The sequence below is a fragment of the Streptomyces sp. NPDC050619 genome, from assembly GCF_040654815.1.
Lineage (GTDB): Bacteria > Actinomycetota > Actinomycetes > Streptomycetales > Streptomycetaceae > Streptomyces.
Genome location: NZ_JBFAIR010000021.1, coordinates 1 through 57,050, shown reverse-complemented (window position 1 = coordinate 57,050; position 57,050 = coordinate 1). Strand labels below are relative to the sequence as shown.

The 57,050-nt window shown below is 68.6% G+C and carries 49 protein-coding genes (1 of these 49 running past the window's edge); 18 read left to right on the top strand and 31 right to left on the bottom strand.

Annotated elements, in window-relative coordinates:
- The 3 genes in view from AB0I77_RS30710 to AB0I77_RS30700 are tightly spaced (each overlapping or abutting the next) and all read right to left on the bottom strand, a layout consistent with a single transcriptional unit that may run on beyond the window.
- Window positions 1-313 carry the 5' end (the start) of a carbohydrate ABC transporter permease gene (locus AB0I77_RS30710; protein WP_363285984.1) on the bottom strand. It extends 566 nt beyond the left edge of the window, so the window shows 313 of its 879 coding nt (coding positions 1-313); its start codon is at window positions 311-313; the stop codon falls past the left edge of the window.
- Entirely contained in the window at window positions 310-1,305 is a 996-nt protein-coding gene (locus AB0I77_RS30705) for a sugar ABC transporter permease (protein WP_363285983.1), read from the bottom strand. Before AB0I77_RS30705 ends, AB0I77_RS30710 begins: the two co-directional genes overlap by 4 nt.
- On the bottom strand, window positions 1,302-2,639 hold the full coding sequence (locus tag AB0I77_RS30700) for a sugar ABC transporter substrate-binding protein (RefSeq protein WP_363285982.1): 1,338 nt from the start codon (window positions 2,637-2,639) through the stop codon (window positions 1,302-1,304). Before AB0I77_RS30700 ends, AB0I77_RS30705 begins: the two co-directional genes overlap by 4 nt.
- Window positions 2,640-2,941: 302 nt before the next feature.
- On the opposite strand from AB0I77_RS30700, the gene AB0I77_RS30695 reads away from it, so the two are divergent.
- Window positions 2,942-4,105 carry an arabinogalactan endo-1,4-beta-galactosidase gene (locus AB0I77_RS30695; protein ID WP_363285981.1) on the top strand — a complete coding sequence of 388 codons (1,164 nt, stop codon included), beginning with the start codon at window positions 2,942-2,944 and terminating at the stop codon, window positions 4,103-4,105.
- A gap of 164 nt (window positions 4,106-4,269) precedes the next feature.
- Window positions 4,270-4,680, top strand: coding sequence for a hypothetical protein (locus tag AB0I77_RS30690; RefSeq protein WP_363285980.1), 411 nt, complete (start codon window positions 4,270-4,272; stop codon window positions 4,678-4,680).
- Window positions 4,681-4,807: 127 nt separating this feature from the next.
- Here the strand turns inward: AB0I77_RS30690 and AB0I77_RS30685 are convergent, their stop codons facing one another.
- Window positions 4,808-5,266 carry a carboxymuconolactone decarboxylase family protein gene (locus AB0I77_RS30685; RefSeq protein ID WP_363285979.1) on the bottom strand — a complete coding sequence of 153 codons (459 nt, stop codon included), beginning with the start codon at window positions 5,264-5,266 and terminating at the stop codon, window positions 4,808-4,810.
- Between the two features lie 201 nt (window positions 5,267-5,467).
- Window positions 5,468-6,364: a LysR family transcriptional regulator gene (locus AB0I77_RS30680; RefSeq protein ID WP_363285978.1), complete on the bottom strand. Its 897-nt coding sequence runs from the start codon at window positions 6,362-6,364 to the stop codon at window positions 5,468-5,470.
- A gap of 122 nt (window positions 6,365-6,486) precedes the next feature.
- Here AB0I77_RS30680 and AB0I77_RS30675 point away from each other — a divergent pair, with 122 nt between their 5' ends.
- From AB0I77_RS30675 to AB0I77_RS30665, 3 genes are all read left to right on the top strand, one after another.
- Window positions 6,487-7,005: a nuclear transport factor 2 family protein gene (locus AB0I77_RS30675; protein WP_363285977.1), complete on the top strand. Its 519-nt coding sequence runs from the start codon at window positions 6,487-6,489 to the stop codon at window positions 7,003-7,005.
- Between the two features lie 2 nt (window positions 7,006-7,007).
- On the top strand, window positions 7,008-7,445 hold the full coding sequence (locus AB0I77_RS30670; protein ID WP_363285976.1) for a VOC family protein: 438 nt from the start codon (window positions 7,008-7,010) through the stop codon (window positions 7,443-7,445).
- Window positions 7,446-7,637: 192 nt separating this feature from the next.
- Window positions 7,638-8,135 (top strand): cupin domain-containing protein, encoded by a 498-nt coding sequence (locus tag AB0I77_RS30665; protein WP_363285975.1) that lies wholly within the window; start codon window positions 7,638-7,640, stop codon window positions 8,133-8,135.
- Between the two features lie 90 nt (window positions 8,136-8,225).
- Here the strand turns inward: AB0I77_RS30665 and AB0I77_RS30660 are convergent, their stop codons facing one another.
- Together AB0I77_RS30660 and AB0I77_RS30655 are read right to left on the bottom strand one after the other, a co-directional pair.
- A complete protein-coding gene (locus AB0I77_RS30660) occupies window positions 8,226-9,488 on the bottom strand; it encodes an FAD-dependent oxidoreductase (RefSeq protein ID WP_363285974.1) in 1,263 nt (420 codons plus the stop codon).
- Window positions 9,489-9,538: 50 nt separating this feature from the next.
- Window positions 9,539-10,804 (bottom strand): ATP-grasp domain-containing protein, encoded by a 1,266-nt coding sequence (locus AB0I77_RS30655; RefSeq protein WP_363286092.1) that lies wholly within the window; start codon window positions 10,802-10,804, stop codon window positions 9,539-9,541.
- Window positions 10,805-11,029: 225 nt separating this feature from the next.
- Between AB0I77_RS30655 and fahA the strand changes: the two genes are divergently transcribed.
- A complete protein-coding gene (gene fahA, locus AB0I77_RS30650; protein WP_363285973.1) occupies window positions 11,030-12,244 on the top strand; it encodes a fumarylacetoacetase in 1,215 nt (404 codons plus the stop codon).
- Between the two features lie 32 nt (window positions 12,245-12,276).
- On the opposite strand, the gene AB0I77_RS30645 is transcribed toward fahA, so the two are convergent.
- Entirely contained in the window at window positions 12,277-12,504 is a 228-nt protein-coding gene (locus AB0I77_RS30645) for a hypothetical protein (RefSeq protein WP_363285972.1), read from the bottom strand.
- Between the two features lie 177 nt (window positions 12,505-12,681).
- On the opposite strand from AB0I77_RS30645, the gene AB0I77_RS30640 reads away from it, so the two are divergent.
- Window positions 12,682-13,620, top strand: coding sequence for a M56 family metallopeptidase (locus tag AB0I77_RS30640; protein ID WP_363285971.1), 939 nt, complete (start codon window positions 12,682-12,684; stop codon window positions 13,618-13,620).
- A gap of 59 nt (window positions 13,621-13,679) precedes the next feature.
- Here AB0I77_RS30640 and recQ read toward each other — a convergent pair whose 3' ends face one another.
- The gene (recQ, locus tag AB0I77_RS30635) at window positions 13,680-15,692 is read right to left on the bottom strand and encodes a DNA helicase RecQ (RefSeq protein WP_363286091.1); all 2,013 of its coding nucleotides are present in this window, start codon (window positions 15,690-15,692) and stop codon (window positions 13,680-13,682) included.
- Between the two features lie 201 nt (window positions 15,693-15,893).
- Between recQ and AB0I77_RS30630 the strand changes: the two genes are divergently transcribed.
- Window positions 15,894-16,496, top strand: coding sequence for a Uma2 family endonuclease (locus AB0I77_RS30630; protein WP_363285970.1), 603 nt, complete (start codon window positions 15,894-15,896; stop codon window positions 16,494-16,496).
- A gap of 73 nt (window positions 16,497-16,569) precedes the next feature.
- On the opposite strand, the gene nuoN is transcribed toward AB0I77_RS30630, so the two are convergent.
- The 14 genes from nuoN to AB0I77_RS30560 are packed head-to-tail and all read right to left on the bottom strand — an operon-like array spanning window position 16,570 to window position 32,613.
- Window positions 16,570-18,219, bottom strand: coding sequence for an NADH-quinone oxidoreductase subunit NuoN (gene nuoN, locus AB0I77_RS30625; protein WP_363285969.1), 1,650 nt, complete (start codon window positions 18,217-18,219; stop codon window positions 16,570-16,572).
- Window positions 18,216-19,787 (bottom strand): NADH-quinone oxidoreductase subunit M, encoded by a 1,572-nt coding sequence (locus AB0I77_RS30620; RefSeq protein WP_363285968.1) that lies wholly within the window; start codon window positions 19,785-19,787, stop codon window positions 18,216-18,218. The genes nuoN and AB0I77_RS30620 overlap by 4 nt, the downstream gene beginning before the upstream one ends.
- A gap of 5 nt (window positions 19,788-19,792) precedes the next feature.
- Window positions 19,793-21,757 carry an NADH-quinone oxidoreductase subunit L gene (nuoL, locus tag AB0I77_RS30615; protein ID WP_363285967.1) on the bottom strand — a complete coding sequence of 655 codons (1,965 nt, stop codon included), beginning with the start codon at window positions 21,755-21,757 and terminating at the stop codon, window positions 19,793-19,795.
- A 14-nt stretch (window positions 21,758-21,771) separates the two neighbouring features.
- Window positions 21,772-22,071, bottom strand: coding sequence for an NADH-quinone oxidoreductase subunit NuoK (gene nuoK / locus AB0I77_RS30610; protein WP_004927567.1), 300 nt, complete (start codon window positions 22,069-22,071; stop codon window positions 21,772-21,774).
- Window positions 22,068-22,910 (bottom strand): NADH-quinone oxidoreductase subunit J, encoded by an 843-nt coding sequence (locus tag AB0I77_RS30605; RefSeq protein ID WP_363285966.1) that lies wholly within the window; start codon window positions 22,908-22,910, stop codon window positions 22,068-22,070. Before AB0I77_RS30605 ends, nuoK begins: the two co-directional genes overlap by 4 nt.
- Window positions 22,907-23,548: an NADH-quinone oxidoreductase subunit NuoI gene (gene nuoI, locus AB0I77_RS30600; RefSeq protein ID WP_363285965.1), complete on the bottom strand. Its 642-nt coding sequence runs from the start codon at window positions 23,546-23,548 to the stop codon at window positions 22,907-22,909. Before nuoI ends, AB0I77_RS30605 begins: the two co-directional genes overlap by 4 nt.
- Window positions 23,541-24,905 (bottom strand): NADH-quinone oxidoreductase subunit NuoH, encoded by a 1,365-nt coding sequence (gene nuoH, locus AB0I77_RS30595; RefSeq protein WP_363285964.1) that lies wholly within the window; start codon window positions 24,903-24,905, stop codon window positions 23,541-23,543. Before nuoH ends, nuoI begins: the two co-directional genes overlap by 8 nt.
- Window positions 24,902-27,406 (bottom strand): NADH-quinone oxidoreductase subunit G, encoded by a 2,505-nt coding sequence (locus AB0I77_RS30590; protein WP_363285963.1) that lies wholly within the window; start codon window positions 27,404-27,406, stop codon window positions 24,902-24,904. Before AB0I77_RS30590 ends, nuoH begins: the two co-directional genes overlap by 4 nt.
- A complete protein-coding gene (nuoF, locus tag AB0I77_RS30585; protein ID WP_363285962.1) occupies window positions 27,403-28,752 on the bottom strand; it encodes an NADH-quinone oxidoreductase subunit NuoF in 1,350 nt (449 codons plus the stop codon). The genes AB0I77_RS30590 and nuoF overlap by 4 nt, the downstream gene beginning before the upstream one ends.
- Complete coding sequence (gene nuoE, locus AB0I77_RS30580) at window positions 28,749-29,609, bottom strand: NADH-quinone oxidoreductase subunit NuoE (RefSeq protein WP_363285961.1); 861 nt, start codon at window positions 29,607-29,609, stop codon at window positions 28,749-28,751. The genes nuoF and nuoE overlap by 4 nt, the downstream gene beginning before the upstream one ends.
- Window positions 29,606-30,937 carry an NADH-quinone oxidoreductase subunit D gene (locus tag AB0I77_RS30575; protein ID WP_363285960.1) on the bottom strand — a complete coding sequence of 444 codons (1,332 nt, stop codon included), beginning with the start codon at window positions 30,935-30,937 and terminating at the stop codon, window positions 29,606-29,608. Before AB0I77_RS30575 ends, nuoE begins: the two co-directional genes overlap by 4 nt.
- On the bottom strand, window positions 30,934-31,689 hold the full coding sequence (locus AB0I77_RS30570) for an NADH-quinone oxidoreductase subunit C (protein ID WP_363285959.1): 756 nt from the start codon (window positions 31,687-31,689) through the stop codon (window positions 30,934-30,936). The genes AB0I77_RS30575 and AB0I77_RS30570 overlap by 4 nt, the downstream gene beginning before the upstream one ends.
- Window positions 31,686-32,240, bottom strand: coding sequence for an NADH-quinone oxidoreductase subunit B (locus tag AB0I77_RS30565; RefSeq protein WP_010041554.1), 555 nt, complete (start codon window positions 32,238-32,240; stop codon window positions 31,686-31,688). The genes AB0I77_RS30570 and AB0I77_RS30565 overlap by 4 nt, the downstream gene beginning before the upstream one ends.
- A 13-nt stretch (window positions 32,241-32,253) precedes the next feature.
- On the bottom strand, window positions 32,254-32,613 hold the full coding sequence (locus AB0I77_RS30560; protein WP_033319564.1) for an NADH-quinone oxidoreductase subunit A: 360 nt from the start codon (window positions 32,611-32,613) through the stop codon (window positions 32,254-32,256).
- 744 nt (window positions 32,614-33,357) lie between these two features.
- Between AB0I77_RS30560 and AB0I77_RS30555 the strand changes: the two genes are divergently transcribed.
- The gene (locus tag AB0I77_RS30555) at window positions 33,358-34,191 is read left to right on the top strand and encodes a C40 family peptidase (RefSeq protein WP_363285958.1); all 834 of its coding nucleotides are present in this window, start codon (window positions 33,358-33,360) and stop codon (window positions 34,189-34,191) included.
- A 187-nt stretch (window positions 34,192-34,378) separates the two neighbouring features.
- On the top strand, window positions 34,379-35,005 hold the full coding sequence (gene def, locus AB0I77_RS30550; RefSeq protein ID WP_363285957.1) for a peptide deformylase: 627 nt from the start codon (window positions 34,379-34,381) through the stop codon (window positions 35,003-35,005).
- A gap of 20 nt (window positions 35,006-35,025) precedes the next feature.
- Here the strand turns inward: def and AB0I77_RS30545 are convergent, their stop codons facing one another.
- On the bottom strand, window positions 35,026-36,318 hold the full coding sequence (locus tag AB0I77_RS30545) for a geranylgeranyl reductase family protein (protein ID WP_363285956.1): 1,293 nt from the start codon (window positions 36,316-36,318) through the stop codon (window positions 35,026-35,028).
- 97 nt (window positions 36,319-36,415) lie between these two features.
- On the opposite strand from AB0I77_RS30545, the gene AB0I77_RS30540 reads away from it, so the two are divergent.
- Both AB0I77_RS30540 and AB0I77_RS30535 read left to right on the top strand, forming a co-directional pair.
- Window positions 36,416-36,940 (top strand): GNAT family N-acetyltransferase, encoded by a 525-nt coding sequence (locus AB0I77_RS30540; protein WP_363285955.1) that lies wholly within the window; start codon window positions 36,416-36,418, stop codon window positions 36,938-36,940.
- Between the two features lie 82 nt (window positions 36,941-37,022).
- Entirely contained in the window at window positions 37,023-37,379 is a 357-nt protein-coding gene (locus AB0I77_RS30535; RefSeq protein WP_363285954.1) for a PASTA domain-containing protein, read from the top strand.
- On the opposite strand, the gene AB0I77_RS30530 is transcribed toward AB0I77_RS30535, so the two are convergent.
- Window positions 37,366-38,061: a demethylmenaquinone methyltransferase gene (locus AB0I77_RS30530; protein ID WP_363285953.1), complete on the bottom strand. Its 696-nt coding sequence runs from the start codon at window positions 38,059-38,061 to the stop codon at window positions 37,366-37,368. The genes AB0I77_RS30535 and AB0I77_RS30530 overlap by 14 nt on opposite strands.
- 225 nt (window positions 38,062-38,286) lie before the next feature.
- Between AB0I77_RS30530 and AB0I77_RS30525 the strand changes: the two genes are divergently transcribed.
- On the top strand, window positions 38,287-39,339 hold the full coding sequence (locus AB0I77_RS30525; RefSeq protein ID WP_363285952.1) for a chitinase: 1,053 nt from the start codon (window positions 38,287-38,289) through the stop codon (window positions 39,337-39,339).
- Between the two features lie 30 nt (window positions 39,340-39,369).
- Here the strand turns inward: AB0I77_RS30525 and AB0I77_RS30520 are convergent, their stop codons facing one another.
- The 4 genes from AB0I77_RS30520 to AB0I77_RS30505 form a co-directional block, all read right to left on the bottom strand.
- Window positions 39,370-39,987, bottom strand: a complete 618-nt coding sequence (locus AB0I77_RS30520; RefSeq protein WP_363285951.1) for a hypothetical protein — start codon at window positions 39,985-39,987, stop codon at window positions 39,370-39,372.
- A gap of 13 nt (window positions 39,988-40,000) precedes the next feature.
- Entirely contained in the window at window positions 40,001-41,200 is a 1,200-nt protein-coding gene (mqnC, locus tag AB0I77_RS30515) for a cyclic dehypoxanthinyl futalosine synthase (RefSeq protein WP_363285950.1), read from the bottom strand.
- A 123-nt stretch (window positions 41,201-41,323) separates the two neighbouring features.
- Window positions 41,324-42,133 (bottom strand): A24 family peptidase, encoded by an 810-nt coding sequence (locus tag AB0I77_RS30510; RefSeq protein WP_363285949.1) that lies wholly within the window; start codon window positions 42,131-42,133, stop codon window positions 41,324-41,326.
- Window positions 42,134-42,140: 7 nt separating this feature from the next.
- Window positions 42,141-45,155, bottom strand: coding sequence for a BTAD domain-containing putative transcriptional regulator (locus AB0I77_RS30505; protein ID WP_363285948.1), 3,015 nt, complete (start codon window positions 45,153-45,155; stop codon window positions 42,141-42,143).
- A 348-nt stretch (window positions 45,156-45,503) separates the two neighbouring features.
- Here AB0I77_RS30505 and AB0I77_RS30500 point away from each other — a divergent pair, with 348 nt between their 5' ends.
- The 3 genes from AB0I77_RS30500 (at window position 45,504) to AB0I77_RS30490 (ending at window position 48,363) form a co-directional block, all read left to right on the top strand.
- Window positions 45,504-46,172: a hypothetical protein gene (locus AB0I77_RS30500; RefSeq protein WP_363285947.1), complete on the top strand. Its 669-nt coding sequence runs from the start codon at window positions 45,504-45,506 to the stop codon at window positions 46,170-46,172.
- A gap of 85 nt (window positions 46,173-46,257) precedes the next feature.
- The gene (locus AB0I77_RS30495; RefSeq protein ID WP_363285946.1) at window positions 46,258-47,280 is read left to right on the top strand and encodes a hypothetical protein; all 1,023 of its coding nucleotides are present in this window, start codon (window positions 46,258-46,260) and stop codon (window positions 47,278-47,280) included.
- A gap of 405 nt (window positions 47,281-47,685) precedes the next feature.
- Window positions 47,686-48,363, top strand: a complete 678-nt coding sequence (locus AB0I77_RS30490; protein WP_363285945.1) for a hypothetical protein — start codon at window positions 47,686-47,688, stop codon at window positions 48,361-48,363.
- A gap of 1,038 nt (window positions 48,364-49,401) precedes the next feature.
- On the opposite strand, the gene AB0I77_RS30485 is transcribed toward AB0I77_RS30490, so the two are convergent.
- Window positions 49,402-53,991: an RHS repeat-associated core domain-containing protein gene (locus AB0I77_RS30485; protein ID WP_363285944.1), complete on the bottom strand. Its 4,590-nt coding sequence runs from the start codon at window positions 53,989-53,991 to the stop codon at window positions 49,402-49,404.
- A 426-nt stretch (window positions 53,992-54,417) separates the two neighbouring features.
- On the opposite strand from AB0I77_RS30485, the gene AB0I77_RS30480 reads away from it, so the two are divergent.
- Window positions 54,418-54,897: a hypothetical protein gene (locus AB0I77_RS30480; RefSeq protein ID WP_363285943.1), complete on the top strand. Its 480-nt coding sequence runs from the start codon at window positions 54,418-54,420 to the stop codon at window positions 54,895-54,897.
- A gap of 50 nt (window positions 54,898-54,947) precedes the next feature.
- On the top strand, window positions 54,948-55,961 hold the full coding sequence (locus AB0I77_RS30475; protein WP_363286090.1) for a hypothetical protein: 1,014 nt from the start codon (window positions 54,948-54,950) through the stop codon (window positions 55,959-55,961).
- A gap of 30 nt (window positions 55,962-55,991) precedes the next feature.
- Here the strand turns inward: AB0I77_RS30475 and AB0I77_RS30470 are convergent, their stop codons facing one another.
- A complete protein-coding gene (locus AB0I77_RS30470; protein WP_363285942.1) occupies window positions 55,992-56,906 on the bottom strand; it encodes a hypothetical protein in 915 nt (304 codons plus the stop codon).
- Window positions 56,907-57,050: the final 144 nt, after the last annotated feature.

Here is a 57,050-nt window from a genome sequence, read left to right as displayed (position 1 = left end):
CGGCCGCGGAGACCCCGGCGGACAGCAGGGCGCCGGCGCCCGCGTAGAAGGCGGAGTTGGCCATCCACGTCCAGTAGATGCCGTCCCGGTAGTCGGTCAGGTCCTTGAGGTTGTCGAGGAAGCCGGTGCCCGGGGCGAAGGTGAAGGTCGAGAACAGCTCCGACCGGTCCTTGGTCGCCGCGAAGACCACCCAGGCCACGGGAACCAGGCAGTACAGCGCGCCGAGGATCAGCACGAGCGTGGGGACCCAGGCGGTGCGCCGCGCTCGGGCGGGCTTGCCGGTGACGTCGGCGGTGAGCGTGAGGGGGGTCATGCCCGGTCCTCCCCGGTGTAGCGGTCGGAGATACGCAGCAGAGTGAAGGAGAGGACGAACGTGGCCAGGGCCAGGACGACCGCGGTGGCGGAGGCGCCGTAGATGTCGGACTTCAGGAAGGCGCTGTCGTAGATGGCCATCAGCGGACTCCAGGTCGTGGAGAGGCCGTTGGTCAGCGGCTTCAGAGCCATCGGCTCGGTGAAGACCTGGAGGGTGGCGATCACCGAGAAGAAGAAGGTGAGCACCAGCGAGGGCGCCACGATCGGGATCTTGATCCGGAGGGCGATCTTGAGGTCGGACGCCCCGTCGATCTTCGCCGCCTCGTAGATCTCCTGCGGGATCGCCCTGAGCGCGGTGTAGATGACGATCATGTTGAAGCCGGTGCCGCCCCAGACCGCGATGTTCGCGAAGGAGAGGTAGAGGTTGCCCCCGTCGAACAGGTCCGGCTGCGGCAGGTCGAACTTGTTCAGCAGGTAGTAGAAGGGGCTGACGTCCGGCAGGTAGAGGAAGCCCCACATCAGGGCGGCGATGATGCCGGGCACCGCGTACGGCAGGAAGATCGCCAGCCGCGCGAACTTCGCGCTGCGCGCCTGCGGAGTGTCGAGCATGAGCGCGAAGACCAGCGCCAGGCCGAGCATGGTCGGAATGACGATGAGGCCGTAGCCGAAGGCGCGGAGCACGCTGTGGCCGAACTCGGAGTCCTGGAGGACATCGGTGTAGTTGCCGAAGCCGTTCCAGACCTGTTCGCGGGCGCCCTTGCCGAGGCCGATCCCCTTGACCTTGACCTTGTGGAGGCTGAGCCAGATCGCGTACCCGATGGGGACCACGGTGAAGGCGGCGAACAAGGTCAGGGTCGGCACCAGGAACCAGTACGGTGCGCTGCGGCCACGGCGGTGGGGGCGGCTGGGGCGGACGGACTGGGCGGTGCCGGTGCCGTCCGCCAAGGGCCCGGCCGCGGTGCGGTCGGAGCCCTTGAGCGGAGTGCTGGTCATGCCTCGGTCACCTCGAAGCCCTGCTTCTTCATGTCGTCGAAGGTCTTCGACTGCATGGTGCTGAGGGCGGAGACGAACTGTGCCTCCTTCTTCGCCTTGGTGGCCTTGCCGAACTGGTCCTGGAAGGTGGTGTATGCGGTCTGGACGTTCGGGCCCCAGGCGGAGGCGGCCGTGGTCGCGGCGATCTCGGCGGCCGTGGTGTAGAAGTCCTTCTGGTTCGGGAAGAACGCGGGCGTGGTGAGGACGTCGCCGGACTGTCCCTTCGCGGCCGCCGGGTAGACGCCGGCCTCCTTGACCAGGGCGGCCAGCGCCTCCGGGTCGGTGTTGATCCAGCGGGCGAACTTGGCGGCGGCCTCGGTGTGCTTGGAGTCGGTGGAGACACCGGTGGAGGAACCGCCCCAGCTGCCGGTGACGTTCTCGCCCGCCTTCCACTGCGGCAGCGGGGCCATGCGCCACTTGCCCTCGGTGTCGGGCGCGGAGCTGACCAGCACGCCCGGCGCCCACACGGCGGAGACCCAGGCGATGTGGGTGCCCTTGTTCAGGGCGTTGTTCCAGGCCGGGGTGTACATCGGCTGATTGTCGATGACGCCCTCCTGCACCAGGCCGCCCCAGAACTCGGCGACCTTCTTGGTGCCGGCGTCGTCGATGGCGACGGACCACTTGCCGCTGCCGTCGACGGTCCACCACTTGCCGCCGGCCTGCTGGGCGAGGCCCGCGAACAGGCCGGGGTCGTTGGCGGAGAAGGTGGTCAAGTAGGCGTCCGGGAGGGCCTTCTTGGCGGCGCGGGCGACCTCGGCGAACTCCGTCCACGTCTTGGGGACGCTGAGTCCGTGCTTCTTGAAGAGGTCCTCGCGGTAGTAGAACATCAGCGGCCCGGCGTCCTGCGGGATCCCGTAGACCGCGTCGGTGCCGAGGGTGACCATGCCCCACAGGCCCTCGGAGAACTCGGACTTGGTGTCGCCGGCGTACTTGGATATGTCGGCCAGGACGTCGTTGGAGACCAGGGTCGGCAGGGCCTGGTACTCGGCCTGGATCAGGTCGGGCGCATTGCCGGCCTTCTTCGCGGTGATCAGCTTGGAGACGATCTCGCCACCGCTGGCCTGCTTGGAGACGGTGACCGTGATGTCCGGGTTCTTCTTGTTCCAGATCGCGGCGACCTTCTCCATGTTCGGCGCCCACGACCAGTAGGTCAGCTTGACCGGCCCGCTGCTCTCGCCGGAGTCGTCGTCGTCGGAACCGCCGCAGGCGGCGAGGGTGCTGGTGAGACCGAGGGCTGTGGCCCCGGCAAGAATGCTGCGCCTGCTGATCTGGCGGCGGTGGATCGACATCTTCATCTCCCCTGACTGAGAACGAGCCCGCCTCGGAACGTCTCGCGTTCGCGGCGACCGCCGTGGGGGGAGGGGCTGCGACACGTGACCGAGGGGCTGTGCGCGAAGGGCCGCGCGGCTCTGTGATCGTGCACAGTAGAGAATTGTTTCGGGCCCTTGTCAATGGCGAGAGCCTGGGGTTACCTACTTGTTGCTCGTGGATGCCGGGTGTGTTCATAACTGTGCACGATCACAGAAAATTGACGTACCTCGCCTGATGCCGAGCCCTGCGGCAGTGGCCGCGGGCAGCTCTTCGAAGGGATCCTGAAATGCGCAGACGCAGTGTTCTGACCGCTGCCTCAGCCGCCGCGCTGGCCGTACCCGTGCTGGGCGTACCCGTGCTGGGCGCGGCTCCCGCCCTCGCGAGTACGGCGGCGGGAGACGAGCGCCGCGGCGGTCGACTGGAGATCCGAGGCATGGACATCTCCTCGCTGCCGAAGAACGAGGACAACGGGGCGGTGTACCGGCGTTCCGACGGCCGCCGCGACGACCCGATCCGCATCCTCGCCGCCGCGGGCATCACCCACGCCCGGCTCAAGGTCTGGGTCAACCCGGCGGACGGCTACAACAACAAGAAGCGCATACTCCCGCTGGCCCGTCGTCTGAAGCGGGCCGGGATCGGCATCTGGGTCGACTTCCACTACTCCGACACCTGGGCGGACCCGGCCCACCAGACCAAGCCGGCCGGCTGGAACGACCTGGACGTGGCGGGCCTGACCAGGGCCGTCTACGACCACACCGCCGACGTCCTCGGCGCGCTCAGGCGCCAGGGCACCCCGGCCGAACTGGTGCAGATCGGCAACGAGCTGAACGGCGGCATGATCTGGCCCGACGGCAACTGGGAGCACTGGGACAACCTCGCCGCCTTCCTCAAGGCGGGCCTCCGCGCCGCCCGCGACACCACGCCGCGCATCCGTACGATCCTCCACCTGGCCAACGGCGGCGACAACGGGCTGTACCGCTGGTGGTTCGACAACGCGGTGTCCTACGGCGTGGACTTCGACATCATCGGGCTCTCCTACTACCCCTTCTGGCACGGGCCGTTGGCGCAGGCCGCGGCCAACATGGCCGACGTCACGGCCCGTTACGGCAAGCCCTGCGTGATCGCCGAGACGGCGTACCCGTTCACGCTGAAGAGCGAGGACGACGTCAACGACATCATGAACAGCCCCTCGCAGCTGACCGAGGGCTTCCCCGCCACACCCGAGGGCCAGGCGGCCTGGCTGCGCACGTCGGCCGACCTGGTGGCGGCCGTCCCGGACGGCCAGGGCCTGGGCCACTGCTACTGGGAGGGCGCGTGGACCTACCGCGCCGGCAGCGGCTGGGACCCGTCGGATCCGGCTTCGGGCAACGCCTGGGAGAACCTCGCGCTGTTCGACTTCGAGGACAGGGCGCTGCCGGGGCTGAGGACGCTGGGGCGTTACCGGTCGTAGGCACCCTCGTCGTCGCGGCGGTGTAGCGGGCTACACCCCGGATACGGGTGGTCGTCCCCTCGTGACGGCGTGCGGCTGACGGGATCGTAGTCGACAGAGACGCTCGACAGATTCTCTCCTCAGATCCTCGCCTCAGATCCTCGCCTCGACGAAGGGACCACCCCATGTCCGCGAACCGCCAGCGCCGTCGCCGTGTCACCAAGATCGGTGTCGCCGTCGCCGCCGTCGCCCTGACGGCCGGCCTCACCACCGCCTGCGACCCCGACGACTTCGACAACTCACTGGACTGCGTGGGCAACGCCGACACGATCTCCGACAGCCTCAAAGCGATCCACGAGGCCGGCTGGGACGCGGCGAAGGACCCCTCGCGCACGGACGAGTCGATCGACACGATCGAGAAGAACATCGACAAGATCAACGACGACACGGACGACAGCAAGGTGGACAAGGCGGCCGACGACCTGAACCAGGCGGTCAAGGACTACAACAAGGCCATCCTGAACGGGGACACCAACCCCGACTCCAGCAAGATCGACGCGGCGGCAGACAAGTTGAAGGACGTCTGCACGTCGTGACGTCCGTACCTCGTGACGTCCGTACCTCGTGACGTCCGCACGTGTCGACCTCACACGAGGGCGGCTCGCCACCCGCCTCCGCCCCTGCTCACAGAGCCGGCGGAGGCAGGTACGCGCCCGTCCCTCATCACCAGGTCTGCCCCGCCGGTTCCCTGACGGTGGCGTTGATGCGGTTGAACATGTTGGTCAGGGCGATGGTGAGGATGAGGGCCGACAGTTCCTTCTCGTCGAAGTGATCGGCGACCTCGTCCCACAGCGCGTCCGGCACCGCGTCCTGGGAACGGTCCGCGAGACGCGTGGCCGACTCGGCCAGCTGGAGCGCGGCCCGCTCGGCGTCGGAGAAGAAGGGAGCCTCGCGCCAGGCGACGACGGCCGCGATCCGCTCCTCGCTCGTCCCGGCCTTGCGCAGGTTGTGCACATGGCCGTGGACACAGGCGCTACAGCCGTTGATCTGGCTGGCGCGCAGCGCGACAAACTCCATCACCTCCTGCGACAGCCCGCTCTCGCCGATCGCCTGGGTGAGGGCGCCGATGCCCTTCATCGCGCCGGGAAGAACGTACGCCGGGTTCGTCATCCGAGCCTGCATGGTGATGCCTCCTGTGTGTCAGTGCCGCAGTGGCAGTGCCGAGAGGGTCGGCGAGAAGCTGACGCTCTCGTTTCGCTCTCACTGCACTGACGGAGCGGGGGCCGCGGTTGTGACAGACCAGGCGGAAAAGCACCGCGCGATTTTCACGCATCCGCGTGAGGCCGCCGCCTACATCCCGGTGTCACGGCGCCGGCAACGGGCTCAGCGGTTGCTGTGGGTCAGGTGGAACGCGGCCTGGCTGAAAGCTCGCACGCGGGCGGTTTCCGCATCCGCGCGCCACAGCAGACCCCACTCCATCGGCGGTGCGTCCTGGAAAGGGAGGTACGTCACGTCGGGGCGTGCGTGGTAGCGCCTGGCATGCGCACCGACGGGGAATGCGCCCTGGCCGGCGCCGACCAGGGTCAGCGCCTCCTGGAAGGTCGTGGCCGACGGGCCGGGCTCGATCGGCCGTCCCGCCGGTGTCGTGTCGGGCGTGTGCGCGTCGCGCCAGGAATCCGGCACCCCACCGGCGACATGCAGGATCCTGATCCGGGCCATGTCCTCGACGGAGACGGACGCCTGACGGGCGAGACGATGCCCGGCGGGCAGGGCCAGGAAGCGCGCTTCGCGCACCAGCACCGGCCCCATGGCGATACCCGGATCCCGGGCGGGGAAGCCGGCCAGTACGACGTCCACCTCGGCCTCGCGCAGCCACCGTACGACGTCGGACATCCGCGCTTCCCGGATCTGCACATCACAGTCGGGATGGCGGTCGCGGAACACTTCAGTGGCCCCGACCAGCAGCTGTCCTCCGGCCGCGTCGACGAACCCGACGCGCAACAGGCCGGTGATGCCGCGCCCGGCGTCGATCGCCCGTTCGAGGGCCGCCGCGATCAGGGCCCACGTGGGCCGCAGCTCTTCGTCGAGTTGGCGTCCGATCGCGGTCAGCTCCACCCGTCGGCTGGTGCGGTTGAAGAGCGGAGCCCCGACGCGTCGCTCCAGGTTTCTGATCGTCTGGCTGATCCGGGCCGTGGACAGATGCAGCCGCTCGGCCGTGCGGCCGAAGTGCAGTTCTTCGGCGAGCGTCAGGAATGCCTCGAACTCGTGCCGCTCCAGCATGCCCCCCCCCCGATCGTTAAGCGTGGGTGCACGATCCTTGCACAAGCTCTCGTTGATCAGGCACCTGTCCGGGCGGAGGCTGAAAGCGCTCGAACACCACGGTCCGCACTGGGAGATCACACATGATGTACGTCACCGGCGACCACGCCCTGTCCGCCCCGGCCTCGGACCCCGCGGCAGTCAGCAAGGAGCTTCGGGACCGAACGGAGATCACGGACGCGCTGTACCGATTCGCCCTCGGCCAGGACCTCAAGGACCGGGAACTGTTCGCCTCGGCCTTCGCCGAGGACGCCGAACTGGACTTCCGGCCCGCGGCAGCGAAATGGGGCGCCAAGCCGCCACTGATGGCCAGCCGCGAGACGATCGTGTCCACGATCCTGGGCATGTTCACCGGCCGGGTCGACACCACCCACCAGATCACCAATCCGCGCATCACCATCGACGGCGACACCGCCCGCCTGACCGCCCTCGTCGAGGCCCAGCACCTGCTCACCGCAGACCACAGCAAGCACGCCCTGCTGAAAAACCCCTACGCCGTCGACCTCGTCCGCCACGGCGAGTCCTGGGTCATCCAGCACCTCCGCATCGACACCACCTGGTACACCGGCGACCCCGCCGCCATCTTCGGCAGCGGAGACTGAGCATGGCCGGGGCTCCTCATCCGATAGGCACAAATCATCCGATAGGCACAAACACGCGGATCCGCATCGCACGACCTTCCCGGGATCTCGCCGCCGCCATGCGCTTCCACACCGAAGGTCTCGGCCTCGAGGTGCCCTGGCGCACCACCGAGCACCCTCCGGGCGAGCACGACCTGCTCATCGTCGGTCCGCCCGGCGGAGCCTGGCACCTCGAACTCACTCACGCCCCCGAGCAACCGCTCGAACCCGCCCCGACCGTGGACGATCTCTTCGTCGTCTACCTGGGGGAGCCCGTCGCAGATGATCTGCTCAGCCGCCTGCTCGCAGTCGGCGGCACCCGCGTGGCCGCCCACAACCCGTACTGGGACCAGCACGGCGTGACCGTCACGGATCCCGACGGCTACCGCCTTGTTCTCTGTTCCCGCACCTGGAGCGACTGAAATCCGAGGCTGCGAGCCTGACCCGCCGAACCGTTCACCCTGGTCAGGGCAGCCCTTGCACGCCAGCGCCGGCTCCGGCGCTCTCCAGGACCCTGCTCCCCGTCCAATCCGTGCCCGCGTCCCCTGGACACCGGCAAACACACCGGCCGACCGTCTCCGGACTGCCCCGGCCTTCCCTTCAGGAGAACAGTCATGCCATCGAACGCCCTCCGGTCCGCGCTGCTCGTCCGTGCCCCCGAAGCGGAGCGCCTCGCCGACGGTCCTTCCAGCCTCATCACGCTCTTCGCCGACTCGAACGACACGCACGAGGCGCTGACCGCCAATCGCGCGACACTCCAGGCGGGCTCTCCCGGAGCACCCGCCCACTTCCACACGCTCGCCGCCGAAGTCCTTTTCGTCCTCGGCGGCTCCATGATGGTCCTGGCCGGAGAAGAGGTACACACGTTGGAGGAGGGGGACTTCTTCCTGGTTCCGCCGAGGGTTCCGCACGCTTTCGCCCCTGCCCCCGGCCGGGATGCCGACGCGCTGGTGCTCTTCACGCCGGGACTGCCCAGGTTCGACTACTACCGGCTGCTGGAGCGTGTCGCCCAGGGCGTGGCCACCGTGCAGGAGATCCGCGACTCCTCGGAGCGCTACGACAACCACTACGTCGACAGCCCCGTATGGAGGAAGACACTGGCCGCCCGCTGACTTTCCGCAGTCCCGCCAGAAGCCCGCCGCGAGCGCGTGTTCGTCGCCTCTGCTCGGAGAGTCGAAAGCAGTATCACTTCCGTTGATTCCTTATCCGCGCGCCGCGGCCAGGTGCCTCACCAACCTCGGCGACGCGAACTCCGTTCCGCACACGAACCGCATCACCGGCCCGTACGACGCCGCCGCCGGCAGCCCCGTGAAGTACAGCCCCGGTACGGACGACACGTATCCCGCGCCCAGCTTCGGCGTGCCCCGGCTCACCGCGAGCTCGGTGCGCAGCTCGTGGCCGAGGAAGTCCATCGCCGCGAGGTCGACGCGGTAGCCGGTGGCCGCGATGACATGGTCCGCCGACAGCCGTTCCGTATCGCCGAGGTCGGTGAGGACCGTCAGCGCCGGGTGGCCGTCGGCCGTGTCCGCCCGCAGGACGCGGCCGACCTCGCTGACCCGCACCTTGCCCTCGAAGCGGTCACGCAGCCACCACGCGCCGAGCGGGCCGAGGACACGGCGGACCAGGTAGTGGCGGACCTGGGCCGGCAGATGGCGGTAGGGGTGCGGGTAGTAGCTCAACGCCCACAGGGACCAGGCCCGTCCGAACGGCGACGCCGGGCGCAGCTTCGGCTGCCGCCACGGCGGCGCCCCGAAAGCGACGCTGCCGCGCCCGCGCGCCACCACCCGCACCCGCGCGCCCGCCTCCGCCGCCAGCGCGGCCGTCTCCAGCGCGGACTGGCCCGCGCCGACGACGATCAGGTCCTTGCCGCAGTAGCGGCTGAGGTCGTGCTGCTGGGAGCTGTGGGAGACCGGGCCCGTGGGGGTGGGTCCGTCCGCCGCGACTGTGGCCAGCTCCGGGGGCAGGTGGGCGAGGCCGGACAGGCCGGTCGCCACGACGACCGCCCGCACGGTGAACAACTCCCCCGAGTCCAGCTTCAGTTCGAAGCCGGCGTCGGCGGGTGCCCGCCCTGTTCGCCTTGCCCGGACTGTCTGCCCCATCCGCCCGGTCCCGCCTGTTCCCCGGTCCACGGAGACCACCCGCACCCGCTCCAGCTCGGGCACCAGCTTCTGCTGGAACCACTCGCCGTAGCCGATGAAGGTCTCGACGGGAATGATGTCCTCGTCCGCGACGAGACGCCGTATCCCGGCCGCGTCGCAGTAGTCGGCCAGGGTGTGGCCGCGCTGCGGGGCGTCGATGTTCGAGGCGGCCGGGGTCGACTTGAGGAGCATGCCCGCGGGCATGTGGTCACGCCAGCTCACCATGGGTTCGCCGAAGACGCGCACGGGTATGCCACGCCCCCGCAGATGCGCGGCGGTCGACAGGCCGAAGGGTCCGGCACCGATGACTGCTACCGGTTGGATCACGAAGTCCCTCCCCAGGACGTCACTTCGTCACTTCGTGGTGGTGCTGCTCGTCACTGCGTGGTGCTGCCGCCGCGGCGATTGGTACGCCACAACTGATGGCGATTGGTACGCCACAGCTGATAGAGATGCTTCGCGCCCGGCCGCACGAAACGCGCGAGCATCGTGAGGAACGGCAACGGGTCGTCACCCGCGAACCAGGCCAGCTCCGTCCCGCTCGCCCGCGCCGGTGCGTGCGGCGTCGTATAGCCGCTGCGGCGGTAGGCGAGCAGGGCGGGCAGGTCGATGTTCTCCACGATGTACCGGTGACCGGCCCGCTGTTCCCCCTCCGGAACGGCGCGCCCGGTCAGATCCAGATGCATGGCACGCACGACGTCCACCCCCGACTCGCTCTCGAAGAGCCGGAACTGGGCGCCCATGCGCGGGTTGAAGTCGAGGAGTTTGTACTGTCCGTCGCGCCGGTCGAAGCGGAGGTCGAGGTCGATGATTCCGGTGAAGCCGATCTGTTTGATGAAACGCCCGGCGATGTCCGCGAGTTCCGGATTGTCGACGACGTACGCGTTGGCCGTCATGCCCGCGTGCGGCGGCCAGGAGCGGACCTTGACCCCTGTGAACAGGGCCAGCGGCGTCGAGTCCCGGTCGACGTAGGCGTGCACGATCCAGTCCTCCGCCTCCTCCCTCGGCAGGTACTCCTGGAGGATCACCCCGGGCCGCTCGCCCCAGTCACGGGCGAGGGCGAGCAGCCCTTCACGGGTGCCTATACGGGTCGTGCCGCTCACCGCCGGCCGTTTCCGTCGTACGAACGCCTCGCGGTTCTTGGCCACCACCGGGAAACGGGCCCTTTCGGCGAAGGCGGCGACATCGTCGTACGACTGTGGGAAGGCGGCCGACGGGCTCGATATCCCGTGTTCCACGCACAGCTCGTGCAGCCCCTGCTTGCTGGCCAGGCGGCGCGGGAGGCCGGGGTCGACGCGCGGGAAGAGGAAGCGGCCGCCGAGTTCGTCCTGGTGTTCGGCGATCAGGACCGCGGCCTCCTCGTCGGTGGGGATCAGCACGGCGGGCCGCCCGATACGGCGCCCGATGCGCAGCAGCCCTTCCACCAGACGGTCCGGCTCCTCCGTCCCCGTCGTCCGCCACACGAACGCGCGCTCGAGGTAGCGGGACACGGCCGCGGGCGTACAACGGTCCTCGGTGATCGCATACATCGGGACGCCGAGCCGCCCCAGACTGCGGATGGCACCCACACCGCCGTGATGCAGCGGGTAGTCGCCGAACTTCACGATCAGGCCCGGCACATCACGGGCGGCTGCGAACGGCACACCGCTGGGCACACTGCTAGTACTCCTGGCCACGGGTCCCCCCACGTGTCCTCCCCCTACGGACCGGACCCACCCCGTCCATGTCCCCCAAAAGACGCTAAGCCGGAATTGCCCACTCCGACAAGGAAATTCCGGACATTGCAAACTCTTTAGACACTGCCCGGACAGGTAACTCAGCCGTAACGTGTGGAGCGTCAACGTTTGCACGAGAGTGAGGCAGCACCGATGCCCCCCTTCGATGTCCCCGAGGGCGACCCCTTCGGCCCGCACAACCTTCCGTACGGTGTCTTCTCGCGGGCCGGCTCGACTGACCGCACCGTCGGCGTCCGGCTCGGCGACCATGTCCTCGACGCGGGCGCGGCGGCCGCCGCTCTCGGGTCCCCGTACTTCTCGCTCCTCGCACGGCCCTCCCTCAGCCCGCTCCTCGCAGCGGGCCGCACCGCCTGGTCGGACGTGCGGCGCGCGCTGACGGCCTGGGTGACGGTGCCGTCCCACCGCGAGACCATCGCGCCGCTGTTCCACCCTCTCTCGTCCGTCACCCTGCACCTCCCCTTCGAGATCGCGGACTACGTCGACTTCTACGCCTCCGAGAACCACGCCCGGAACGTCGGCCAGATCTTCCGCCCGGACGCGGCCGACTCCCTGACCCCCAACTGGAAGCACCTCCCGATCGGCTATCACGGCCGCTCCGGCACGGTGGTGGTCTCGGGCACCGATGTCGTACGCCCGTCGGGCCAGCGGAAGGCACCCACCGACCCGGCACCCGTCTTCGGCCCCTCCGTCCGCCTGGACATCGAGGCCGAGGTCGGCTTCGTGGTCGGCGCTCCGTCGGAGAGGGGGAAGCCGGTGGGGCTCGACGACTTCCGGGAGCACGTCTTCGGCCTGTGCCTGCTGAACGACTGGTCCGCCCGCGACATCCAGGCCTGGGAGTACGTCCCCCTCGGCCCGTTCCTCGGCAAGTCCTTCGCCACCTCGGTGTCGGCCTGGATCACGCCCCTGGACGCCCTGGAGGAGGCGCGGCTCGCACCGCCGGCCCGGACGCACCCGCTCCTGCCCTACCTGGACGACACCGAGGAGGAGCCCAGCGGCTACGACCTGCGCATCTCCGTCGCGATCAACGGTCACGTGGTCTCCGCGCCCCCCTTCTCCACCATGTACTGGACGGCCGCGCAGCAACTGGCCCACATGACGGTCAACGGCGCCTGTCTGCGCACCGGCGACCTGTACGGCTCCGGCACGGTCAGCGGCCCGACGCAACGGGAACGCGGCTCCCTGCTGGAACTGACCTGGAACGGCCGCGACCCTCTCGAACTCCCCGACGGCAAGCGAACGTTCCTCGAGGACGGCGACGTGGTGACCATGTCGGCATGGGCCCCGGGACCGGACGGGGTCCGGGTGGGGCTGGGCGAGGTCAGCGGACGCGTTGTAGCAAGCAGTTGACACAACCCCCGGGGCTCCTTCCCCGGGGCTCCTCATGCCTGAGTCCAGCTCCGCGGCGCCGGAGGGCTGTACGGGAGGCGTTGGGAGGAGGGGGCGTCAGGAGGTAGGGGCGTGGTGAGCGTGTAGATGTGGCGGCGGGCGTAGGGGATGGGGGCGTGGGGCGCGAGAGGCGGGCGGCGGTCGAGCCACCGGGGCGCGGGGCACCAGAAGCGGACGGTCATGGCGCGGCGAGCGGGGGTGGTGCGGTCCGTGTCCGTCATGCCCCCCTGACTCCCGCGCTCCGCGCCGTCATACTGGCGGCGGGCGGCTCGCACCGTACGACGCACTCGCTGCCCCACACAGCACCACCCGTACACAGCCCCACACAGCTCACACAGCACCACCAATAGCCGCCCCTCTAGCCGCCCCTCTTCCAACCAGGATCCGGAGCCCGTGGCATGACTGTCTGCCTGCTCCTGCTGAGCGTCGTCGCCCTGACGGCCGCCGTGCCGGTCCCGCGTGCGCTGACCCGGGCCGCGTGGCCCGAACGCGACCCGGTGGTCGCGCTGTGGGTGTGGCAGTGCCTGGTCGCCACGGTCCTGCTGTGCTGTCTCACGGCTCTCGCGCTGGGCGCAGCGGCCGTCTTCCACACGGTCCGCCACCACGTCTTCGCCCCGGCGCCGCCGGCGGTGACCGCGGCGTACGACCTGTCCACCGCCCCGGCCTGGGCCTCCGCCCTCACCGTGCTGCTGGCGTGCGGGGCCGCCTGGACGACCGCGATGCTCGCCCGTGAGTTCGTCGAGGCGCGTCGCTGCCGCGGCCAGGCCCGCGCCCACCTGCGCGAACGCGCCCCCGACCTGCCGGCCGGCCTCCCCACCGCACGCGGCCCGCTGCTGGTGCTGGAGGACGAATACCCGGACGCCTGGTGCATGCCAGGCAGCCCGCCCCAGCTGATCGTCACCACCGGCGCCCTGCACCGCCTCACCGACCACCAGCTCGACGCGGTCCTCACCCATGAGCGCGGCCACGCCCGGGCCCACCACGACTGGCTGCTACACCTTTCCACGGCACTCGCCACCGGCTTCCCCCGTATCCCGCTCTTCGCCCACTTCTGCGACCAGACCCACCGCCTGGTCGAACTCGCCGCCGACGACACGGCCTCCCGTCGCTGCGGCCACCTGACCACGGCCCTGGCCCTGATCGAACTGAACCAGCACCGAGGCGTCCTCTCCTGCGCCTCGACCCACCGCCTCCTGGGCGAACGGGTGGACCGCCTCCTGGAGCCCCAGCCCCGACTCGGCCGTCGGCACCGCGCACTGACCACGACGGTGGCGACACTGATCCCGTTGCTGCCGCTCCTGATCATCCTCGCCCCGGGACTTACGGCGTTGTCGTAGAGGCACCGCCGCGTGGCACGGCCGAGTGACGCCACCCTGGCGACGCCCCGAACCCACCTCTATATCCAGTCCTCCGGCTCCGGCTCCGCCTCCATCTCGGGCCAGTCGTCCGAACCCGGATCCCCGGCACCCGCCGCACCCGAATCCCCAGCACCCGCCTGGCTCGGCCCCGCTCCGGCGGGTCCGCCCAGTCCGGCCAGCACTTCGATCACACCCTCCCCGTAGGTCGCCAGCTTCTTCTCGCCGACCCCACTGATGCCGCCGAGCTCCGTCACGGAGGTGGGCCACACCGTCACGATCTCCCTGAGCGTCGCGTCGTGGAAGATGACGTACGCCGGAACCCCCTGCTCCCGCGCCTGCTCGGCCCGCCACGCCCGCAGCGCCTCGAACGCCGGCACCAGCTCCTCGGGCAGCTCGGCCACCGCCGCCTTGGCCTTGCGCTCCCCGCGCCCGGAACCCGACGACCCCGCCGCCGACCGCGAGGTCACCGGCTTCTTCGGTTCCTTGCGCAGCGGCACCTCCCGCTCCCGGCGCAGCACGGTGCCGCTCGCCTCGGTCAGCACCAGTGTGCCGTAGTCCCCCTCGACCGCCAGCAGCCCCTGCGCCAGCAACTGCCGTACGACACCGCGCCATTCGGCCTCGGCGAGCTCCTCGCCGATGCCGAACACGGACAGCTGGTCGTGGTCGAACTGGATCACCTTGGCCGTGCGCTTGCCCAGCAGGATGTCGACGATCTGCACCGCGCCGAACTTCTGCCCACGCTCCCGCTGCAACCGGACCACCGCCGACAGCACCTTCTGGGCCGCGACCGTGCCGTCCCAGGTCTCCGGCGGGGTGAGGCAGGTGTCGCAGTTGCCGCAGCCCGTCGAGTCGGGATCCTGTCCGAAGTAGGCGAGCAGCTGGCCCCGTCGGCACTGGACCGTCTCGCACAGCGCGAGCATCGCGTCCAGGTGGGAGGCGGCCCGGCGGCGGAACGCCTCGTCGCCCTCGCTCGACTGGATCATCTTGCGCTGCTGTATGACGTCGTTGAGGCCGTACGCCATCCATGCCGTCGAGGGCAGTCCGTCGCGGCCGGCGCGGCCCGTCTCCTGGTAGTAGCCCTCGACCGACTTGGGCAGGTCGAGGTGGGCGACGAAGCGGACGTCCGGCTTGTCGATGCCCATGCCGAAGGCGATGGTCGCGACCACGACCAGGCCTTCCTCCCGCAGGAACCGGGACTGGTGAGCGGCACGGGTGCCCGCGTCCAGGCCCGCGTGGTAGGGCGCCGCCTCGATGCCGTTGCGGCTGAGGAATTCGGCCGTCGCGTCCACCGACTTGCGCGAGAGGCAGTACACGATGCCCGCGTCACCCGCGTGCTCCTCGCGCAGGAAGCTCAGCAGCTGCTTCTTGGGGTCGGCCTTCGGCACGATCCGGTACTGGATGTTGGGCCGGTCGAAGCTCGCCACGAAGTGGCGCGCACTCGGCATGTTCAGCCGCTGGGTGATCTCCTGGTGCGTGGCGTGCGTGGCCGTCGCCGTCAGCGCGATCCGCGGTACGTCCGGCCAGCGCTCGCCGAGCAGCGACAGGGCCAGGTAGTCGGGGCGGAAGTCGTGACCCCACTGGGACACGCAGTGCGCCTCGTCGATGGCGAAGACCGCGATCTTCCCGCGCGAGAGGAGGTCCAGGGTCGAGTCGAGCCGCAGCCGCTCCGGCGCCAGGTAGAGCAGGTCCAGCCCTCCTGCCAGGTACTCGGCCTCGACGGTCCGCCGCTCGTCGAAGTCCTGCGTGGAGTTCATGAACCCGGCGTTCACGCCCAGTGCCCGCAGCGCGTCCACCTGGTCCTGCATCAGCGCGATGAGCGGGGAGATCACGATGCCTGTACCGGGTCTGACCAGGGACGGGATCTGGTAGCACAGCGACTTGCCGCCGCCGGTCGGCATCAGGACGACGGCGTCCCCGCCGGCCACCACATGCTCGATGATCTCTTCCTGCTCGCTGCGGAAGGCCTCGTACCCGAAGACCCGGTGCAGCGTGGCCAGCGCTTCGTTGTCGATCGTCCCTGGCATCTCGCTGATCCCGCCCGTCCCGCCCATAGCCATGTCCCCCGTACGTCGTCCGTCGACCACTGCATCCACGATAGGGGTCCGTACTGACAGCGCCGGAGTTATCCACAGGCCGTCTCACGCAGCCCGCGTCAAGGACACGACGCTCGTTCACACGTTCGCGGGAGACCTGCCCTGTTTCCGCCCGATAGTCTGAAAGCACCGGCGAGACTCCGTCCCATGGGAGCACTGATGAGCGTCGCACCGAAGGCGTCCACGCCCACTTGGCCGACCCCACCGGAGGGCGGCTGGACCGCCGACGACCTGGACCAGCTTCCGAATCTGCCTCCGCATACGGAACTGATCGACGGGAGCCTGGTCTTCGTGAGTCCGCAGACCCTCTTTCACTCACGCGCTGTGAGCTTCTTCGAATGGCAGCTCCAGTCCCTGGCACCGGCAGATTTCGAGGTCATCCGCGAGTTCACCATCGACATCGACCGCCAGAACCGGCCCGAGCCGGATGTGATCGTGGTGCGCGGGGACGTGGTGGAGGACCCGGAGCAGACCCGGTACCCGGCCGAGGCCGTCGTACTGGCCATGGAGGTCGTCTCGGCGGATTCCGTGTCACGGGACCGCCAGACCAAGCCGCTGAAGTACGCCCGGGCCGGCATTCCTCATTACTGGCGCGTGGAGAACGAGAAGGGGCTCGCCGCGGTACATGCCTTCGAGCTGGAGCCCACCACCGGCGCCTACGCCAGCGTGGGGATCTTCCGCGAGCGGATGAAGGTGACCGTCCCGTTCCCGGTGGATCTGGATCTCACCGGTATCAAGCCACGCCGCGGTGGCGGCGAGTAACCCGGTACCGCTTCGTACACAGCAGCCCGGCCCCGTGAACAGGGGCCGGGCTGCTGTGTATGACCAGGTGGCCTCAGCGCACGAACACCCCCGCCTGGTTCGCCAGGTCCAGGAAGTACTGCGGCGCCACACCGAGCACCAGCGTGACCGCCACACCGACCCCGATCGCCGTCGTCGTGAGCGGCGACGGCACCGCCACCGTCGGGCCCTCGGGCCGCGGCTCGCTGAAGAACATCAGCACGATCACGCGGATGTAGAAGAACGCCGCGATCGCGGACGAGATCACGCCGACCACGACCAGCGGGGCCGCCCCGCCCTCGGCCGCCGCCTTGAACACGGCGAACTTCCCGGCGAACCCGGAGGTCAGCGGGATGCCGGCGAAGGCCAGCAGGAACACCGCGAACACGGCCGCGACCAGCGGAGACCGACGGCCCAGCCCCGCCCACTTGGACAGGTGCGTCGCCTCGCCGCCCGCGTCCCGCACCAGCGTCACCACCGCGAACGCGCCGATCGTCACGAACGAGTAGGCGGCCAGGTAGAAGAGGACGGACGAGACGCCGTCCGGCGTGGTCGCGATGACACCCGCGAGGATGAAGCCCGCGTGCGCGATCGACGAGTACGCCAGCAGCCGCTTGATGTCGGTCTGCGTGATCGCGACGATCGCACCGCCCAGCATGGTGACGATCGCGACGGCCCACATCACCGGCCGCCAGTCCCAGCGCAGGCCCGGCAGCACGACGTACAGGATCCGCAGCAGCGCACCGAACGCCGCCACCTTCGTCGCCGCCGCCATGAACCCGGTCACCGGGGTCGGCGCGCCCTGGTAGACGTCCGGCGTCCACATGTGGAACGGCACCGCGCCGACCTTGAACAGCAGACCCATGATGATCATCGCGCCGCCGACGAGCAGCAGCGCGTCGTTGCCCATGGTGTCCGCGAGCGCCGGGTTGACGTTCGTGACCGTGCCGTCGACGACCTGCGCGATCGTGGCGTACGACATCGAGCCCGAGTAGCCGTACAGCAGCGCGATGCCGAACAGGGTGAACGCGGAGGCGAACGCGCCGAGCAGGAAGTACTTGACCGCGGCCTCCTGCGACATCAGCCGCTTGCGGCGGGCCAGCGCGCACAGCAGGTACAGCGGGAGCGAGAAGACTTCCAGGGCCACGAAGAGCGTCAGCAGGTCGTTGGCCGCCGGGAAGATCAGCATGCCGGCGATCGCGAACAGCAGCAGCGGGAACACCTCGGTGGTGGTGAACCCGGCCTTCACGGCGGCCTTTTCGCTGTCGCTGCCCGGCACGGAGGCGGCCTGTGCGGCGAAGGAGTCGACGCGGTTGCCGTGCGCCTCGGGGTCGAGCCGCCGTTCGGCGAAGGTGAACAGGCCAACGAGGCCCGCCAGCAGGATCGTGCCCTGAAGGAACAGGGCCGGCCCGTCGACGGCGATCGCCCCCATCGCCACGATGCCCGCCTTGGTCGTGGCGTACCCCTCGGTGGCGAGCGCGACGACCGCCGCGAAGGCGGCGACGAGCGCGACGACGGAGACGAACAGCTGGGCGTAGTAACGCGACTTGCGCGGGACGAACGCCTCGACCAGCACCCCGACGATCGCCGCGCCGACGACGATCAAGGTGGGCGACAATTGTGCGTATTCGAACTTCGGCGCGTCGATCTTCGAGATCGGATCGGCCGCGGTTGTCCACAGGCTGTGGACGGCTACTGCGCTCACTTGGCCGCCTCCACCTCGGGCTGGGGGTCCTTCTTGTTTACGTCGGACATCGTCTGCTTGACCGCCGGGTTGACGATGTCCGTGACGGGCTTCGGATAGACGCCCAGGAAGATCAACAGTGCGACCAGCGGAGCGACCACCACGAGCTCGCGCACCCTCAGGTCCGGCATCGCGGAGACCTCGGGTTTCACCGGGCCCGTCATCGTCCTCTGATAGAGGACGAGGGTGTAGAGCGCGGCGAGCACGATGCCGAAGGTGGCGATGATCCCGATCACCGGGTACCGGGCGAACGTGCCCACCAGGACCAGGAATTCACTCACGAAGGGCGCGAGCCCGGGGAGCGACAGGGTCGCCAGACCGCCGATCAGGAAGGTGCCGGCGAGCACCGGAGCGACCTTCTGCACTCCGCCGTAGTCGGCGATGAGCCGCGAGCCGCGCCGTGAGATCAGGAAGCCGGCCACCAGCATCAACGCGGCGGTCGAGATCCCGTGGTTGACCATGTAGAGCGTCGCCCCGGACTGGCCCTGGCTGGTCATCGCGAAGATGCCCATGATGATGAAGCCGAAGTGCGAGATCGACGCGTACGCCACCAGCCGCTTGATGTCCCGCTGGCCCACGGCGAGCAACGCCCCGTAGATGATGCTGATCAGCGCGAGTACGAGGATGACGGGCGTCGCCCACTTCGACGCCTCCGGGAACAGCTGGAGGCAGAAGCGGAGCATCGCGAAGGTGCCCACCTTGTCGACGACCGCCGTGATGAGGACGGCGACCGGGGTGGTGGCCTCCCCCATGGCATTGGGCAGCCAGGTGTGCAGCGGCCACAGCGGCGCCTTCACCGCGAAGGCGAAGAAGAAGCCCAGGAACAGCCAGCGTTCGGTGCTGGTCGCCATGTCCAGCGAGCCGTTGGCCCGCGCCTCGGCGATCTCCGTCAGCGAGAAGTTCCCGGCGACCACATAGAGGCCGATCACCGCGGCCAGCATGATCAGACCGCCGACCAGGTTGTAGAGGAGGAACTTCACCGCCGCGTAAGACCGTTGCGTCGACGCCACCTCCTCGCCGTGCTGGTGGGCACGGTCGCCGAAGCCGCCGATGAGGAAGTACATCGGGATGAGCATGGCTTCGAAGAAGATGTAGAAGAGGAAGACGTCGGTGGCCTCGAAGGAGATGATCACCATCGCCTCGACGGCCAGGATCAGGGCGAAGAAGCCCTGGGTGGGCCGCCAGCGCGTGTTGCCCGTCTCCAGCGGGTCGGCGTCGTGCCAGCCCGCGAGGATGATGAACGGGATCAGCAGGGCGGTCAGCGCGATCAGCGCCACCGCGATGCCGTCCACGCCCAGCTCGTATCTGACCCCGAAGTCCGCGATCCAGGCGTGGGATTCGGTGAGCTGGTAGCGGTCGCCGTCCGGGTCGAAGCGGACCAGGACCGTGATCGCGAGTACGAGTGTGGCGAGCGAGACGAGCAGCGCCAGCCACTTCGCGGCGGTGCGCCGGGCGGCCGGCACGGCTGCCGTGGCGAGAGCCCCGAGGGCCGGGAGCACCGCCGTCGCTGTCAGCAGGGGAAAGGACATCGGTATCAGACCGCCCTCATCAGCAGGGTCGCGGCGACGAGGACCGCCGCACCGCCGAACATCGAGACCGCGTACGACCGCGCGAAGCCGTTCTGGAGCTTGCGCATCCGTCCGGAGAGGCCGCCGACCGAGGCCGCCGTGCCGTTGACGACGCCGTCGACCAGGGTGTGGTCGACGTACACCAGGGAGCGTGTGAGGTGCTCGCCTCCACGGACGAGGACGACGTGGTTGAAGTCGTCCTGGAGCAGGTCGCGCCGGGCGGCCCGGGTGAGCAGCGACCCGCGCGGGGCGAGGACCGGGACCGGGCGGCGCCCGTACTGGGCCCAGGCGATCGCCACGCCGACGACCAGCACCACCATCGTGGCGAGGGTGACCGTCAGCGCGCTGACCGGCGGGTGTCCGTGGTCGTGGCCGGTGACGGGTTCGAGCCAGTGCAGGAAGCGGTCGCCGATGCTGAAGAAGCCGCCCGCGAACACCGATCCGAAGGCCAGCACGATCATGGGGATCGTCATGGACTTGGGCGACTCGTGCGGGTGCGGTTCCGCGTGCTCGCCGTGGTGCTCGGCGGCGGGCTCCGCACTCGGCTCGGCCGGAGAGGCCGTCTTGGTGTGACGCCAGCGTTCTTCTCCGAAGAACGTCATCAGCATCACGCGCGTCATGTAGTACGCGGTGATGGCCGCGCCGAGCAGGGCCGCGCCGCCGAGGATCCATCCCTCGGTGCCGCCCTTGGCGAACGCCGCCTCGATGATCTTGTCCTTGGAGAAGAAGCCGGACAGGCCCGGGAAGCCGATGATGGCGAGGTAGCCGAGGCCGAAGGTGACGAAGGTGACCGGCATGTACTTCCTGAGGCCGCCGTACTTCCTCATGTCGACCTCGTCGTTCATGCCGTGCATGACCGAACCGGCGCCGAGGAACAGTCCGGCCTTGAAGAAGCCGTGCGTCACCAGGTGCATGATCGCGAAGACGTAGCCGATGGGGCCGAGGCCCGCGGCGAGGACCATGTAGCCGATCTGCGACATGGTCGAGCCGGCCAGCGCCTTCTTGATGTCGTCCTTCGCGCAACCGACGATCGCACCGAACAGGAGCGTGACGGCGCCGACGATGGTGACGACGAGTTGCGCGTCGGGCGCCGCGTTGAAGATGACCCCGGAGCGGACGATCAGGTACACGCCCGCGGTCACCATCGTCGCGGCGTGGATGAGGGCCGAGACCGGCGTCGGGCCCTCCATCGCGTCCCCGAGCCAGGACTGCAGCGGCACCTGGGCGGACTTGCCGCAGGCGGCGAGCAGCAGCATCAGGGCGATGCCGGTGAGCGTGGCCTCGCCGGCGCCACCGACGAGCCCCGGCTCCTCGTGGGTGCCGAGCACCGGCCCGAAGGCGAAGGTCCCGAAGGTCGTGAACATCAGCATGACCGCGATCGCCAGGCCCATGTCGCCGACGCGGTTGACCAGGAAGGCCTTCTTCGCGGCGGTGGCCGCGCTGGGCTTGTGCTGCCAGAAGCCGATCAGCAGGTAGGAGGCGAGACCGACGCCCTCCCAGCCGACGTACAGCAGCAGGTAGTTGTCGGCGAGGACGAGCAGCAGCATCGCCGCGAGGAACAGGTTCAGATAGCCGAAGAAGCGGCGGCGCCGCTCGTCGTGCTTCATGTACCCGACCGAGTACAGGTGGATCAGTGAGCCGACGCCGGTGATCAGCAGCACGAAGGTCATCGACAGCTGGTCGAGGCGGAAGGCGACGTCCGCCTGGAAGCCCTCGACCGGGACCCAGCTGAACAGGTGCTGCGTCAGCGTCCGGTGTGCGGCGTCCTTGCCGAGCAGATCGGCGAAGAGGACCGCGCCGAACACGAAGGAGACGGCGGCGAGGACCGTGCCGATCCAGTGGCCGACGGCGTCCAGTCTCCGGCCGCCGCACAGCAGGACCGCCGCTCCGAGCAGGGGCGCCGCGATGAGCAGCGCAATCAGATTCTCCACGATTCAGCGACCCCTTACAGCTTCATCAGGCTGGCGTCGTCGACCGAGGCCGAGTGGCGGGAACGGAACAGCGACACGATGATCGCGAGCCCGACCACGACCTCCGCGGCGGCGACGACCATCGTGAAGAAGGCGATGATCTGGCCGTCGAGATTGCCGTGCATCCGGGAGAAGGCGACGAACGCGAGGTTGCAGGCGTTGAGCATCAGCTCGACGCACATGAACACGACGATCGCGTTGCGCCTGATCAGCACGCCCGTGGCGCCGATCGTGAACAACAGGGCGGCGAGGTAGAGGTAGTTGACGGGGTTCACTTCGACGCCTCCTCGGACCGCTTGAAGGTCGACGGCTCGATCGCGGTCCGCTCCAGGCGCTCCTCGGCGCGCTGTTCCAGAGCCTTCAGGTCGTTGATCGCCTCGGTGGACACGTCGCGGATCTGGCCGCGCTCCCGCAGCGTCTTGCTGACGGTCAGGTCGGACGGGGTGCCGTCGGGCAGCAGCCCCGCGATGTCCACGGCGTTGTGCCGGGCGTACACGCCGGGCGCCGGCAACGGCGGCAGGTGCTTGCCCTCGCGCACGCGTTCCTCGGACAGCTCGCGCTGGGTCTTGGCCCGCTCGGTGCGTTCGCGGTGGGTGAGCACCATGGCGCCGACGGCGGCCGTGATCAGCAGGGCGCCGGTGATTTCGAAGGCGAAGACGTACTTGGTGAAGAGGAGCGCCGCGATGCCCTGCACATTGCCGTTCGCGTTGGCCTGGGCGACGCCGTTGAACTCCGTGAGGGAGGCGTTGCCGATGCCCGCGAAGAGCAGGATGCCGAAGCCGAGCCCGCACATCAGGGCCAGCCAGCGCTGGCCCTTGATGGTCTCCTTCAGGGAGTCCGCCGCGGTCACACCGACGAGCATCACCACGAACAGGAACAGCATCATGATCGCGCCGGTGTAGACGATGATCTGCACGACGCCCAGGAAGTAGGCGCCGTTGGCGAGGTAGAACACCGCCAGGACGATCATGGTGCCGGCGAGACAGAGCGCACTGTGCACGGCCCGTTTCATGAAGACGGTGCCCAGGGCGCCGATCACGGCGACGGTGCCGAGGACCCAGAACTGGAAGGCCTCTCCGGTGGAGGTGGAGTAGGCGGCGAGCTGCGCGCTCATCGGTCGATCACCTTCTTCGACGCCGGCTCGTCCTCGCCGAAGGTCGAGGCGGCCTCCTGCGGCACCTCGCCCTTGGAGAGGGCCACTTGCCGCTCGGTGCCGGGCGCCGCCTCCGTCACCAGACCCCGGTAGTAGTCCTGCTCGTCCGTCCCCGGGTAGATGGCGTGCGGGGTGTCGACCATGTCCTCGTCGAGCCCGGCGAGCAGCTGCTCCTTGGTGTAGATGAGGTTGGCGCGGCTGGAGTCGGCGAGCTCGAACTCGTTGGTCATCGTCAACGCGCGCGTGGGGCACGCCTCGATGCACAGGCCGCACAGGATGCAGCGGGCGTAGTTGATCTGGTAGACGCGGCCGTACCGCTCGCCGGGCGAGTAGCGCTCCTCGTCGGTGTTGTCGGCGCCCTCCACATAGATGGCGTCGGCGGGGCAGGCCCAGGCGCACAGTTCGCAGCCGATGCACTTCTCCAGGCCGTCCGGATGGCGGTTGAGCTGGTGCCGTCCGTGGAACCGGGGGGCAGTGGTCTTCTGCTGCTCCGGGTACTGCTCGGTCAGCCGCTTCTTGAACATGGCCTTGAAGGTCACGCCGAAGCCGGCCACGGGGTTCTGGAAACCGGGCTTGGTCTCCTTGGGGTCCTCAGCCATCGGACGCCTCCTTTCCATCCGAAGGTCCGTCACTGGCAGTATCCGGTCCACCACTGACAATCAACTCCCGCTCGCGGCGCGAACGGCGTCGTGGCACCGGCGGCAGCTCCTGCCCCGGCATCGGCGGTACGGGGAATCCGCCCGCCATCGGGTCGAAGCCGGCCGGTTCCTCGGCGGGCTGTGCGGCCTCCCTCGCTTTCTCGCGGAACATGTCGACGATGAAGGAGAGCACCAGCAGGGTGATGACACCGCCGGCGATGTAGAGGGCGATGTCGGCGAAGTCGTAGTTCTCGTTGCGCAGGGTCCGCACGGTGGCGACGAGCATCAGCCAGACCAGGGAGACCGGGATGAGGACCTTCCAGCCGAGCTTCATCAGCTGGTCGTAGCGCACGCGCGGGAGCGTGCCGCGCAGCCAGATGAAGAAGAACAGCAGCAGCTGGACCTTGACGACGAACCAGAGCATCGGCCACCAGCCGTGGTTCGCGCCCTCCCAGAAGGTGCTCACCGGCCATGGAGCCCGCCAGCCGCCCAGGAAGAGCGTCACGGACACGGCCGAGACCGTCACCATGTTCACGTACTCGGCGAGCATGAACATCGCGAACTTGATCGATGAGTACTCGGTGTTGAAGCCGCCGACCAGGTCGCCCTCGGACTCCGGCATGTCGAAGGGAGCGCGATTGGTCTCGCCGACCATCGTCACGATGTAGATCAGGAAGGAGACCGGCAACAGGATGATGTACCAGCGGTCGTGCTGCTGGGCGACGATCTCCGAGGTCGACATCGATCCGGAGTAGAGGAACACCGACGCGAAGGCGGCGCCCATGGCGATCTCGTACGAGATCATCTGAGCGCACGAGCGCAGGCCGCCCAGGAGCGGATAGGTGGATCCGGAGCTCCAGCCCGCGAGCACGATGCCGTAGATGCCGACCGAGGCGACCGCGAGGATGTAGAGCATCGCGATCGGCAGGTCGGTGAGCTGCATCGTGGTGCGGTGGCCGAAGATCGAGACCTCGTTGCCGGCCGGCCCGAAGGGGATCACCGCGATCGCCATGAAGGCCGGGATGGCCGCGACGATCGGCGCGAGGACGTAGACCACCTTGTCCGCGCGTTTGACGATGACGTCTTCCTTGAGCATCAGCTTGATGCCGTCGGCGAGCGACTGGAGCATGCCCCAGGGGCCGTGCCGGTTGGGGCCGATGCGCAGCTGCATCCAGGCGACGACCTTGCGCTCCCAGACGATGGAGAACAGCACGGTCACCATCAGGAAGGCGAAGCAGAACACCGCCTTGACGACGACCAGCCACCAGGGGTCGGTGCCGAACATCGAGAGGTCTTCTACGGCGAGGTACGGGCTCATGCCTCCACCTCCTTGGGGGCTTCGGCGGCGAGCGTCGCCGGTCCGATGCGGACGAGTGAACCGGGCCCCGCCCCGGTGTCGGAGGCGACGCCCCCGCCGACGGAGTTCAGCGGGAGCCAGACCACGCGGTCGGGCATCTCGGCGATCCGCAGCGGGAATTCGACGGCTCCGGCAGGACCGGTCACGGCGAGGTTGTCGCCGTCCTTGACGCCCACCTCGGCGGCCGTGGCGGGCGACACGCGCGCGTGGGCGGCATGCCGCGTCCCGGCGAGCGCCTCGTCGCCCTGCTGGAGAACGCCCTGGTCGAGCAGTAGCCGATGCCCGGCCAGCACGGCCTCACCGGCAGCGGGTCGCGGCAACTGGGCGGCGGTTTCCATGGGTTCGGTGGCTCGGGGCCCGTCCCAGGCCCCGAGCCGGTCCAGCTCCGCGCGCGCGGTCCGCAGATCGGGCAGTCCCAGATGTACGTCCATGGCGTCGGCCAGCATCTGGAGCACGCGCGCATCGGTGGGCGCCAGGCTCCGGGTCATCTGGTCGGGCTTGAGCGCGGACTCGAAGAAGCGCACCCTGCCCTCCCAGTTGAGGAAGGTGCCGGCCTTCTCGGCGACCGCGGCGACGGGCAGGACGACGTCCGCGAGCGCGGTGACCTCGCTGGGCCGTTGTTCCAGCGACACCAGGAAGCCGACTTCGGACAGCGCGGTACGCGCGCGTGCCGGGTCCGGCAGGTCGGCGACCTCGACGCCCGCGACCACCAGCGCCTGAAGCTCACCGCCGGCGGCGGCCTCGATGATCTGGCCGGTGTACCGCCCGTAGCGGTGCGGGAGTTCGGCCAGGCCCCAGGCCGCTGCGACCTCCGCACGCGCGCGTGGGTCGGTGGCCGGACGCCCGCCCGGCAGCAGCGTCGGCAGCGCGCCCGCCTCGACGGCGCCGCGCTCCCCCGCCCGGCGCGGAATCCACGCCAGCTGGGCGCCGGTCGCGGACGCGGCCCGTACGGCGGCGGTCAGCCCGCCCGCCACAGCGGCCAGCCGCTCACCGACGACGATCACCGCGCCTCCGGTGCGCAGCGCCTCCGAGGCCTTCGCGCCGTCGCCCTCCAGGCCGACTCCGCTCGCGAGCGCGTCCAGCCACTCGGTCTCGGTGCCGGGCGCGGCGGGCAGCAGCGTGCCGCCCGCCTTGTCCAGGCCGCGGGTGGCGTGCGTGGCCAGCGAGAAGACCTTCTGTCCGTGCTTGCGCCAGGCCTTGCGCAGCCGCAGGAAGACGCCGGGCGCCTCCTCCTCGGCCTCGAACCCGATCAGCAGGACAGCGGGCGCCTTCTCCAGAGCGGTGTACGTGACGCCCGTACCGTCGAGGTCCCGGCCGCGTCCGGCGATCCGGGCGGCGAGGAAGTCGGCCTCCTCACCGCTGTGCACGCGCGCGCGGAAGTCGATGTCGTTGGTGTCGAGCGCCACGCGCGCGAACTTGCTGTAGGCGTAGGCGTCCTCGATGGTGAGCCGGCCGCCGGTCAGGACACCGGTCCGGCCGCGCGAGGCGAGCAGACCCTGGGCCGCGATCTGCAACGCCTCCGGCCAGGAGGCCGGCACAAGCTCGCCCTCGGGATTGCGCACCATCGGCGTCTGGAGCCGGTCCCGCTGCTGCGCGTACCGGAACCCGAACCGCCCCTTGTCGCAGATCCACTCCTCGTTGACCTCGGGGTCGTTGGCCGCGAGCCGCCGCATGACCTTGCCGCGCCGGTGGTCGGTGCGCGTGGCGCAGCCGCCGGAGCAGTGCTCGCAGACCGACGGAGAGGAGACGAGGTCGAAGGGGCGGGAGCGGAATCGGTACGCCGCCGAGGTCAGCGCGCCGACCGGGCAGATCTGGATGGTGTTGCCGGAGAAGTACGACTCGAAGGGATCGCCCTCACCGGTGCCGACCTGCTGGAGCGCGCCCCGTTCGAGCAGCTCGATCATCGGGTCGCCCGCGACCTGGTTGGAGAAGCGGGTGCAGCGGGCGCACAGCACGCACCGCTCGCGGTCGAGCAGCACCTGTGTGGAGATCGGGACGGGCTTCTCGAAGGTCCGCTTCTTTCCCTCGAAGCGGGACTCCGCGTTGCCGTGCGACATGGCCTGGTTCTGCAGGGGGCACTCGCCGCCCTTGTCGCAGACCGGGCAGTCCAGCGGGTGGTTGATGAGGAGCAGCTCCATCACACCGTGCTGGGCCTTCTCGGCGACCGGCGAGGTGAGGTGGGTCTTCACCACCATCCCGTCGGTGCAGGTGATGGTGCACGACGCCATGGGCTTGCGCTGGCCCTCGACCTCGACGATGCACTGGCGGCAGGCGCCGGCCGGGTCGAGGAGGGGGTGGTCGCAGAACCGGGGGATCTCGATGCCGAGTTGCTCGGCGGCGCGGATGACCAGGGTGCCCTTGGGCACGCTGATCTCGGCGCCGTCGATCGTCAGCGAGACGAGATCCTCCGGCGGGACCGCCGCCTCTCCCCCTCCCGAGGGAGCGCTGGTGGTCACAGTCATGCGTTCACCTCCGTGCGGTCGGCCCAGGCCGTCGACTTCGCCGGGTCGAAGGGGCAGCCGCGGCCCGTGATGTGCTCTTCGTACTCCTCGCGGAAGTACTTGAGCGAGGAGAAGATCGGCGAGGCGGCGCCGTCGCCGAGGGCGCAGAAGGACTTGCCGTTGATGTTGTCGGCGATGTCGTTCAGCTTGTCGAGGTCGGACATGACGCCCTTGCCGGCCTCGATGTCGCGCAACAACTGCACGAGCCAGTACGTCCCTTCGCGGCACGGTGTGCACTTGCCGCAGGACTCGTGGGCGTAGAACTCGGTCCAGCGGGTCACGGCGCGCACGACGCAGGTCGTCTCGTCGAAGCACTGGAGCGCTTTGGTGCCGAGCATGGAACCCGCGGCGGCCACTCCTTCGTAGTCAAGGGGGACGTCGAGGTGCTCGTCGGTGAACATCGGTGTCGAAGAGCCGCCCGGCGTCCAGAACTTGAGGCGGTGGCCCGGCCTCATCCCGCCGCTCATCTCCAGGAGCTGACGGAGGGTGATGCCGAGCGGGGCCTCGTACTGGCCGGGGCTGGTGACGTGGCCGCTGAGCGAGTAGAGCGTGAAGCCCGGGGACTTCTCGCTGCCCATCGACCTGAACCATTCCTTGCCATTTTTCAGAATGGCGGGAACTGACGCGATCGACTCGACGTTATTCACAACAGTCGGGCACGCATAGAGGCCCGCGACAGCAGGGAAAGGGGGACGGAGCCGCGGTTGACCACGGCGGCCTTCGAGCGAGTCGAGCAGTGCGGTCTCCTCACCGCAGATGTACGCGCCCGCGCCCGCGTGCACGGTGAGTTCGAGGTCGAGTCCGCTGCCCAGGATGTTCTCGCCGAGGTAGCCCGCCGCGTAGGCCTCACGCACGGCCTCGTGCAACCGCCGCAGCACTGGGACGACTTCACCACGCAGATAGATGAAGGCATGCGACGACCTGATGGCATAACACGCGATGACGATGCCCTCGATGAGGCTATGCGGGTTCGCGAAGAGGAGCGGGATGTCCTTGCAGGTTCCGGGCTCCGACTCGTCGGCGTTGACAACTAGATAGTGCGGCTTTCCATCCCCTTGAGGAATGAATTGCCATTTCATTCCCGTAGGGAATCCCGCGCCGCCGCGACCGCGCAGACCGGAGTCCTTGACGTACGCGATGAGGTCGTCCGGCGACATGGCCAGCGCCTTGCGGAGTCCCTCGTATCCTTCGTGCCTTCGGTAGACGTCCAGCGTCCAGGACTTGTCCTCGTCCCAGAAGGCCGACAGCACAGGTGCGAGCAGCTTCTCGGGGCTGGTGTCTTTGATCTCGGCTGCCAAGGTCATCACTCCCCCTCCTCGGCGGTAGGCCCTGCCGGGTGGGCTGGGTCGGAGGCCGACGTGTCCTGTGGCTCGTCGTGCGAGCTCAGGTGCTCGGTCGGTGACGGGTCGTGCGGCGGTCCTTCCTGGGGTGCCTCGCCGCGCGGATGGACCACGCGCGCGGGTGCGACCTCTCCCCTGGCCAGGCGGAGGCCCACCAGCGACGCGGGTCCCGCACTGCCGCTTGCCTCGACGGCCCCGGGCCGCTCGTCGGGGAAGCCGGCCAGAATCCGCGCGGTCTCCTTGAAGGTGCACAGGCGCGCCCCGCGCGTGGGCTCGACCGGCCTGCCCGCGCGCAGGTCGTCGACGAGGTGCTTGGCGCTGGCCGGGCTCTGGTTGTCGAAGAACTCCCAGTTGACCATCACGACCGGAGCGAAGTCGCAGGCCGCGTTGCACTCGATGTGCTCCAGGGTGACCTTGCCGTCGTCGGTGGTCTCGCCATTGCCGACGCCCAGGTGCTCCTGGAGGGTCTCGAAGATCGCGTCGCCGCCCATCACCGCGCACAGCGTGTTGGTGCAGACGCCGACCTGGTAGTCGCCGCTCGGCCTGCGCCGGTACATGGTGTAGAAGGTGGCGACCGCGGTGACCTCGGCCGTGGTCAGGTGCAGCATGTCCGCGCAGAACTGCATCCCGGTGCGCGTGACATGGCCCTCCTCCGCCTGCACGAGGTGCAGCAACGGCAGGAGGGCGGACCGGGAGTCGGGGTAGCGGGCGATGATCTCGCGCGCGTCTGTCTCCAGCCGGGCGCGGACGTCGTCCGGGTAGGCGGGCGCGGGCAGTTCGGGCATGCCCAGGCTGACGCCCCGCTCCGAAGAAGAGGTGGTCACCGGTCGACGCCTCCCATCACGGGGTCGATGGACGCGACAGCGACGATGACGTCGGCGACCTGGCCGCCCTCGCACATCGCCGCCATGGCCTGAAGGTTGGTGAAGGACGGGTCCCGGAAGTGGACCCGGTAGGGACGGGTGCCGCCGTCGGACACGGCGTGCACCCCGAGTTCGCCCTTGGGCGACTCGACGGCCGCGTACGTCTGTCCCGGCGGGACGCGGAAGCCCTCGGTGACCAGCTTGAAGTGGTGGATCAGGGCCTCCATGGAGGTGCCCATGATCTTCTTGATGTGGTCGAGGGAGTTGCCCAGTCCGTCCGGCCCCAGGGCGAGCTGGGCCGGCCAGGCGATCTTCTTGTCGGCGACCATGACCGGCCCGGGCTGAAGCCGGTCCAGGCACTGCTCGACGATCCTGAGCGACTGGCGCATCTCCTCCAGGCGGATCAGGAACCGGCCGTAGGCGTCGCAGGTGTCGGCGGTCGGGATGTCGAAGTCGTACGTCTCGTAGCCGCAGTACGGCTGCGACTTGCGCAGGTCGTGCGGCAGTCCGGTGGAGCGCAGGATCGGGCCGGTGGCGCCGAGGGCCATGCAGCCGGCCAGGTCGAGATAGCCGACGTCCTGCATGCGGGCCTTGAAGATGGGGTTCCCGGTGGCGAGCTTGTCGTACTCCGGGAGGTTCTTCTTCATCTTCTTCACGAACTCGCGGATGTGGTCCACCGCGCCGGGCGGCAGGTCCTGGGCGAGTCCGCCGGGGCGGATGTACGCGTGGTTCATCCTGAGGCCCGTGATGAGCTCGTAGATGTCGAGAATCATTTCACGATCACGGAATCCGTAGATCATGATCGTGGTGGCGCCGAGTTCCATGCCGCCGGTGGCGATGCACACCAGGTGCGAGGACAACCGGTTCAGCTCCATCAGGAGCACCCGGATGATCGTGGCCCGGTCGGGGATCTGGTCCTCGATGCCGAGGAGTTTCTCGACGGCGAGGCAGTAGCCGGTCTCGTTGAAGAAGGACGTCAGGTAGTCCATGCGCGTCACGAACGTGGTGCCCTGCGTCCAGGTCCGGTACTCGAGGTTCTTCTCGATGCCGGTGTGCAGATAGCCGATGCCGCAGCGGGCCTCGGTGACCGTCTCGCCGTCGATCTCCAGGATGAGGCGGAGCACACCGTGGGTGGAGGGGTGCTGGGGACCCATGTTGACGACGATGCGCTCGTCGTCGGCACGGGCCGCGGACTGGACGACCTCGTCCCAGTCGCCACCGGTGACCGTATATACGGTGCCTTCCGTGGTCTCGCGCGCCGAAGCGGCGGATGCGTGCGACGTGCTCATGAGTACGACCTCCGCTGGTCCGGAGCCGGGATCTGGGCGCCCTTGTACTCGACGGGGATGCCGCCGAGGGGATAGTCCTTGCGCTGCGGAAAGCCCTGCCAGTCGTCCGGCATCATGATCCGCGTCAGGGCCGGGTGACCGTCGAAGACGATGCCGAAGAAGTCGTAGGTCTCGCGCTCGTGCCAGTCGTTGGTCGGATACACGGAGACCAGGGACGGGATGTGGCGGTCGGTGTCGGGGGTGCTGACTTCGAGGCGGATCAGCCGGTTGTGGGTGATCGAGCGCAGGTGGTAGACGGCGTGCAGCTCGCGGCCCTTGTCCTCGAGGTAGTGGACGCCGCTCACACCCGTGCAGAGCTCGAAGCGCAGGGCGGGGTCGTCGCGCAGGGTCCGGGCGACGCGCAGCAGGTGCTCGCGTTCGATGTGGAAGGTGATCTCGTCGCGGTCGACGACGGTCTTCTCGATCGCGTTCTCGGGCAGGAGGCCCTGTTCCTCCAGGGCGCCCTCCAGCTCGTCGGCGACCTCGTCGAACCAACCGCCGTAGGGGCGGCTCGCCGGTCCAGGGAGGCGGACCGAGCGGACGAGGCCGCCGTAGCCGGTGGTGTCGCCGCCGTTGTTGGCGCCGAACATGCCGCGCTGGACACGGATCTCCTCACCGCCCTCGCCGCGCTGGCCGGGGAGGTTGGAGGCGCCGAGGTCCTTCTCGGGGTTCACCCCGTTCGACGCCCCGTTGGTGCCGTTCGCGTCGCTCACCGCAGCAGCCCCTTCATCTCGATCGTCGGCAGGGCCTTGAGCGCCGCTTCCTCCGCCTCACGGGCCGCCTCCTCGGCGTTCACACCGAGCTTGGAGGTCTGGATCTTCTGGTGGAGCTTGAGGATGGCGTCCATCAGCATCTCGGGCCGTGGCGGACAGCCGGGGAGATAGATGTCGACCGGGACGATGTGGTCGACGCCCTGCACGATGGCGTAGTTGTTGAACATGCCGCCCGAGGAGGCGCAGACCCCCATGGAGATCACCCACTTGGGATTCGGCATCTGGTCGTAGACCTGCCTGAGCACCGGTGCCATCTTCTGGCTGACCCGGCCGGCGACGATCATGAGGTCGGCCTGGCGCGGTGAGCCGCGGAAGACCTCCATGCCGAAGCGGGCCAGGTCGTAGCGGCCGGCGCCGGTGGTCATCATTTCGATGGCGCAGCAGGCGAGGCCGAAGGTGGCTGGGAAGACGGACGACTTGCGCACCCAGCCCGCGGCCTGCTCGACGGTGGTCAGCAGAAAACCGCTCGGCAGCTTTTCTTCGAGTCCCATGACTAAAGGCCCCTCAGTCCCATTCCAGGCCGCCGCGCCGCCATACGTACGCGTACGCGACAAAGACGGTGAGCACGAAGAGCAGCATCTCCACGAGCCCGAAGACACCCAGGGCGTCGAAGGTGACGGCCCAGGGGTAGAGGAAGACGATCTCGATATCGAAAATGATGAAGAGCATCGCCGTCAGGTAGTACTTGATGGGGAAGCGCCCGCCGCCGGCCGGCGTGGGGGTCGGCTCGATACCGCACTCGTAGGCCTCGAGCTTGGCCCGGTTGTACCGCTTCGGACCGATCAGCGTGGCCATGACCACGGAGAAGATCGCAAAGCCTGCCCCGAGGGCTCCCAGTACGAGGATGGGCGCATACGCGTTCACCGCTCCTCGCTCCTCTCAGTCGGCACTGACTGCTGGCGGTTGCATCGGACTCGCTTCCGCCTCGTCCGTCTCACGAGCCCCGCCCGTCCCGGCGAAAGATCGAGAACATGTGAAGCAGGTCACAAGCCCAACTGCCTCGCATCCTATGCCTGCCACTCTGTGATCTGCGACACGGGGTATTGCACAAGCTTTGTGATCTCCACCACCTGATGAAGGATCATGAAGTCAGATCAGTGGCGATCTTCGTACGAGAAGAGTCCGAGTGATCACCAGAGGTGACATTTTCGCCTGTCGGCGCAGGTCGAGAGAGGGAGTCTCCATATCAAGAGACTTCCCTTGCATGCAAATTGGAGTTGGACGCGACGTCCTGATATAGGGCGGGCGCACGCGTCAGGGGGTCCCGCGATGCGGGTTGCAGACGTGTGCACACATTCACGAGCGCCGGCCGACGAGGTCCGCACACAGGACGCACTCATCACCGTGACCGTTGCGTGACCTCCACCACACCCGTCGAGGGCCCCGAAAACCGGGCTTGGCCACCGGCCCCAACCGATGGTAGGTGGCGGGCAATTCGGGCGTAACAGCGAAAGCCCATGATCACGGGCTTGATCACCGGCGTCCGCAATGTCCGTTACGGCGTCAATAAAGAACGACACGCCCGGGGTTCGAGGTACCCATTGAACAATTGTGGCGCAGCCCACGTTCCTTGAAGGTATGGAGGAGACCCTGATACCGGTTGTTCTCATGTCCCACACCGCTCACATACGCAGCCACCGGAAACCCCGCCGCAGCGCGTCGAAAGTCGCGATGCGGGCCGGAGTTGCCGGTGGCGTTCTCAGCACCCTGGCAGTGGCCGGGGCGTCCGGTTCGGCGAACGCTGCCGAGCCGGTGACGCAGACGCTTGAACTGCCCACCCTGACGGCCGACCTGGGCGCCCAGGTCGCCGAGTCCGCCCAGGCCACACAGCAGGCCGCGGCGAACTACCAGTTGCAGGCCGAGCGTGACGCGGCCGCCGCGCAGGCCGCGAAGGAGGCCAAGGCAGACCTCGCGGAGGCGAAGAAGAAGGCCGCAGCCAAGAAGAAGGCCGAGCAGGAGGCCGCCCGCCAGGCCGCCGCCGAGCGCGCCTCCCGCAGCGCCGAGCGGGCCACCCTGTCCGCCTCCGTGTCCGCCTCGGCGAGCACAAGCACAAGCACAAGCACTTCCCCGAGCACGTCCACGGCCACCGGTTCGGCCGCCGCGGTCATCGCCTTCGCGAAGGCGCAGGTCGGCGACGCCTACGTCTCCGGCGGCACCGGCCCCAACTCCTGGGACTGCTCCGGGCTGATGCAGGCCGCCTTCAAGCAGGTCGGCGTCGACCTGCCGCGCGTCTCACAGGACCAGTCGACCGCCGGTACCCCGGTCTCGCTGAGCAACCTCCAGCCGGGCGACATCCTGTACTGGGGTAGCGCGGGCAGCGCGTACCACGTAGCGGTGTACGTCGGCGGCGGCGAGTTCGTCGGCGCGCAGAACCCGTCTACGGGCGTCGTGGAGAGGTCGCTTGACTACGACCCGCCGACCGGCGCCGTGCGGGTGCTCTGAGCCGCCACAGGCACACCCCACAGGTCGCAGGGCCGCAGCCGCTCGGGGACTGCGGTCCTTCGGCGCGCCCTTGGCCCCCGCCGACATCCCTGGCGCCCCTCTACCGAGGATCACGGCTCCCCTGAAAAGCTCTGTCCTCAGGCCCGGTTCACCCAAGAGCCGGGCGATGACCTGAGGAGAGTCAGCCATGCCGAGTGTCTTCGTACAGGGAAAGCCCGTCGACTCGTATCCCCCGCTCGCGCCCGAGGCCCGGCGCGGGTCGGTGCGGCGGGTCACCGAGGTGGGGGAAGAAGTCCTGCACAAGCCGTGCCGGGACGTGACCGAGTTCGGGCCCGATCTCGCCGCGCTCATCGACGACATGTTCCTGACGATGTACGTCGCCGAGGGAGCGGGGCTCGCCGCGAACCAAGTCGGCGTCGATCTGCGGCTGTTCGTGTACGACTGCCCGGACGACGACGGTGTCCGGCATGTCGGACACATGGTCAATCCGGTGCTGGAGCCGCTCGCCCCGGCCGGGCGCAGGCTGCTCGACGAGGGGGAGGGCTGCCTCTCCGTCCCGGGCGCCGTCATCGCCGTACCGCGTCCGGACCGGGCCGTCGTGCGCGGGCTGGACAAGGACGGCCGGTCGCTCGTCATCGAGGGCACGGGGTACTTCGCCCGCTGCCTGGAGCACGAGACCGACCATGTGAACGGGCACGTCTATCTGGACCGGCTCGCCAAGCGGGAGCGGAAGGACGCGCTGCGGCAGGTGGCGGACCGGCGGGAAGAGGTCTTCGCACGCCGGGCCGCCAGGCAGCAGGCCCTCGCCTCCTGATCATGCCCTGCGGGGCTTGATCAGGCCTTCGGCGCCACCTTGCTCAGCCCGTTGATGATCCGGTCCATCGCGTCGCCGCCCGTCGGGTCGGTCAGGTTCGCGAGCATCTTCAGCGTGAACTTCATCAGCACGGGGTGCGTCAGGCCGCGCTGGGCCGCGATCTTCATGACCTTCGGGTTGCCGATGAGCTTCACGAAGGCGCGGCCCAGCGTGTAGTAGCCGCCGTAGGTGTCCTTGAGGACCTGCGGGTAGTGCTGGAGCGCCGTCTCCCGCTGGGCCGGCGTGGAGCGGGCGTGGGCCTGCACGATGACGTCGGCGGCGATCTGGCCGGACTCCATGGCGTAGGCGATTCCCTCGCCGTTGAAGGGGTTCACCAGACCGCCGGCGTCGCCGACGAGCAGCAGGCCCTTGGTGTAGTGCGGTTGGCGGTTGAAGGCCATCGGGAGGGCCGCGCCCCGGATCGGGCCCGTCATGTTGTCGGGGGTGTAGCCCCAGTCCTCGGGCATGGAGGCGCACCAGGCCTTCAGGACCTCGCGCCAGTCCAGCTCCTTGAAGGAGTCGGAGGTGTTCAGGACGCCCAGGCCGACGTTCGACGTCCCGTCGCCCATGCCGAAGATCCAGCCGTAGCCCGGCAGCAGGCGGTCCTCGCCGGGTCCGCGCCGGTCCCAGAGCTCCAGCCAGGACTCCAGGTAGTCGTCCTCGTGGCGCGGGCTGGTGAAGTACGTACGGACCGCGACGCCCATCGGGCGGTCCTCGCGGCGGTGCAGGCCCATCGCGAGGGACAGGCGCGTGGAGTTGCCGTCGGCGGCCACGACGAGGGGCGCGTGGAAGGTGACTTCGCGCTTCTCACCGGTGTCGCCGAGCTTGGCGTGGACACCGGTGATGTGGCCGGTGCGGTCGTCGACGATCGGGGCGCCGACGTTGCAGCGCTCGTACAGCCGCGCTCCCGCCTTCTGGGCCTGGTGGGCGAGCTGCTCGTCGAAGTCGTCGCGCTTGCGGACGAGGCCGTAGTCCGGGAAGGAGGCGAGATCCGGCCAGTCGAGCTGGAGGCGGGAGCCGCCGCCGATGATGCGCAGGCCCTTGTTGCGCAGCCAGCCGGCCTCCTCCGAGATGTCGATGCCCATCGCGACGAGCTGCTTGACCGCGCGTGGGGTGAGTCCGTCGCCGCAGACCTTCTCGCGCGGGAACTCGGTCTTCTCCAGCAGGAGTACGTCGAGTCCGGCCCGGGCCAGGTGGTACGCGGTCGTGGAGCCGGCTGGCCCCGCGCCGACGACGATGACATCGGCGGTGTTTTCGGAGAGGGGCTCGGTCACGGCGGGATCTCCCCAGGTTCGCAATCTTCGTGCCGAAGGGCACTGGACATGGGCAGTCTATTCAGCAGAATTGATCAACCGGCTGAAGGGCTGCCCAGTGAACCGAGCTCTCCCCGTAGTACGGCTGCGCGTCCCCACCGACGAGGACGCCGTGGCCTGGCACCGGGCCTTCGCCCACCCGGATGTCATGGAGTTCCACGGCGGCAGGATCGCGGAGCTCTCGGTCTACGAGGAGCTGACCGCCCGCCAGCGCCTGCACGACGCCGAGCGCGGCTTCTGCCTGTGGACCATGCTCGACGAGTCCGGCCAGGTGATCGGCTTCACGGGCGCCCAGCCCTGGCCGCAGAACTGGGGCCCCAAGGGCGAGATCGAGATCGGCTGGCGGCTCGGGCGGGAGCACTGGGGCAAGGGGTACGCCACGGCCGCCGCGCAGATGACGCTGGAGCGGTTGCGTGCGGCGGACGTGCCGAGCGTGGTGGCGATGGTGCGGTCGGACAACGCGCGCTCGGTCGCGGTGACGCGGCGGCTGGGTATGCGCCTCGCCGAGGTGTTCACGACGCCGACGGCACGGCAGGAGGGGCACTGCTACCGCCTCGATCTCCATGATGGACACGCACGGTAACCGACTGCTACAGAAAGACACTTGACGCTTCCGGTCGGTGCGGGGCGGGGTTACTCTGCCTGTACCGCTGGGGGTGACATCTGTGCACATAACACCCAAAACACCGGAAGTGCGAGTGCCGCAGCTCGTCGGTCTGATGGCCATGGACGCGCGCCGCACGGCCGAGGCGGAGGGCGTTCTGCTCGCCGCACCCGACCGGCCCGACTTCCACCGCACCGTTGTCGACTACGTCGTACGGCAATATCCCCAGCCCGGCGTCGAGGTGCCGCGCGGGGCCGTGGTCACGGTGTGGTTCGAGTTCGGCGAGGGTGGGGGCGGCGGGGGCGTGCACGAGCCGCGCCTGCCGCGTCCGGGCGGAGGAGGTATGCGGCGCGAGCTCGACGAGCCGGGAGACGAGCCGGGACATCCCCACGCCGTCGCCGAGCTCAGCTCTCCTTGAAGCCCCGGTGCAGGGCCACGACCCCGCCGGTCAGGTTGCGCCAAGCCGTCTTCGACCAGCCGGCCTTCCGCAGGCGCTCGGCCAGGGCGGGCTGGTCGGGCCAGGCGCGGATGGACTCGGCGAGGTAGACGTACGCGTCGGGGTTCGAGGAGACGGCGCGGGCGACCGGCGGCAGGGCGCGCATCAGGTACTCGGTGTAGACGGTCCTGAAGGGCGCCCAGGTCGGGTGCGAGAACTCGCAGATGACGACCCTGCCGCCGGGCCTGGTCACCCGGTACATCTCGCGCAGGGCCGTGTCCGTGTCCTGCACGTTGCGCAGCCCGAAGGAGATGGTGACGGCGTCGAAGGTGTCGTCCTTGAAGGGCAGCTTCGTCGCGTCGCCCGCCGTGAACGGCAGCCAGGAGTGCCGCGACTTGCCGACCTGGAGCATGCCGAGGGAGAAGTCGCAGGGGACGACGTAGGCGCCGGTGCGGGCGAAGGGCAGCGAGGATGTGGCCGTACCGGCGGCCAGGTCCAGGACCTTCTGCGCGGGACGGGCGTCGACGGCCCTGGCGACCTCCTTGCGCCACACCCGGTCCTGGCCGAGCGACAGCACGTCGTTCGTCAGGTCGTACCGTTCCGCCACGTGGTCGAACATCGAGGCGACTTCGTGCGGCTGCTTGTTCAGGGAGGCGCGGGTCACGGGCCCATTGTTGCGTACGGGCCCACCGGACTCGCCGCACGGGTTCACGGCAAGAGCCGCGGCTTCCGCTTCGCGGCCACGTCTTCCACCCGTTTCCACCCGTCCGCTTCGGCTTCTGCCTCCTGAGAGATTCCCGGAAGACCTGCGTACCTAGGGGCGGACGTCCTTTTGCTTCCGGAGTCCGTGCCCCTGAAACAGAAACCACGAGAGCGGGTGCTTACCTCAATGAGGCGTCTACTGAAGCCGACAGCCGGTCTCACCTGCCTGTTCGCCCTGGCCACCGCGGGGTGTTCCGCGGAGTCCGACGTGGACACCTCGGACGCGGCGGCCGCGGCACCCACGACACCCACGCAGTCCACCGCGCCCCCCGGCGCGTCTCCCAGCGAGGCGGCCGCGTCCACCACCGCCTACGCCCCGTACGTCAGTGCCACGGACGCGTCCGGCAACGACTCCGCCGGCTCCCCGACGACGTACAACCTGGCCTTCGTGATCTCCGACGGCAGCGGCTGCACACCTCGGTGGAACGGCACCGACGCCATCGGCGACTCCGCGGTGAAGTCCCGTATCGCGCGGCTCGCACAGGACGACGCCACGGTCCGCGTCTCTTTCGGCGGGGCGTCCGGCGAGGAGCTGGCGGCGAGCTGCGACAGCGCGTCCGAGCTGGCCGCGGCGTACGGCAAGGCACTGGACGCGGCCGGCTCCACCCAGGCCGACTTCGACATCGAGGGCGACGAGCTGGCCGACTCAGGCTCCGTCGACCTGCGTTCCAAGGCGATCGCGGCGCTGCAACAGGAACGTCCCGACCTCGAGGTGTCCTTCACGCTCCCGGTCATGCCGTCCGGCTTCAACGCCGACAGCCTGGCCCTGCTGAAGTCCGCCGACGAGCACGACGCGCAGGTCTCCACGGTCAACCTCATGACGATGAACTACGGCGAGTCGTACGACGGCGACATGGGCACCTACGCGCTCAGCGCCGCCAAGGCCGCCCACGCCCAGCTGAAGAAGGTGTTCGGGCTGTCCGACGCGGGCGCCTGGCGGGGCATGGCGCTGACCTCGATGATCGGCGTCAACGATGTCGCCGGCGAGACCTTCACGCTCTTAGACGCGGCCCAGGTGCGGACGTTCGCCGAGGAGAAGGAGGTCGCCTGGGTGTCCATGTGGTCGACGCTCCGCGACCGGCAGTGCGAGGGCGCTGCCGCCGCGTCCGACGATGCGGCGGCCGACTGCAGTGGGGTGACGCAGGGTTCGGGTGCGTTCGCGACGACCTTCGCGGGCTGAGCGGAACTGAAGGGCTGTGTGGAAGTCAAGCTACCTGCGCCGGTACACCAACCGCCCGCCCACCACCGTGGCCACGCACACACCCGCCCCCCGTTCCGCCAGCTCCGCCTCGTCCCGTACGTCGAACACGGCGAACCGGGCGGCATAGCCCCGCTCCAGGTCGGGCGCGAACTCCACCGGCCACCCCGAGGCGTAGGGATCGAGCGCGGCCACTCCGCCGGGACGCCCCAGGCGACCCATGACCCCCAGTCCGGAGCGGTGCACGGCGTCCCGCACCGCGCGGTTGCGCACCTCCTCGCAGGCCGCCACGACCGTGCCGTGGGCCAGCATCCGCTGCACCCCGCGCCGGGCGCTCGCGCCCCAGCGGGCGTCGGTCAGGGCGCCCGTCGCGACGAGCGCCGCAAGCGCGTCCCCGGTCAGCGGCTCGGTGCCCAGTTCGTCGGCCTCGCGCGGATCCGGGTGGTACGCCTCCTCCAGCAGCTCCGTGCCGTGCATATTGACGAGTCCGGGCGTGAGGAGGCCGGGCCACTTCCGCACCCGCGCCCGCGGATGCGCGGCGACGAGATCCTCCAGCGCCCCGGCGTCGGCGACCCACGCGCCCTTGACGGCGAACGCCCGGCCCTTGGAGTCGGCGTGAATCGTCAGCATGCGTACGTGTACGTCAGTTGGACGCGAGCAGCTTCAGCTCCGGATGAGCCGTGCCGCCCGCGATGGCCGTCGACGAGATGTGGGACATCACCCGCTCGTCGACGGGGTCGTTGGCCGGGTCGTCGTGGACGACGAGGTGCTCGTACGTCGTCGCCCGCTGGGCCGGCACCCGGCCCGCCTTGCGGATCAGGTCGATGATCTCCATCCGGTTGGAGCGGTGCTTGGCACCGGCCGAGGAGACGACGTTCTCCTCCAGCATGATCGAGCCGAGGTCGTCGGCGCCGTAGTGCAGCGACAGCTGGCCGACCTCCTTGCCGGTGGTCAGCCACGAACCCTGGATGTGGGCGATGTTGTCCATGAACAGCCGCGCGATGGCGATCATCCGCAGGTACTCGAAGAGCGTCGCCTGGGTACGGCCCTTCAGGTGGTTGTTCTCCGGCTGGTACGTGTACGGGATGAAGGCGCGGAAGCCGCCCGTCCGGTCCTGCACGTCCCGGATCATCCGGAGGTGCTCGATGCGCTCGGCGTTGGTCTCGCCGGTGCCCATGAGCATGGTGGAGGTGGACTCGACACCCAGCCGGTGCGCGGTCTCCATGATCTCCAGCCACCGCTCGCCGGACTCCTTCAGCGGGGCGATGGCCTTGCGCGGCCGCTCGGGCAGCAGCTCGGCACCGGCGCCGGCGAAGGAGTCGAGACCGGCGGCGTGAATGCGCTGGATCGCCTCCTCGACACTCACCTTGGAGATCCGGGCCATGTGCTCGACCTCGGACGCCCCCAGGCTGTGGATGACCAGCTGCGGGAAGGCCTGCTTGATGGCGGCGAAGTGCTTCTCGTAGTACTCGACGCCGTAGTCCGGGTGGTGACCGCCCTGGAACATGATCTGCGTCCCGCCGAGCTCGACGGTCTCCGCGCAGCGCCGCAGGATGTCGTCCAGGTCCCGGCTCCAGCCCTTGGCCGTGTCCTTGGGAGCCGCGTAGAAGGCGCAGAACTTGCACGCCGTGACGCACACGTTCGTGTAGTTGATGTTGCGCTCGATGATGTACGTCGCGATGTGCTCGGTGCCCGCGTACCTGCGGCGGCGTACGGCGTCGGCGGCGGCGCCCAGCGCGTGCAACGGGGCGTCGCGGTAGAGGTCGAGCGCTTCCTCGGGACTGATGCGCCCACCCGCGGCGGCACGGTCGAGGACGGACTGAAGGTCGGCCTTCTCGGTCACCGGGGCAGTCCCTTTCGTCAAGGAATAAGGAAGGGGGGCGCGAAGCGCTCGTTGGAAGGGCGGTGGTGGGAGACGGGTGGGCGGTCCGAACCAGCCTACGCCAGCCGTTTCACGCGACCGACCTCAGGCGGCGTACGCCCCGATCAGCAGCCCGACATACGCCCCCGCGATCAGGAACGGCCCGAACGGGATGGCCGTCTTGCGTCCGGCGCGCCGCGCGACGAGGAGGGCGCCGCCGTACAGCGCCCCGAGCAGGAACCCGGCGAAGGTGCCGAGCATGACCGTCGGCCAGCCGTACCAGCCCAGCGCGGCACCCGTCCCCAGCGCGAGCTTCACATCGCCGAAGCCCATGCCGCCGGGGTTGATGAGCCACAGCACGAAGTACCCGGCGCCGAGGGCGAGGGAGGCCAGCAGCGCGGTCACCCAGTCCCCCGCGTGCTCCGGCACCAGCGCGACCACCCCCAGCAGCGCGAGTACGGCGGCGGCGAGCGGCAGGGTCAGCACATCGGGCAGCCGCTTCACCCGGAAGTCGACGACGGCCAGCAGCACACCGACGGGCGCGATCAGCAGCCAGACCCCGATCTCGGGACGGGTGCCGGTGGCGGCGGCGAGGCCGGCACACAGGAGGGCGGTGACGAGGGCGAGGAGGGGGGCGCTGGGGCCGTAACTCTTCTTTGCTACGGCGGTGTCGGCGTCGTCCGTCGTTACGGCGGTTACGGCGGTTACGGCGGTTACGGCACCGTCCGCGCACGCCCGGCATCGCGCCGGCCCGATCCACCCCCGGATCGGTCCGCGAATCGGATGCCCGCCCGGACACCGCTCCCGCCAGCCCTCCTCCCCCGCCGGAACGGAGAACCGGTAGGCCGCGCGCGGCACCAACACCCCTGTCGCCGCGCCCCACAACGCAGCTACGGCGATCACCAGCCCAGTCATCCGACGGTCATCCCACCGCGGCGACGCCGCCCCGCCACGTCGGCAGCAGCTCGTCGAGCAGCGCCTCCGTGCGCGGCGGCAGGCCTCGGGCCCCGCTGCGGGCGACGAGGTCGGCGGCGAGGGCCTGGAGCCGGTCGGTGTCGCCGGTGGCGTGGGTGGCGCGCAGCAGCTCGTGCCACAGGCGCTCGTCGCCCGGCGCCGAATTCAGCGCCGCGTTCAGCGCCTCGATGGCCCTCTCCGCGCGGTTCTTCTCGAGGTGGAACGCGGACAGCGCGAGCCCGATGTCGGCGACGAGCAGCGGGAGTTGGGCGTCGATGATCTCGTGGGTGAGCCAGCGGTAGCGGCCCTCGGGCCGGTCGGAGAGGAGCGGCCCGCGCACCAGCACCAGCGCGTCGGTGAGCAGGCGCCCGCGCACGGCACGGTTGTCGATGCCCCTGCCCTGCGTGGCCTCGTAGTAGAGGGAGCGCAGCACGTCGAGGTCGGAGACGACGGACTTGGCGAGCACCAGCCGCCCGGTCGTGTCGGTGGACAGGCGCGGGGTGCCGTCCGGGTCGGCGCCGAGCCAGGCGCGCAGCCGCTCGACGAGCGCGTCCCGCACGTCGTCGGTGACGCCGCGCGGCCACAGCGCGGAGGACAGCACACGCGGGTGCACGCCCTCCCGGTGCAGCAGCAACAGCGCGAGCGCCTCGTGCAGCAGCGGGCTGCGCTCGCCGTCCGGGGTCTCCAGGCCGATGATCTCGTACGACCCCACGAGGCGGGCGTAGACCGCGGGCCGCCCCTGCTCGCTGATGTCGACGAGGAAGGGCGGGGTGTTCGTCGGCCCGTCCAACTCGCGCTCGGGGTCGGCCTCGACGAACAGCTCGACGACCGCCCGCTGCTGGGCCACCGGCAGCATCTGGGCGTCCAGCTCGAGCCCGAGGAGCGGGGCGAGCAGCTTGCCCTCGCCGGTGATCTCCATCTCCCAGGCGGCGCCGGGCAGATCGCCGGTCTCGGTGCCGACGAGGTAGCCGATGCCCAGGCGGGAGGCGTCGGCGGCGAGTTCGGCGAGCTTGACCGCGTTCTCGGCGGACGGCTGGGCGGCGAGCAGCACGAGGTGCGGGGCCCAACGGGTGTGCTGGGCGGGCCCGGTACGGCCGGTGAGCACGGAGTCGTGCCCGGCGGCGCCGAGCGCCCCGCGCCGCTGCCGGGTCTCGGCCTCCATGGTCTCGATCAGGTCCTCGATGCCGTCGAGGTGCCGCAGCCGGTTGGGCGCGAGGGGAGTGAGGTCCTCCCCGAAGCCGACGAGCGTGATCGTCATACGGTCGGACCAGCCGTTGGTGGCGAGTTCGGCGGCGACGGACGCGAAGACGGCGGCCCGGTCGGCCTCCCGGCCGCTCAGCGAGACGATGCCGGGGACGGCCTCCAGGTTGAGCAGCAGCCGCGAGTCGTCCATGGTGCCGAGGCTGACGAGGCCGGGGTACGGGGCGGCGGTGTCGACCTCGTCGTACCGCTCGGCGTCGGTGCGGGCCAGCATCCAGAACGTCTGGTCCTGCCCGAGCTGCCACGGCGCCGGCGGCTTGCCGGAGGGCTGGGCGAGCTGGAGGTGCAGATCGCCGTTGCCGCCGAGCCAGGTGGCGTAGACGGTGGGCAGCGGACGCGACTCGGCGGCGAGAGAAGCGGCGAGTCCGCGCAGGGACCGGTCGAGCAGTCGTACGCCTTCGGGGTCGGCGCCGACGAGCAGCGCGTCCTGGACGTCCTGGGCGGCTCCGGTCGGCGTGGGCGGCTCCATGCCGCGCCGCCCGCCGACGGCACCGAGCGCCGACTGCCACAGCGCCTGCCGGCGCCGGCGGCCGAGGGCGAGGAGGAGGCCGGCGGCGAGGAGGGGGGCGCCGAGGAGGGCTTCGGGAAGACCGAAGGAACTGCTGCTGGACTCGGCGGTGTTACCGGCGGCCTGCTGCCCGTGCTGCTGGGTCTGGTTCTGGTTCTGGTTCTGTCCCTGCTGCTGGTGCTGGTCGGGGCCGGGCCGCTGCTCGGGCAGGGAGACCTGCGAGGCGCCTTGTGCGTGCCCGCCGCCCTGGGCGTGATCCCCGGTCTGGGCGTATTCGTGGATCTGCTGCTGCACTTCGGGCGAGACGCTGGGCGCCGCGTCGGGCATCTCGACGAGATCGCCGCCGCGTGCGTCGCCCGGCATCTCCATGATCCAGCCGGGCCGGATCAGACTGGCCTCGGTCAAGCGGGACCCGTCGGGCTGGACCCGGTCCTTGTTGAGCTGGAGGATCTCCTTGTACCGGCGCCCGTCACCGAGGTGCCGCTCGGAGATCTCCCAGAGGGAGTCGTGGTGGCGTCCCTCGGGCGGCTGGATCCGGTAGTACTTCGTGTCGTCGGCCTTGGCGGTGTGGCCGCCGGCGTCGGCGTGCGCGGCCACGTTGGACGCCTGCTCGGCGAGGGCGGCCGCGGCATTGGCGGCCTGCTCCTGCTGCTGCGCGAACAGCCCGGGGGTCTGCTGCGCGGCGGCGACGGAGGGCTTCTGGTTCCCCTCCATGCTGTGCCCGAGCTGCGACAGCCCCGGCGTGAGGCTGGCCGCCGTGGCACCGACGAGCAACAGCGCGGCGACGAGCTGCCGCGCGAGCAACTGGCTGGGCCCGCCGCCCGGCACCCGCCCCGGCACCCCGACCCCGGACAGCGCGGCCTTCACCTCGACGAGCACACAGGCGGTGAACTGCGCCCAGGCCAGCCAGACGATGACGGTGAGGATGTGCAGGAACGTCTGAACGGTGATCTCCCGCTGGAGCCAGTCCAGGCTGGGCACACCGTTCGGCAACGGCCATCCGATGAGCACGGCGAGCGCACCCGGCACACCCACGACCAGCACGAGCAACGCCACAAACGCGAAGAACGCCTTGACGAAGTCCCCGAACGACCGCCGCCGTATGCGCACGGGCTGCGGGGTCCGATTCCTGGGGGCCGTCGGGTTGCCCGTCGGATTGCCCGTCGAGTTGCCCGTCGAGCTTCCCGTCGAGCTTGAAGTGCGGCGTCGCGACATGGCGGGTGTCCTGGGTCGTGTGTGGAGGGAGAAAAGAGACGAGGGTAAGGGGCGTAGTGAGCCTACAGAGATCTTATGTACGGCGTCGAAGCTGAGACAGGGGGCGGGGAGGCTGAGGCGAGGGGCAGGTAGCCCACACCTGACCGTTTCCTCACCGGGTGCCCCCTAGGCCTGAATTGCCTTTTGCGTTGATCCTTCTTGCGCTACGAGCGTCCACGCCACGAACAGCTGTCACGCAGCGCTCCTCACATTCCCCACACAATCCCCTCGCGGCCCCTCAAGCGGCCTCTGGATGCCCCTGATAGCTTCGTTCCCCGTCGCACACATCGAACTCGGGGGAGATCAACTGTGGCCCGCCGCACCATGGCCACCGCGCTTGCCACGACGGCGGCGCTCTTGCTCACCGCGTGCGGCGGGAGCGAGACGGGTTCGGCTGATTCGACTGACGCCAGGGACGCAGGCACCAGCCCTTCGGCGCCGGGATCAGCGGAAGCGGCAGTCGGCCGCCCGGATGCCGCGGGTGCCCCGGATGTCAGCGCCCCGAGGGACCTGCACCAGGTCTTCGACTTCGACGAGCCGTCCGAGGCGAAGCACGCGGCGGCACTCGCCAACGCGGAGAACTACATCCGAGCGCTGAACCACGGTTTCGCCGAACAGGACCCGAACGACCCGGCGTACCAGTACTACTCGACCGGCCAGGCCGCGCGGTACGCGAAGACGCAGATCCAGGCCTGGGTAAAAGGTGGCTGGGCCCCCACGGGCACGGACAAGTACTACGACGAGAACGTCACCACGCTGAGCGACGGCAAGCGCGTCCTCGTCACCTTCTGCCGGGACCAGGCCAAGTTCTACGGCAAGGAAATCAAGACGGGGAAGATCCTCTACACCGAGGACAGCCTGGCCAGTTACCAGAAATTCACCCTGCTCATGTTCCCTCCGTCCGCCTCCGCCTCGGCGGTCTGGACGACGCGGGTCATCGAGGTCAGGGGTGAAGCCAAGGAGTGCCGCGAGGCATGAGGCCCGCCCCCCCTTTCCCCCTTTTTCTACGAACTTTTCTACGAGCTTTTCTACGACCTTTTCTACGAGGAGACACGCACCCGCCATGAGACCCCACCCCCACCGGATACGCACCGCACGAACCACCCGCACAGCCCTCTTCGTACTCGGCATGACGTCGGTCACCGCACTCACCGCGTGCAGCGGCAGCACGGATGAGAAGGCGGGAGCCGACACCAGCGCCTCGGCGAGCACCGCACCCAAGGGTGCGGTGACGCGTGCGCAGGCGGCGAAGATCGTCGACACCTACGTGACCGTCAACAACAAGGCGAACAAGGCGCAGAACGAGAAACTGCTGGCCACGGTCGAGGGCGGTCAGGTCCACGAGCAGAGCAAGGCGGACTACAAGACCTTCAGCACCTGGACGAAGGCGGACCAGAGCGACTACGAGAAGCCCTTCTCCTACCAGTCGCGGGAGTACTACATCCCGGCCGACGAGGACTGGTTCGCGGTCAAGGCCACCGCCAGCGGCTCGAAGGATCCGGCTCTGCTCGTCTTCGACAAGGAGGGCGGCGCCTGGAAGCTGATGTCCGCCGTCTACACCGACGACGCACCGCTCCCGAAGATCGCCACCGACGACAACGGCCTCGCCACCGCCGTGGACCCCGCCACCCGCGTCGGCTCCATGGCCCCGAACGACGTGAGCGCGGCGTTCGAGGACTTCTTCGAGACCGGCGGCAAGAAGGCCGGCGCCACGCTCTCCCGGACCACGCAGGCGGCCAAGGACTCCCTCAAGCTCTACAACGACCGCGACAAGGGGAAAATCTCCCGCTGGTCGACCAAGAAGTACTTCGCCAAGCCCCCGGCGCACAAGGACACATACGCGCTGCGGCTGGCCGACGGCGGCGTACTCGCGGTCATCCCGACCGCCCACACCCAGGAAACCCTGCTCAAGCCGCAGTACATGAGCAGCTTCCAACTAACCCCGAGCGAGGAGGAGTCCGTCTACAACCCCGAAAAGCGAGCCCTCGTCACCGACACCTTCCAGGGCATGGCCCTCGCCACCCTGCCGAAGTCCGGGAAGCCCGCAGTGATCGCCCGCGAGTACGGGATGACGGACTCGAAGTGAGGTAGGAGCTCACGTCCGTAGCCCGCCGCTATCCGGCCACCGTCGCCGTGGTCACGGCCTCAACTGCACTGCTCCTGACCGCGTGCGGCGGGCGCGACGACTCATCGTCGGACGACACCAAGGGGCGGACACGGGGTCGAGCAGTCCGTCGGCGTCGGCCGCCGGCGTCGGCCGACGCGGACCGGCCGGACGTGATGGTCCTCAAGGATCTGGACCTGATCTTCGCTTTCGACAAGCCGTTGGACGCGGACGAATCAGCAGCGCTCAAAGATGCCGCGAATTACATCCGAGCGCTGAATCACGGCATCGCCGAACATGACTCGGAGGATCCCTCGTACCAGTTCTACGCGGGGGCCGGGGCGGCCAGCAATCACCACGTAGGTCAACGCCTTAGGCTCGGCAACCATGACGGTTCTGATCACGGTGTGGGGAGCATCTCCCGGGGTAGGCAAGTCGACGCTGTGTGCCGGACTGTCCCAATGGCTGGCCGATACGGGGCTGCGGGTGGACCACTTTCGCGAGCAAGAGATCCTGACCCGGCCACAATTCACTTCGGTAGCTGAGGAGTTCCAGGCAACAGGCAGGGTCGAGCTGGGGACGTTGATCGCGGCAACGGCGCAGTTCGTTGATTCGGTTGTGGCGAGCGGCGATGACATGGTGATCGCGGACGCGCTGGTGCCGTTCGTGCCGACGCTGCTGGCCATGGGCCACCGCGAAGAGACGATCGACGCGTTCATGGCTGACCTCACCGAGGTGCTCGCACCGATCTGCCCGGTCATGGTCTTCCTCGACGGGAATGCCGAGACCGCGTTGTCCCGAGCCGCGAGCAGAGAAGGGGCAGGGTGGCTCGAGGGGTATGTCGGAAAACTCGCCGGGTACGAGGTAAGCCCTCCAGTGGCTGACGTCGCGTCGGCGGTGAAGTACCTGCTGCGCGAGCGTGCGGTGACACTTGGCACAGTCGGCCGGAAGGACTGGGGTCTCGTTCTGATCGAACGAGCCGATGAGCTGCCCCCGGATGAGGTGCTGCGGGTTGCGCAGCGGGGCCTGAGGCCGTGGATGGACAGGACCGTCACACACGGATGACACGCCTGGCAATGCGACTCGTCCGCCTGACGCCACGACCGTAACGATCTACGGCGAGGTCGTCGATACCCAGCAGACCCTCGCCGCTTTCCTGGGCGCGGCTGTCCTCGTCCTAGGGGCCAGCGCCATCAGTTTTCCGGTTCGCCCGGCAGATCGTTGCCGCAGAAAACACAGACAAAGAATGAGTCTCTTACGATGTTCCAGCCATGGCAGTATCGGCAACAGCGGAAGACGATCGGGTGAGTGTACCCGGTCCCATGTTCTACACCTGCCCTGTCGAGACTCCTTGCAACCGCCGCCCAGGAATCGATCCCTGGACAGTACCCTGTCGACTGATTACTGACCATTTCAGCCGCCCATCGCCCACTCGTCTCTGCCCGAGAAAAACCGATCTCACCTGCAGCAAGAACGGGACGTCCGTCGGCGCATGCTACGTGCTCGGATCTCCGGGGCGCGAGACGCAGAAACCCAAATGTGTCTACGACGAACGTGAAAGATTCGCTCAATTCCTCGCGACTGCGATCGGCGAGAAACAAGTCAAGGTCTCCTTCGGATTCAATTCGAACACTCGTGCCGAATTGAACTCGCTCCTTTATTTCAACGGGCCCGACGTATTCATAAACGATCGACCGACGATCTCCCTTCAACTGCCCATCCGGAGGTCTTGAATCCGACACGTGGATTCGCCATCGGGAGACGGATGCACAGCCACAGGATGAAGAGGCTCCGGAGTCCCCGGCCCCCACGTTTCCCATCCTTTTCGGAAGAAGTACTCAGTCAATGCATCGCCTTCTGAGCTCGTTACTACTCGACCTTCAAGGAAATCGGACAATTCATGGAGGAATGCCTTTACGTCCTCTACGTCCTCAACTTCGAACGGCACACGCTCCCTGGACCAACAGCCGAGCCACCCTTTGCCGCCGCCCCTACTCCCGACCCTGACACAAACCCAAGTCTTCTTAGCTCCGGACTCACCAGCATTGATGACGTCGGCGATCAGATTCTGCGATTTCCGCAAAAGCACCTGTGGCATGCCCATCACCCTCGAATTGCAAATTCTATGAGGAGGCTCGGATCCATTTCTCCAGCTCCGATACGTCGAACTATTTCTGCCGTCCTATGATGTCCTCCAGTGATGTGTATTTGGGACCCCGGGAAACGTGTCGAATCACCCGGCGCCCAGTCGCGGTACCCACTGATCGGATCATTCCCTTGAGGTCCACCAAACCTCGTCAGGTCTTCATTTGGAAGATTTCTGACTCCACCATGTCCGGCCATCTCTCCTCCGTACATCTGCGCCTCAGTCAGCGGATGACTGGCAATTCTATTGTCGACCAACTCACCAGCCCTGACGTAAAACCTATCGTAGCGAGAGTGAACTGGCAGGTCGGCAAGATGCTCGTTGGGGTACGGAGAAAGACCAAGTGGATCTGACCGTGTGTGGGGGTTGTTTACGTAGGTGCTGGGATTCGGTGCGGGCTCCAAGCCGAGTGGGTCAGAGCTCAGGTAGCGACCGGTCTCCGGATCATAGTGCCGAAAGTAGTTGTAATGTAGGCCAGTTTCATGGTCGTGGTACTGGCCGGGAAACCGCAGGGGCGTGTAAGCCGTGCTGTCCGCCTGCCACGTGGTGACGCCCCAGAGGGTTCTGCGTGAGCGCCAGGCGATGTTTCCGGTCTCGTCGACGAGTTCCGTGGGGGTGCCGACGAGGTCGGTGACGATGGCGAAGAAGCGGGAGTCGATGTCCTCTTGGGTGGCCTGGTTGGTGAGGCGTTCGGTCTGGGCCACGGGGAACAGGCCGTCGTGGTCCCAGGTGAGCGTCACCGGGTGCGGCAGGTCGAGAGCCGTGGTGGTCTGCTCGGTGACGTTGGGGCCGTCCCAGGTGAAGTGGGTTTCCTCCACGACCGTCACGCCGTCGGCGGCCAGGCGCTGTTTGGCTGTGCGGCGGCCGAAGGGGTCGTAGCGGTAGCACCACATGGTGCCGTCCGGAGTGGTCACTGAGGTGAGGCGGTCCTCAGCGTCCCACTCGTACCGCCAGACGTCGGGCTTGCGCGACAGGCGGGTCTTGCGGCGCAGCACGATGCGCCCAGCCCTGTCGTACTCGTATCGCACGGAGCCGGCCTGCGTGAGGCGGTTGCCGGTGTACTCGCGGTCGCCCTGTGCATCCTGGCCTGGGTGGCGTCCTGGCCAGGCTGCCCGGGTCTGGTTGCCTGCCGCGTCGTAGGCGTAGGTCTCGGCCCAGTCGCGAGCGCTGATCCCGGTCACACGGCCGGCGTCGTCGAGGTCGAGATCGATCTCGCCGTGCGAGGGATCGTCGATGCCGACGAGGGAGTTGTCCGGACGGAAGGCATAGGAGCGGCGCTGGACCGTGCCCTGCGTCGCCGTCACGGTCTGGTCCGTCAGCCGGCCCGCCGTGTCCCAGCCCTGGCCAAGGCTGAGGGAGTCGCCGATCAGGCGGGAAATCTCGCGGCCGGCGGCGTCGTAGGTGAAGGCCAGGGCGTGACCGGAGGTGATCAGTGAGGTGGTGTGGCCCGCCGCGTCGTAGCCGTAGGCGGCGCGGGCGCCGGTGGGTGTCGTCCGCTCGGTGCGTCGGCCCGCCGCGTCGTAACGGAACGACAGCGTACGGCCGTTGACCGTCTCGGCAACGGGCCTGCCCGTCTCGTCCCGCTCCCACACCATCTCGCTGTCGGGGCTCGTGGCGCGCAGTCTCCTGCCCACGCTGTCGTACTCGTACCTGGTGACCGCGCCGTCCACGTTCTTGGAGGCCAATCGGCCCAGGGCGTCGTAGTCGTAGGCGACCGACTGCCCCAGCGGATTCGTGCGTGCCACCACGCGGCCCGCCGCATCGCGCGTGTACGTGACCCGACGGTCGTCGAAGTCGGTCTCCGCGACCAGCCGGCCGGCCGGGTCGTATTCGTACTCCCAGGTCAGACCGTGCGGCGCCGTGACCTTGGTCAGTCGTAGCGAGGCGTCGTGCTCGAACTCGTACCGGACTCCGTCGGGCCCGGTCCGTGCGGTCAGCAGGTCGAAGTGGGTGTACTCGTAGCTGGAGACGCCGCCGCCCGCATCCGTGTGGCGGATGCAGTTGCCTTCGCCGTCGTACACCCACGACTGTTCCGCCCCGTCCGGCCCGATCAGGCGAGCGAGCCGGCCCTCCACGGTCCACCAGCGGCGTGTCTGCGCTCCCAGAGGATCCGTGATGACGGCGACCCGGCCGAAGGCGTCGTGCTGTGCGGTCAGGTGGCTGTCCAGCGGATCGGTCAGCTCGGCCACCAGGCCGGCGGCGGTGCAGCGCACGCTCGTGGTCGCGCCGAGTGCGTCGGTGACGGCCGTCAGCCGGCCGGAGTCGTCGTACGCGTATCGAATGGTGGCGCCTGCCGCGTCCGTGACGGCGGTGCGGTTGCCGCGCTCGTCGTATGCGCTCAGCAGGCTGGACCCCTCGGCCAGGGTGATGGTGGTGGGACGTCCGAGATCGTTGTACGTGTAGCGGGTCACCTCACCGTCCGGGTGCGTGGCGGTGAGGGGCCGCCCTGTCGTGTCGTTGGTGAATCGGGTGGTGTGACCGAGGGCGTCCGTCCGGGAGACGACGTGGTGGTTGTGGTCGTACTCGGTGCGTGTGGTGCCGCCGTTGGCATCGATCTCCGCGACGACCTGGCTGTGGTCGTTGATCACGAACCGGCTTGCCGCGCCTTCGGCGGTGGTGAGGGTGGTGACGCGGCAGTCGGGCCAGGCGGGGTCGATACCGTCGTAGTCGAGGGTGATGGCGATGTGGCCGGCCTCGCCGCCCTCGGCGATGCAACGGTCCTGCGCGTCGTAGGTGTACTCGTAGCGGCTGTCGTTGGTGTCAGTCCACGAGGTGATGCGCAGCCGCTCGTCGTAGGTGAAACGAAGCGGGAGATTCGAGGAGTTGACGACCTCGGTGAGGTTGCCGTCGGTGTAGCCGTACCGCTTGATGGTGACGTCCGAGCCGTCCTCTGCCGCACCTGCCAGGGCCAGCGCGGTGATACGGCCGTCCTCGGCGGTGAGCTTCAGGTGGTAGCCGCCGGAGTGCCGGATGTCGGTGGGAGTACCGGCCGTGTCGTAGTGGAAGTCGATGGTGTGGCCGTTGCGGTCGGATATCCGCTCCAGCGGGGCCAGTCCGTCGGAGGGGGTCGCGAAGCGGCGGGTGTGCCCGGTGACGGGGTCGGTCACGGTGTAGCCGCCGTCGTCCAGCCGGGACAAGGGCCAGCGCGGGCCGGTGTGCGGCAGCACCGGTGAGTTCGGCCTGTCCGGGTGCGGATAGGCGAGGAGCAAGCCGTCCTCGGTGACGAAGACGACGCCGTTCTCGTCCGTTTCGAGGCGTTGGTCGATGGTGGAGGCCCAGGTGGGTCCGAACCACCAGCCCGTTGCGTATCCCGATTCCACCCGGCGTTCGAAGACCAGGGGAAGCAGTCCCGGAAGTTCCACGTCGCTCTGCGGGAGGAACATTTTGCCGGTGGCCATGTCGACGGGGTCGCTGCCACCGCGGCGGACGACGCTCGCCAGCCGGTCGTAGGCGCCCTTGGCCCCGTCGGCGAGCATCCCCCGGGCATTCTTGCCGAGCCCGCGGACCGCGAGGGACATGCCCTTCATGCCGCCCTTGAGGCCCTTCACCGCGGCCGCGCCACCCTTGAGACCCTTGGCGAGTCCGCCGAGCGTGGTCAGCCCCTTCATGCCCGGGATGCAGTCCAGCGCCGCGAACCCCACATCCCAGAGCGATGCCTGGCCTTTTGAGTATTTGTAGAGCGTGTCCGCGAGCACGACCAGCGCCGCCACCAGCACGATCGCCCCGAGGATCGGCCCCCCGATAATCATCGCGACAATCCCGAGGACGGCCACGACCACCTTGCAGACGGTGACGATCGTGTCCCAGTTGTCCTCGAACCAGTCCCCGACCTCCTCCCACCACGACCGGTTCTGAATGCCCGCATCGGAGGCCTCATCGATCTTCGACTTCGCCTCCCGCGCCGCCTCCTCACGCATCGTCCGCGCATCCGCCGCCATCTTCTTCGCCGCGTCCAGCGCATCCTGCGCACCGGTGACGTCCGACTGCGCCTTGGTGTGGGCGCTTTGGGCGTGCTGGACATCGCGGGTGGCGGCGCGGACCTTCGCCTCATCCGGCTTCTCTGTGCTGCTCTTACTGCCGGTCGGGTCGTCCTTGTACTTGTCGGCTTCCTTGCCGGCCCGCGTCACCCACGAGTCCGCCGACACCAACCGCGACTGGGCGGAGGAGAGGTCATCCCGTGCTTCCCTGCCCTTGGCGAGTGCCTTGTCCGCGAGCGCCTGGGCGCGTTCCAGCTTGGGCCAGTACGCCGCCAGCGCGTCACCGCACAACTCGTACGACTTCTTCAGCTTCTTCAGATTCTTCGGAACCCCGGAGAACTGCTCCTTGAACACCGCAGCGGACTTGCCCGCCCACTCCAGGGCCACGTCGTCCTCGGCCATGCCCTTGACCAGACGCAACGCCTCGGAGACATCGTCGGCGAAATCGTGCAGCACCCGCGCCAGATATCGCACCCGGTCCGGATCACCCGGCGTCGGATCCTTCTCCAGATCCAGCACATGCCAATCCCGCGGCCGGTAGCCCGCCATCACCCGTCCCCCGTCACCCACGGATCACCAACAACCGTATGCACACGTGAACCTACAAGGCACAGCCGTTCGAGGGAAACATCAACCAGCGAACCGGAATCTCAACGTCATTGCGAGGCGACCTCGACCTCAGGCTCGGTGCAGCTGCGGCGGACGGCTCATGACCTCCGCACAATCCACCCAATGGCCCCCGTGGCCTCTTCACCCACCCCTGATACCTTCATTCGCTGCTGTACACACATGCCAATCCCGAGGGGGACGTCCGTGGCCCGCCACGCCCTGACCACCACCGCCGCCGCGTTCACCGCGACGGCGGCGCTTCTGCTCACTGCCTGTGGTGGGAGTGACGACAAGTCGTCGGACGACATCAAAGGGGCGGACACAGGGTCGAGTAGCCCGTCTGCGTCGGCTTCTGCGTCCGCGGCGGCAGACGGTGACGGTCCCGACTTGAGCGTGCCGAAGGACTTCAAGCTGATCTTCGACTTCGACAAGCCGTCCGATGCCAAGCAGGCGTCGGCGCTTTCCGATGCGCAGAACTACATCCGGGCGCTGAAACACGGCATCTCCAAGCAGGATCCGAACGACCCTGCGTACCAGTACTACTCGAACGGTCAGGCTGCGCAGTACGCCAAGTCGCAGATCCAGGCCTGGGTGAAGGGGCACTGGACCGTCACGGGGACGGACAAGTACTACGACGCGGGCGTCACCACGCTGAGCGGGGGCAAGCGCGAACTCGTCACCTTCTGCCGAAACCAGGGCAAGTCCTACAGCAAGGAGATCAAGACCGGCAAGATCCTCTACACGGAGGAGAACGCCGACAGTTACGTGAAGTACCAGCTGCTCATGTATCCGCCGACCGGCTCCTCCAAGGCCTGGAAGGCCTCGGTTGTGGAGGTCAAGGAGAGGGCGAAGGAGTGCCAGAAGTGAGGAGGCCTGCGCTCGCCCGCGGCCTGGCTTCGGCTGCCATCGGCGCTCTGATGTTGATCGGCAGCGGCACCGCCCACGCGAATGACACCCCGGGTGTCGGCAGCCCCCCGGCCTCCGGCGGCAGGAAAGGCAAGGACATCTACGCCTCCGCCACCTACTCGCAGATCAAGGTCCGCCAGGTGAGTGGCCCCACCGGGGGCAAGCGCGGCAACCTCTCCTCCGTGGACGTCAACTGGAAGCCCCCGGCCTGCTGGTACGAGCCTGTCTTCACCGGCCAGGAGCTGAAGGGCTTCGTGGACCGGACAGGCGGCAACGGAGACGTGGGTATCCATGAGTCCTGGTACGGCAAGGAACTGTGGACGGACCACTACCGGGACGGGAAACCGGACACCAACTTCGACGACGAGTCCAGCACCGCCGAGGGCTACAAGAACTACAACATCGGCAAGGACGGCTACTTCTGGCGCAGCGTCGCCCCTGACGAGAGCGATCCCGAGTCCTGGGACTGCGGCAAGATCATGTTCTGGCAGGACGCCAACGTGATACCGAAGGTCGCCCACGCCCCCACGCCCAAGATGCTCGCCGAGTACGCCTACAACAAGGTAGAAGTTCCCGACACCGAGATCAAGCTGAAGCCCACCACCAAGTCCACGGTGAACCTGCCCACTTGGGCCTGGCTGGACAAGGGCGCCTTCCGGGAGATCAAAGTCCGCGCCGAACTCCCCCGCACCAACCTCTATGCCGTGACGACCGCCAAGCCGGTCGCCCTCCACCTGGATCCGGGCACGGAGGACGCCAAGACCTACCCCGCATCGGGCGACTGCACGATCAACGACGACGGCAGCATCGGCACGCCGTACGAGAAGGGCGACGCCGGAAAGACCCCGCCGTGCGGCGTCACATACCTCCACGCCACGAACGGCACGCCGTACCACCTGAAGGCCAGCGTCACCTGGCAGATCTCATGGGAAGGCACGGGTGGCGCGAACGGCGGCCTCCCGGACGGCACCTTCGACACGACCCAGGACATGAACGTCCAGGAGATCCAGGCCATCAACCGCTGAGCCGGCCGAGTCGCCGACGGCCCACCCGGATCAGATCGTGCCGTCGGCGAAGAGGTCCTCCGCCTTCGTGGCATGGACCGCTCGCTGAGCCCACACCTCGAGCTGGTCCAGATCGGAGCACGTCTTCACACGGTCACGGACCAAATCCGGGACCGCGATGCCTCGCCATTCCAGAATGCGCAGGGTCATCTCCGCGCGATCTTCGATTCGGCCTTCTTCCCGCCCTTCTTCCCGCCCTTCTTCACGGCCTTCTTCGCGCACCTGCTCGGCCAGCGGGTGCCGGAAGAAGTATTGGGTCGGCGCCATCAGGTCCCTCCAGATCTCCTTCGCCCGGGCATCACCCAGGCATGAATCGACGAAAGCCGCGAAGGCCGCTGCGCTCTCGGAATCGACGGTCCGCAGAGCCACTGCCAGAGATTCCAGTATGACGGCGGCACCCGGCCCCTTGCCATGCGTCATCGCCGACAACACCGCGAGCGGAACATCCCGCTTGGCCTCCCGCTCGTCCACGATCAGCGGCACGTTGTCCGGACTCAGCACCAGCGGCCGTACCTTCATCGACTCCCAGCCGGGGAATCCGAACCGGATGGGCTCAGCCGCCCAACGGGCGGTGCCACTGTCCTGGGTGATGACGACGAGCACCGGATCGCAACGGTACTTCTCGTACAGATACGAGAGGTAGTACGGCCAGCTTCCGCGCTTGCGCGGGTCCGGCTGCCCTTGCGACTCGACGACCAGGAGGTACCTCCCCTCGTCCGTCTCCACCCCCATCAGCGTGTCCACGCGCCGCTCGATCGGCTCGATCTCCGTCAGGTCCACATTCAGAGCCACGAACTCACGCGGCTCCGGGAACGGGACATTGAGCACACCCTGCATTGCACGGGTCAGCAGCGCCGGGTCCTTCTGGAAGATCCGGTGCAGCGCCTCGTGCGACGAGCCGACCATCAGCTCTCCTCTCCTTACGATGCGATCAACGCGCTACGCCTCGACAAGGGTGAGGTGGGCCGCCGGGCGAGGTTCCAGCCTGTGGGGCTGGGCCTTTTCCCAGCGGCCTCCTCCCGAACCCGTCGTGCGGCGTTAACCGCAACG

What these genes read in the sequence shown, in the direction of transcription:
- AB0I77_RS30705 (WP_363285983.1), bottom strand. Translation starts at nt 1,305, where the DNA reads ATGACCAGCACTCCGCTCAAGGGCTCCGACCGCACCGCGGCCGGGCCC.
- AB0I77_RS30700 (WP_363285982.1), bottom strand. Translation starts at nt 2,639, where the DNA reads ATGAAGATGTCGATCCACCGCCGCCAGATCAGCAGGCGCAGCATTCTT.
- AB0I77_RS30695 (WP_363285981.1), top strand. Translation starts at nt 2,942, where the DNA reads ATGCGCAGACGCAGTGTTCTGACCGCTGCCTCAGCCGCCGCGCTGGCC.
- AB0I77_RS30690 (WP_363285980.1), top strand. Translation starts at nt 4,270, where the DNA reads ATGTCCGCGAACCGCCAGCGCCGTCGCCGTGTCACCAAGATCGGTGTC.
- AB0I77_RS30685 (WP_363285979.1), bottom strand. Translation starts at nt 5,266, where the DNA reads ATGCAGGCTCGGATGACGAACCCGGCGTACGTTCTTCCCGGCGCGATG.
- AB0I77_RS30680 (WP_363285978.1), bottom strand. Translation starts at nt 6,364, where the DNA reads ATGCTGGAGCGGCACGAGTTCGAGGCATTCCTGACGCTCGCCGAAGAA.
- AB0I77_RS30675 (WP_363285977.1), top strand. Translation starts at nt 6,487, where the DNA reads ATGATGTACGTCACCGGCGACCACGCCCTGTCCGCCCCGGCCTCGGAC.
- AB0I77_RS30670 (WP_363285976.1), top strand. Translation starts at nt 7,008, where the DNA reads ATGGCCGGGGCTCCTCATCCGATAGGCACAAATCATCCGATAGGCACA.
- AB0I77_RS30665 (WP_363285975.1), top strand. Translation starts at nt 7,638, where the DNA reads ATGCCATCGAACGCCCTCCGGTCCGCGCTGCTCGTCCGTGCCCCCGAA.
- fahA (WP_363285973.1), top strand. Translation starts at nt 11,030, where the DNA reads ATGCCCCCCTTCGATGTCCCCGAGGGCGACCCCTTCGGCCCGCACAAC.
- AB0I77_RS30645 (WP_363285972.1), bottom strand. Translation starts at nt 12,504, where the DNA reads ATGACGGACACGGACCGCACCACCCCCGCTCGCCGCGCCATGACCGTC.
- AB0I77_RS30640 (WP_363285971.1), top strand. Translation starts at nt 12,682, where the DNA reads ATGACTGTCTGCCTGCTCCTGCTGAGCGTCGTCGCCCTGACGGCCGCC.
- recQ (WP_363286091.1), bottom strand. Translation starts at nt 15,692, where the DNA reads ATGGGCGGGACGGGCGGGATCAGCGAGATGCCAGGGACGATCGACAAC.
- AB0I77_RS30630 (WP_363285970.1), top strand. Translation starts at nt 15,894, where the DNA reads ATGAGCGTCGCACCGAAGGCGTCCACGCCCACTTGGCCGACCCCACCG.
- AB0I77_RS30620 (WP_363285968.1), bottom strand. Translation starts at nt 19,787, where the DNA reads ATGTCCTTTCCCCTGCTGACAGCGACGGCGGTGCTCCCGGCCCTCGGG.
- AB0I77_RS30605 (WP_363285966.1), bottom strand. Translation starts at nt 22,910, where the DNA reads ATGAGCGCGCAGCTCGCCGCCTACTCCACCTCCACCGGAGAGGCCTTC.
- nuoI (WP_363285965.1), bottom strand. Translation starts at nt 23,548, where the DNA reads ATGGCTGAGGACCCCAAGGAGACCAAGCCCGGTTTCCAGAACCCCGTG.
- nuoH (WP_363285964.1), bottom strand. Translation starts at nt 24,905, where the DNA reads ATGAGCCCGTACCTCGCCGTAGAAGACCTCTCGATGTTCGGCACCGAC.
- AB0I77_RS30590 (WP_363285963.1), bottom strand. Translation starts at nt 27,406, where the DNA reads ATGACTGTGACCACCAGCGCTCCCTCGGGAGGGGGAGAGGCGGCGGTC.
- AB0I77_RS30575 (WP_363285960.1), bottom strand. Translation starts at nt 30,937, where the DNA reads ATGAGCACGTCGCACGCATCCGCCGCTTCGGCGCGCGAGACCACGGAA.
- AB0I77_RS30565 (WP_010041554.1), bottom strand. Translation starts at nt 32,240, where the DNA reads ATGGGACTCGAAGAAAAGCTGCCGAGCGGTTTTCTGCTGACCACCGTC.
- AB0I77_RS30555 (WP_363285958.1), top strand. Translation starts at nt 33,358, where the DNA reads ATGTCCCACACCGCTCACATACGCAGCCACCGGAAACCCCGCCGCAGC.
- def (WP_363285957.1), top strand. Translation starts at nt 34,379, where the DNA reads ATGCCGAGTGTCTTCGTACAGGGAAAGCCCGTCGACTCGTATCCCCCG.
- AB0I77_RS30525 (WP_363285952.1), top strand. Translation starts at nt 38,287, where the DNA reads ATGAGGCGTCTACTGAAGCCGACAGCCGGTCTCACCTGCCTGTTCGCC.
- AB0I77_RS30520 (WP_363285951.1), bottom strand. Translation starts at nt 39,987, where the DNA reads ATGCTGACGATTCACGCCGACTCCAAGGGCCGGGCGTTCGCCGTCAAG.
- AB0I77_RS30510 (WP_363285949.1), bottom strand. Translation starts at nt 42,133, where the DNA reads ATGACTGGGCTGGTGATCGCCGTAGCTGCGTTGTGGGGCGCGGCGACA.
- AB0I77_RS30505 (WP_363285948.1), bottom strand. Translation starts at nt 45,155, where the DNA reads ATGTCGCGACGCCGCACTTCAAGCTCGACGGGAAGCTCGACGGGCAAC.
- AB0I77_RS30495 (WP_363285946.1), top strand. Translation starts at nt 46,258, where the DNA reads ATGAGACCCCACCCCCACCGGATACGCACCGCACGAACCACCCGCACA.
- AB0I77_RS30490 (WP_363285945.1), top strand. Translation starts at nt 47,686, where the DNA reads ATGACGGTTCTGATCACGGTGTGGGGAGCATCTCCCGGGGTAGGCAAG.
- AB0I77_RS30475 (WP_363286090.1), top strand. Translation starts at nt 54,948, where the DNA reads ATGTTGATCGGCAGCGGCACCGCCCACGCGAATGACACCCCGGGTGTC.
- AB0I77_RS30470 (WP_363285942.1), bottom strand. Translation starts at nt 56,906, where the DNA reads ATGGTCGGCTCGTCGCACGAGGCGCTGCACCGGATCTTCCAGAAGGAC.